Origin of the sequence: Candidatus Methylobacter oryzae, from assembly GCF_003994235.2 — a bacterium.
GTDB classification, from domain to species: domain Bacteria; phylum Pseudomonadota; class Gammaproteobacteria; order Methylococcales; family Methylomonadaceae; genus Methylobacter_A; species Methylobacter_A oryzae.
The window spans coordinates 1-56,559 of sequence record NZ_RYFG02000097.1 but is presented as its reverse complement, the minus strand read 5'-3'; the positions used below and the strand labels follow the sequence as shown (position 1 = coordinate 56,559).

Below are 56,559 nucleotides of genomic sequence, written 5' to 3'. Positions count from 1 at the left end.
TATTTTTCTTATCACGGGCGGGCCTTCCGTTGCCTAGGGTTAGTTCATGCCTCATATTCTATACCGGCTGTCAATGCGTAAGTTCTAAAAATAACATCCGTAGTTTCTGATTATTACGCTACTGCCAATCAGAATCGTCCAAATAATGATCTTGTTCTGAGAACTAAACTTCGTAAGACTGTCCAAGCAAAGCTCCAACCTTATTTGGATGGAAAATTAATAGATTCGTTTACGGTTATTTGCGATGAAAGCAATAATAATACCCGCGATATAAAGCAACCTGTAAAGTTGGACGTTATCGTTAGAATCTCCAAATCTTCGCCGCAGCATATCATTTCATTGCCTGCCAGAAAAACGGATCAGCGGGACCGAATCACAGCGGGAAAACGCAGTTCGTTATGGCAAAAATCAACAGTTGGCGCGGAAGTATTATGGGGTAAATTATTCGGCAAGTAGTCTGGATGGCGCGTAGCTGAACCTTGGGCTTCGGGCTCTTTTTTATGCCTCATTTAATGTTGTAACGCAAATTCGCGCAGCCCCGTCCATGTCCGCAAGGCATATCCTCGTCTGGAAAAGTCCAGGCGGGGATTTTTTATGTCCAATGATAGTGTCTTACTGCTTCTATAATCCAGATTTCATAAGGCTATGTGCGGAGCCGTACGGACTGCCCGGAGCGGGAAGATTTATATAGACAGTGTCAGGTCGTACTAAGCAATCGTTTTTGTTGAAACCCGTTCTTAGAGGAGTTCTAACATGCGTAAATTACTTGCGGGATGTATTCTAATTATGGCTTTACCCATGGCGGTCAATGCCCAAGGGCCGGGCGATGTTCAGCGTTCGCCTGCTGAAGCCGCAGCCCCCGGCTCCAACCCTGGAGATATTTCGCAGAGTAGGGCCACTGGCTCTGCCGACGAACAAAACGAAGCTTTTAATGTCTGTTTGCGCGCCACTCAACGTTTCGAGCAACGGGAAGCGACTAAAGGAAGTAAGCAACCGGCGGAAGCGTCTATAACGGCTTCGTGTAAAAAGGAGCTGAAACCGTTAGCGTATTGGCAGTGTATGGATAAGGAATCGATGCAGGATGTGGATTTTAATACGGCCCATTGGCGTTGTGGAAAACAAACTAACATCTTGCAATGATGCTATAAGACTGATCCGCGGCATTCGATCAACGGGAGAAATCGGGAGACGCAGTCATCCACTTAGCCCGGCATTGCGATCAACCGGGGCGGGGTTATAATGGTTTTTCAATTTTCCATGGCGCATCCGGTTGGCGTTCTGTTGATGGGAGTTGAATAGACGTTAAGAAGTCAGGTTTTGCATTATGCATTTTCATGACTGTTAAGATTGCTCGACAAGTATTAAATATAAAGCTGAGTTGAGCAGCCTGGCTGCTCAAACGAAACTTATGCCCTATGGGTATAAATTACAGATAAAAGAGAAATTTATATGCAAGCATTAAAAAAACAATTAAAAAAGAACCTGATTTTGGTTTTTTTCGGCACTTTGCTTTCCGCTCATCAGCCTGTAATCGCAAAAACAGACTTTGAAGCTCAAGAAAAATACCTTAAGGCGCGCGTAAACAGCAGTCAGCAAAACATGGATCATTCAGCCCATACTGCTCCTATCGATAAGAGCCTGGACTTTCATGGCGTTTTTTACGGTTATCTTCCCTGCAATGATTGCAATGGGATTAAGACGACGCTGTCTTTAAAACAAAATAACAATTATCTGCTGGTGACTCAGCCGGCGAGAGAATCTTCAAGGGAGTACTATGAGAAAGGAAAGTACAGCTGGGATGATGAAAAACGTAGCGTTGTGTTAACGCCGAACAAGGAAGCAGCCGTGCACCAATATCATATTGAAGACGAAGGCACCCTGATCCAGCTTAACAGTGACGGCTCAAGGATGCCGAGCGAACTGGCGGAGCGCTATACTTTACGTAGAAGCGATATGGTTAAGTCACGCGAGGTACATATTCACTAAGAGGAATAGGCTGTAAGGCGGATTACTAATTTGAATCCGCCGTGATCGGATGCTCCAATTTTGAGTTATTGTGCTTAGGGAAATAGTGTGTCGGGTTTCAAAGCCTCTATTTCTCAAAGGAAGGCTTATAGCGGTGTCGGACTGTACAAATAATACCAATTGCCGTTTGGACTGTAATCCGTAACGTACCATACGTCGCCCACATGATAACCCTGGCCTTGGACATAGGTCGACTTGGGAAGGAGGAATGCATAGAGAAAGGAGTACTGTTCCGAGATCGATGAACCGGTGCAACTGTATCGGCTAGCCCAACCTTGGTCGCCGAATTGACCGGTGATAATACCGTAGAGAAGAGTGGCGGTCGGATGAATAGGGCGAATATCATTGATATTGGTAACCGGACCTAGCAGCCAGCCTTCTTGATGTCCCCCGGCCAGAAAGGACGAGTTGCAGGCGCCGATGCTGTTCCAGTCGGTGACGGCCCATAAGCCGGTATCATAGATGCGCAAGTTGGGGTCGTTGGCAAATGGTGAGCGAGTGGCTGTGTGATAAATGCGGATGGTTCCGGTACGTCCCGCCGGGTAAGAGTATTCAACCATGTTGAGGGTCATCAGCAGCTGGTCGGCGCCATAGCTTTTGAGCGGAGCAAGCGCGATCAGGAGCAGGGCGCTTATTGCGAGAAAGCTGTGGGGTTTAAGAAATAGAGTAATGTTCATGATTATTCCTCATATGGACGGGCGGGTTGGAATCGAAGAGGGTCGTTGGAGCGGTTGTAAGGACTGTCTTAAAAGCGATACTACTCCAGGTTAGGACCCGATGTAAAAATAAACGGCGTAGTTAAGTTGCAATGGGAAAATAACGTTGTACCGGAATTTGCTGTTAGGCAGGCGGACATGATCCGGGACTTGTTTGTTCCTGCCCGGACTTCTTCAATAGGGTATGAATATATATCCCGATAGTTCCAATTACCGGCGGTGCTGCGTTCATGGAAAACATTGCCTTAGTCGCTATAGTGATGTTTCGTGGTTTTATAAATTTTTATACAAACGAATGGCGCAACGTCTTGCCCTATTGCTACGGCTACTATTCGTTAGATTTATCAAGGAGTTCAGCTCATGCGTATTTCAGCCGAAGATGTAGAACAACTCCGAACGGCAAAGAATATTCTCGAGAATCCCGGTATTACCGCCAGGCTGACTAATTTGTTGGGCTCTCCGATTGAAAAGGGTTTTGATCTGCTTCCGGACAACTGGCGGGAGAAAGTCGGCAAGGCGACGCGAGAAGCGCTAATGGTTGCGTTGAGAGGGGCCTTGTTGACGATGGAGCCAGGCATTACAAAAGCTAATCCGCGTTGGCACAAATTTGCAGCGGCCTTGTCGGGTGGTGCAGGAGGCGTTTTCGGCCTGCCCGCGCTGATTTTCGAGTTGCCCATTTCTACAACGATTATGCTGCGTTCTATTGCCGACATTGGCCGGGCGCATGGCGAAGAATTGTCAACGGCTCAAGCTCAAATCGCATGCCTTGAGGTTTTTGCGCTCGGCGGGCCGTCTAAATACGACGACGCTTCCGAATCGGGCTATTTTGCGGCTAGGAGCGCGCTAGCTCGCGCGGTTACAGAGGCTTCGGAATATCTGGCGGAAAAAACTATACTCGAAGAAGGCGCTCCGGCACTTGTGCGGTTAATCTCGACTATTGCGGCACGGTTCCAGGTTCAAGTCTCGGAGAAAGCGGCAGCGGCGGCCGTTCCGGTAATCGGCGCTATCGGCGGCGGGGGAATTAATCTGTTGTTCATCGATCATTTTCAAGACATGAGCCGTGGTCATTTCACTGTCAGGAAACTCGAACGAAAATATGGCTCCGAGCTTGTCCGCATGACGTACGAATCGCTCTGAAAATCAATTTTTACTGTAATGATCTGACTGTAGGCTAAGAAGAACGATGCAAAAAAACAGCTACGCAATAAGAACAATGACCCGGCAAGAAGTTAACATCGCTATCGAGTGGGCTGCCGAGGAGGGATGGAATCCGGGCTTGTACGATGCGGATTGCTTCTACGCTGCCGATCCCAGCGGTTTCTTGGTCGGATTGCTTGACGATGAGCCGATTGCAACGATTTCGGTTGTGAAATACGGCAGTTCGTTCGGCTTTCTCGGCTTTTACATTGTCAAGCCCGAGTATCGCGGTAAGGGCTACGGTATGCAAATATGGAATGCCGGGCTGGCGTCGCTTGGCGGCCGTGTTATAGGGCTTGACGGCGTCGTCGCGCAGCAGGATAACTACAGAAAGTCCGGGTTTAACTTGGCCTATAGCAATGTCCGTTATCAGGGAATCGGCGGCGGTCGCTGTTCGGCCGATTCGGCCATCGTGCCGCTGTCGACGCTGGATTTCGATAATATTTGTACCTACGACCAAGCTCTCTTTCCCGACAATCGCAGAGAATTTCTACGGTGTTGGATAAACCAGCCGCAAAGCACAGCCTTAGGCATCCTGCATAAAGCTGAGTTGAGCAGCGTGTCTGCTCAAACGAAACTTATGCCCTCTGGGTATAAAGCTGAGTTGAGCAGCGTGTCTGCTCAAACCCTACTTATGCCCTCTGGGGATAACAATAAACTGGCCGGGTACGGGGTTTTACGCATCTGTCGTTTCGGATACAAGGTGGGGCCGTTGTTTGCAGACAGTCCTGAATTTGCCGAACGGCTTTTTCTGGCTTTGAAGGCTCAGGTCCCGGAAGGGGCTCCGGTTTTTCTGGATATACCGGCGGTGAATGAGGCGGCGGTTGATCTGGTGAACCGGCATAAGATGACAGTTTCGTTCGAAACCGCGCGCATGTATGCAGGACAAAGTCCTGAGTTGCCGGTAGATCGGCTGTTCGGTGTCACGACTTTTGAATTGGGGTAAGGGCAATTGGTTAAAAATTTAGCCTACTCAGCACGTAGGAAAATGGAACTCGGCAATTGCTCCAGGCAATCTTGCGGTATTTCCTCCATCCCTGGAGGTCAATGCAGCTTACGCAGGAGCAGTTGCCGAGGCGGGGCAAAAGAAAGCATCTCGTCTTCGGGTGCGAGAGCCCGGTTCAATTAATCGGTCGCGCTAGCGACTCTATTTAACTAAAGAATAAATAGTCTAACTGTCCGTCTAAATCCGTGTTCTATTGAGCATGCGCCGAGTAGTTATAAAATTTACTATTTTCAGTGAACAAAAAGAAGCCTGCGATTAAATAGCGGTTTTGCCGCTATGTCTGCGCTATAAAACTCATGGCCGATCTAAAAGCCTTTCAAGAAAGCATGATTGATATAAGCCGATAATGCCGCTTTTAGAAATAATCCCCAAAAAACTCCCGCATATTTTCCTCAATGTTGATAAAACAACAGATAAAAAAACTTCGTTGGTGCAGGTGTGTTATTCGACGCACAAAAATGATGCTCTTATTTAAGAGGAAGAAGTGGGTTTTGCGCTGGTGTTTTATTATAAGCTATTGTAATAATTATATAAAAAATGAAAATATTGGCGCTTTGTTAATTCTGGCTCAGCATTTGCTTCTAACATCACAACAGCTTCTCAAAAGAAGCTGTTGTGATTGTCATGAAATCTTAAACAGGCTGTCATATCGTTGTTATCGATACGTTTTAGTCTGTATTTGAAAAGTAAAACTCTGTTTATACCCAAAGGGCATAAGTTTCGTTTGAGCAGACAAGCTGCTCAACTCAGCTTTAAACGGAAAATTTACGCTTTTTTAATACAGCTTCTCCAGGAGAATACAAAATGAATCCAATCGCTTTTATCCACAAAGAATTCCACGCCGCATGGGATGAGGTTAACCGTCCGCTATTTTCGGAAAGCTCCGAGAATGATGAGTTTTATGACGAATTATTTAATTACTATCATGCGCTCCCAGGCAAGACGATTGATACAAGCCGCGGCGAATCGCTATTCCCGGCAATAACCGATAATGTTTATCCTGTCCGTAGACAGCATTTACACATTATTAAAGCTGAGTTGAGCAGCTTGTCTGCTCAAACGAAACTTATGCCTTTTGGGTATAAAGAGAAGTTATCTGAAATATCTGCTCCGGCCGGTTTCGATGAAAAAAATTGGAAAATTGCTTAAATCCTGAAAATCCGGATGCCCAATCAAGTCAGCATCCGGATTTTGATCTTTGGTCAACTGTCGTTTCGCGTAGTAATCCGGCGCGGATAGAGCCTTTAGCCCGAACTCCATTCGGAATCTTGCACGCCAAGTTTCGTTATCTGCCTATTCGGCATCGCCTAAACCACGGCTTTTCGTGACCGGCGGTTTACTCTTTACAGTGTCCCCCATTTCACTTTACCTCGATTTTAGAGCCTGACAAATAACGGCTCAGCAACTGGGCTTACTGTAAGGGGGTATTTTTTCTTGCGTGCATTAGCGTACATATCTTCAATGTTGCTTGTTGTAGTCTGTTTTTTAAAGAAGAAAAATTTGGAGCTTCGTAATAATTAATCTTTTAACGAACCGTTAAAGCCGGTGAATTCAGAAGACGAATTAAACCAGGAAAAGCAAGCAGCAGGGAACTCGCCGGGAGGCCGGCCTGAAAAGCACGGCGATGTCATTCCTGTGGTTGAAGAACAGCTTCACGTTGGAAAGAAAACGGGAAAGGTTGGAACTGTGCGAATTTCAAAACAGGTAAGCGAGCATGAACAAACAGTAACCATACCTTTATTTGAAGAGACGATACAGGTGGAAAGGATTGCTATTAATCAATTTGTTGATTCAGCGCCTCCAGCTCTTAGGTATGAAGGCGAGACAATGATCATTCCGGTAATCAAGGAAGTGGCTGTAGTTGAAAAGCGCCTTATGCTCGTTGAAGAATTACATATAGTTAAACGCCAAGATCAAAAGCAGGAATGCCGACAAGTAAAGTTAAAAGAAGAGGAAGTAACGGTTGAACGAGTCAACGCCGATAGGTCCGGTCTTGAACATGACCGGGCAACGAATAAGTGACGGCTGATCCATCACTTCTTAATCGTTAAGTTTTAACTTGCGAGGTAAAGATTATGAAACAGACAGTAATAGGTATGTTCGATGACGTTGCCGACGCGCAAGACGCCGTACAGCAACTTTTAGATGACGGTTTCCCGCGTGCGCATATTGATGTTTCAACCCAAAAATCCAATCAAAGTAATGAAGGCTTCAGCAACTTTTTCAGCTCTTTATTTGGAAAAGAGAAGTCAAGCTCCTACGCAGCAGCGGCTAAGCAATGCGACGCGATAGTCACCGTTCATGCCGAATCCGATGATGAGGCATGGCGCGCCGCGGAAATTCTTGATGACGCCGGGGCTTTGGATGTGGACGAGCAGGCCATGCAGTATGAGCGTGACATGCCGGAAAGGAGCGTTGCCGAAGCAGGCAGAGAGGAAACCACTATTCCGGTTATTGAAGAGCAGTTGAACGTAGGGAAAAAAGAAGTCGAGCGAGGCAGGGCGAAGCTTCGCAGCAGGATAGTTGAACGTCCCGTGGAAGAAAATCTCAGGCTTCGCGAAGAGCATGTGCATGTGGAAAGAAGACCTGTAGACCGGCCCGCAACCGAAGCGGATTTGGCAAGTTTTAAAGAAGGCGAAATAGATGTTACCGAACGCACTGAAGTTCCGGTTGTGTCTAAAGAATCACGCGTTGTTGAGGAAGTTCGGGTGGGTAAAGATGTAAAGGAACGCGAGGAGACCGTGAAAGGCACCGTCAAAAAAACTGAAGTCGATGTGGAAGAAAATGCCCCCGAAACTTCGCGCCGGTAGGGCTCGGTAAGCTTGATATAAAGCTGAGTTGAGCAGCGTGCCTGCTCAAACGAAACTTATGCCCTCTGGGTATAAAGCTGAGTTGAGCAGCGTGCCTGCTCAAACGAAACTTATGCCCTCTGGGTATAAAGCTGAGTTGAGCAGCGTGCCTGCGCAAACGATGGGTATAAAAAAAGCGGTAAATGTTTATTTACCGCTTTTTTGCTGTTTTTCAGCTTTTAATCTTACTGATTGCGGTAACGATCTAAGGGGTATCGCTAGTTTCAGGATCGGATTCCGCTTCTGCTTGCGGTTCTGGGGTTTCGGTTTCGAACAGCTCGGCGGCAAGCTCAAGCTGGGCGGACAGTTGAGGTATTTCAGGAATTTTCCAGGCTTTTCCGACAACACGAGACAGTATGTTACTCAGCCAGATCCGGTTGGATTGCGCTTGATGAACGATGAACTTGTAGGATTCCTGATCTTTAATAACGGCAAAGTCGTCCAGCCAGACTTCAATCGGTTCCGCTTCGCCAAGGAGCAAAATCTGAACGTAGGCTTTTCGCGCTTCAATATCAAAATTAAAATCTATTAATTCCGCGATATCTTTAAGGACTATATTCGCCACCCATTTAACCAGCTTGTTGGGTGTCCATTTTATTGCCATTTTTATTAAACCGGTTTTGAAACTCATGTTTAGTCTTCCTCAGTTAGGTGGTAAGTTCAGTAATTTAATTTTTATGATCGTAAGGCATCACTAAAAAAATGTTATCAAACTCTTTGGCTTAATTCTATTTTGTCGGCAAAATTCGCGGCTATGTTGTTGCATTTATCAGAATGGGGTGTTTGGGAGAGTAAAACGGGGAATCTGGCTTTGATTGCCTTAAAGAGGAGCATTTTTATGAATATCGATTTGAAAACTATTTTCTTGCCTGATACTCCTTTAATCGAAATCATACTGCGCGGATCGGTCATGTATCTTTCCTTGTTTATCCTGTTGCGCATCATTCTTAAGCGGCAGTCCGGGACGCTCGGAATGACCGATTTGCTGCTGATTACTCTTCTTGCCGATGCTTCGCAAAACGGTATGGCCGGCGATTATAAATCCCTTCCCGATGGTGTGGCGCTTGTCGCGACTATTATTTTCTGGAATTACGCACTCGATTGGTTGAGCTTTAAATCGTCATACTTTCAGCGCCTTATTGAACCTTTGCCGCTTCCTTTGATAAAGAATGGCCGGTTATTACGTACAAATATGAGAAAAGAACTGATCACTGATAACGATTTGATAGAGCAATTGCGCGAACAAGGGATTTCCGACATTTCAAGAGTGAAAGAGGCTTATATTGAAAGCGACGGAAAAATAAGCGTCATTGAAAACGAGGAAGAGCGTCATCAAAAAACGGAAAAGAAAAATAGCTGAAAAGATTTCGGCGGTAATGACAGGTTAATTCATAAACCGGTCATGTTGCCTGGCAACACTCTCGCTATTAATAATTCCCCCGGCAGTGCCGGCGGATAATCATGAACAAGTTCATATTTAAAGCACTGTGCGATAGCGCACCGATTTAAAACCTCCGCGCACTCTATTATTAATTTGGCATAAATCCGTTATTTCCGTATTTCTGCTGAAGCAGGATCCTGTGAACAGGATATCGATAATGGTGCGCCGTTACCAATATCCGCAAGTTGTGGATATGCATTAACCGTTACTTCAAATAAGCAGGCAGCCAAGTATTAGCGTTGAGATTATTTTTTACGATAAAACCGATCCACTTGAAGCTGAGTTGGGCAGCTTGTCTGCTCAAACCCTGCTTATGCCCTTTGGGCATAACTATTCAATACGAGGAAACCATTATGAAAATCAAAAAAATCATATATGAAATACCTGGCGCTATGAGTATTAGCGAGCTAGATCCGGCGTCTTTGCATTCTCTTAAAATCTTTAGTTTGCCGATATGGTTGATTGCGATAAGTATTTGTTTAAGTTTTACTGCCAAGCCTGTAAGGGCCGGAACTGAAGATATGCATCAGTATTTTCGGTATATTCCTTACGAAGGCCCAAAAAGCACGACCGGAACCGACGGTCAGCGTCCTAAACAAGCTCCGGGCGCAAATGAGACCGAAGCAAAAAAGGCTCAGACCGGAGAACAAGCCTCAGGTACGGGCCAAAAAACGGAAGGCGCTAATCAAGCCACAGAGGTGAGCGGCCAAAAATCTCCGGTAAATAAACCCGAAAGGGATACCGGGGAATTTCCTTCAGGAAAAATCCCTTCTTTTTCTCAAGTCGATATCAATGGCGATCACTACGTTACTAAAGATGAACTAAAAAACTTCCCTGAATTGCTGCGGGTTTTTGACAAGGTGGATGCCGGGAAAGACGGCAGACTGGAGCAACATGAATTCCAAAATCTGGAAATGGAAACCGAACGCGAAGGGGAAATTCCATAACAGGATTATCCGAAGCGTATTTATAGGCTCAGGTTAGAAAGTGCGCGGATTATGGGACGCAAGTTAACTCGCGTCCCATGAAATACGGTGAAGAGATTGACGGTTAATTATCAATAAGCGGCCGGGAGCGGATGTTACAAAATTGGGCTTGGGAGTCCCGGTTGTCACATTACGGTAATAAACTTGTCACATTGACGTAACAACATTGTCATATTCTGGTTCGAAATACATACCGGTAATCGAATTATTACATGTCAATTTTATACACCGAACTAACTAAGATTCTGAATGGCAAGCAGTTGACGCCACATTTTCAGCCTATTGTTTCTTTATATAAAAAGGAAATCATGGGTTATGAAGCCTTAATCCGGGGGCCTTCCGATAGTCCGCTGCACAGCCCGTTTAACTTGTTCGATACGGCCGAACGTTTTGATTTAAGTACGAAACTCGAATATATCTGCCGGGAAATCACAATAAAGCACTACGCGAGCTTGAACGTTAAAGAAAAATTGTTCATTAACGTAAGCCCTTCCGTGCTGCTTCAACCGGATTTCAAAAAGGGAGAAACGCTTAAACTTTTGGATCAATTCGGCGTTGACCCTCGTTCCGTCGTTATCGAGTTAACAGAACACCAGCCCACCGATGATTTTCAATTGATGCGCGAAGCGATCATCCACTATCGAAAGATGGGTTTCGAAATCGCAATTGACGATTTAGGCGCCGGCTACTCAGGCTTGAGACTATGGTCGGAATTGCAGCCTGAATACGTAAAAATAGACATGCATTTTATACAGGGCATCCATAACGATCCAATCAAACTTAACTTCGTCAGATCCATTCAAAATATTGCAAGCTCTCTTGATTGCAATGTTATTGCTGAAGGCATAGAAACAGAGGATGAGTTTAAAGTCGTTGAGCAACTGGGCATTACCCATGCGCAAGGTTATTATTTTGCCCGGCCAACGGCAGTGCCGCTGGAAAAAATCGATAAGTCGCTATTTGTGGCCAGCACGCAACCTAATCAGTTTAACGCGGTAAAAGCCGGCCATATCGCTAAATTTATAGCGCCGGTTTCAGCAGAAACCCCGATCGGCGATGTGATGAGTTTATTTCATGGCAACGGCGATTTAACGATCCTGCCTTTGGTTGATAATAATGTCGCTTCAGGGATTATTTTTCGCGACCATTTTCTATTTAAGCTGTTTTCAAGCCGTTACGGTATTGAGTTATATGGAAAGAAACCGATCAAAACCTTCATAGAAAAAGCGCCGCTCAGTTTCGACCAAAATACAGCAATAGAATTGGTCAGTAAGCAACTGACGTCGACCATGCGTAATGACCAGGCTTTTATTATTACCAATGATGGCGAATATGCGGGTATTGGAACAATACTGAAATTGCTTGAAGAAATTACCCGCCAGCAGATTCACAACGCCAAGCACGCTAATCCTCTTACTTTATTGCCCGGTAGCGTGCCCATTAACGACCAGATCGACCAATTGTTGGCGGCCAAAGTGCCTTTCAGTTTCGGTTATTTCGATCTGGATCATTTCAAACCGTTTAACGATGTTTACGGCTACAGTGCCGGCGATGACATTATAAAAGCCGTCGCCAATATCCTGATGCAACACATTCCCGCGGAGAGCGGCCTGGTCGGGCATATTGGGGGGGACGACTTTATCGTGATTTTTTCCGGCAGCGACTGGTTGAAATGCTGCGAAAATGTTTTGAGCGACTTTAAAAAAACCGTTCCAAATTATTACAAAGATGAAGACGTAAGGTCCGGCGGCATTCATACCGAAAACAGGGCCGGAGAAAAATGTTTTTTCCCTTTGATCAGTCTGTCGGTTGGCTTGGTCGATGCGATTTCAACCGGTCAATGTCACTCGCATGTCGATATAGCCGATTTAGCGTCCGAAGCAAAAAAACAGGCTAAAAAGATTGAGGGAAACAGTTTCTTTATTAATCAGCGAGTCGTTGTAAAAAGCCAGGATAATCTTTGGCCGTTTACGTATAGACCGGTTGTGAAGCTGCATGCTGTTAATTAAGCCTCTAAAAGGGCGTCAGCTTGATAATAAAAGCGCGGTAACTAGGGAAATAGCTTCTAAAGGTTTTTAAAATGTTCGGTTATATCAGTTTCAAAGTACGTATATTGTTCGGTTTTCTTGCCATTATCGGTTTGATGATAGGCATTGTCGCCGTGGTTTTGTTTAATTTTTCGCATACCCAGCGCGATGTAGCTAAAGTAGACGATACCTTCCTGCCTAATGCGCTGTTAGCGGAGCGGATGGCGATTTATACGATACAGGTACAGCAACTGCTTACCCAGGTAGCGCTCAACCAAGACCCCGATAGTTATCAGGATGCGGACAGGGCCGTTGAAGATTTTAAACTGGGCGTCGCGCAGTTTCGTGAGAATTTAACGAAAGAAAACTCAGCGCAAACACAGGCAGGGCCGCCAGCCGTTAAGGGGAGGGATGCGGTTGTGACGAATAACGTTACTGCGCCTTCCGCAAGACTGAAAGAGTTGGATGCGCTTGAAGCGGGTTTTGACTGGTATTACAGCGAAGGCAAGCGTATGACCAAGATTTATGCCGACGAGGGCGTGGATGCCGGTAATCTTGTCATGAAAGATTTTAATAAGTTGGCGAAAAACCTGCGTACGCAGTTGAATAGAATTAAAAACCAGGAAGTCAACGACGCAAAAAATAACGCACATGCGATCACGCAATCGACCGAATACGCATCCAAAGTCATGCTGTCCATCTCATTGGCTGCGATCGGATTAGGATTAGGCATTGCCTTTTACTTAACGCGGTATTTAAGCAGGCAATTAGGTATCGATCCTTACTTTGCCAAAGGCATTGCAATGGCAATTGCCGAGGGTAATTTAACCCAAGATATTCAAGTGGATGAAAAAGACGGCAGCAGCTTGCTCTATGCGATGAAACATATGCAGCAACAATTGCTTGAGCGGATAACGGCTGAGCGTAAAGCCGCCGATGAAACTCTGCGCGTAAAAATTGCGCTGGACAATGTCAGCACCGGCGTGATGATTGCCGATAACGACCGCAACATCATTTACGCAAACCAGGAAGTGATGAATATACTCGAAAAGGCCGGAGCGGAAAGCAGCCGGCAATTGCCGAAATTTTCGATGGCCACGTTGCTTGGCGCCAACATGGATGATTTTCACGAAAATCCTTCGCATCAGGCAAAAATGATCGCCTCGTTAACAGGGAATTACGAAGCTTCTATGATGATAGGCGACCGTTCGATGATTGTTGTTGCCAGCCCGGTTATCGACAAACAAGGCCAAAGAGTAGGAACGGTTGCCGAATGGCGCGACCGTACCGACGAAGTAAGCGCCGAGAGCGAGGTCGCTGCGATTGTTGAAGCCGCGGCTATGGGGAACTTCAGCATGCGTTTTGATTTGGAAGGCAAGGAAGGGTTCTTGCGGCATTTGGGGGGCGATATCAATCAATTGATACAAACCAGCGAAGCCGGCCTCAATGAGGTTGCAAGGGTACTCAACGCATTGTCCCGCGGCGACCTGACCGAAACCATCTCTAACGATTATTTAGGCACTTTCGGGCAACTTAAAGACGATGCCAATACAACGGTAGAAAAGCTTAAAGCGATTATCGGGCAGATCAAGGATGCGACAGACGGCATAAATACAGGAACTAAAGAAATCGTTTCAGGCAATAACGACTTGTCGAATCGCACGGAGCAGCAAGCCGCCAGCCTGGAGCAAACCGCCGCCAGTATGGAAGAGCTGACCTCCGCGGTTCAACATAATGCCCAAAACGCCGAACAGGCCAACCAGCTTGCAGTTAATGCTTCCGATATAGCCGGTAAAGGCGTTGAGGTGGTCGGCCAAGTGGTGGCGACCATGAACGACATCAACGAATCTTCACGTAAAATCGGCGACATTATCTCTGTAATTGACGAGATTGCTTTTCAAACCAACATTCTTGCGCTGAATGCCGCGGTAGAAGCCGCGCGCGCCGGCGATCAGGGCAGGGGCTTTGCCGTCGTTGCTACGGAAGTGCGCAATCTTGCCCAGCGCGCCGCGACGGCTGCCGGAGAAATCAAAGAGCTGATTGGCGATTCGGTAGAAAAGGTCGAGGGCGGGACTAAATTAGTGGCCCAAGCGGGGCGAACCATGGAAGAAATTGTAAGTTCCATTCGTGGCGTCACCCATATAATGGCCGAAATTACCGCCGCCTCTTCCGAGCAAAGTTCAGGTATAGAGCAAGTCAATCAAGCCATCGCGCAAATGGATGAAGTCACTCAACAAAATGCGGCTTTGGTCGAGCAAGCCGCGGCAGCAGCGGAATCGCTGGAAGAGCAGGCGCAAAATCTGGCCGTGACGGTCAGCGGTTTTAAAGTGGATGACGATCCAGGCCATGTTTACCGTCTGATGCCCCGTTCGGCAATACCCGCAATAAAATATAAAAGCCCATCGTTAACGATAGATACCGACGGCTGGGAAGAATTTTAACGAAACCGGCATTTGCACTGTCCGAGGATAGCTTGAGCGCCATAATCCAGTATACTTAGCACTATCAATACCATGAATTATTGGGAGGTGTTATGAGGCGCGCAATTTTAGTTACGGTAATGCTGGTTTCGGGCGGGCTTGCCGTCACCGGGTGTCAGCAACAGCAAAAAACGGAGAAATCGGCTCAAGTCGCGGTAAAAAAATATGCCCGCGCGACTACGTTAGAAGGCAGGGTCAATAATGACAAGGGCCCGGTTAAAGCCGGCAGGGTGGAGGCGATCGATGAAGGCGGCCGTTTAATTGCCCATGTTGCTGTCGATAATGGGCATTACAGCGTAGATATTCCAGCGGACACGGTTTTGCCGATTCTGTTGACGTTTTCTTTCGGGCCGGAAGAGAAATTAATCGCGGCAGTCGTTCATGACACGATTACCCAATATGACATTAATCCATCGTCGACGGCGATAGCGAAAGCCGCAAAAGCGATGGGCGGCTACACCCATGCCAATATGACTCGCGCGGCGGCAGATACTGTACATACTCCCGACGCGAACAAGACAACGACCGGATGGCGCGGCGACCCGACTACGCAATACGGCGGTTGGCATTGATTTTCAGGGCAGCTACACCCCCTTTGAAATGGGGTGTAGGTGATTGATGGCAAAGAATGCGCGAATACATTCCTGTCGCTCTCAGCAAATTTTGATTGAGGTAGAAACTTTTCAGGATCGTTCAATTCCTCATAATTCCCAGAATGATTGCAATATGCGCCAACTCGGCAACCGATGAGACTTTAAATTTGCTTCTTATTTGCGTGCCGTAATTGGCGACGGTTTTATAGCCCAGACAAAGTTCCTCGGCAATTTTATGGGCGGTCAAGCCTTTTGCCAGTAACAGGAATACATCGAATTCCCTGGGGGAGAGGGTGTCGACAATGGTTCGATAATCGGCCTCGCTATTTTGCGTTGGCATATTTTTCATCAAGCCCTGTTCTATATAAATTTCGCCTGCAGCTATTTTTTGTATTGCCGTGACGAGAATGTTGGGAGCGCTGTTTTTAGTGATATAGCCTCTTGCTCCGGCATTCATCGCTCTATCGACATAAACCATTTCATCGTGAACGCTAAATACCAGTATCTTGGCATTACCGTCGCGATTGCAAATGCGCCGAATACTTTCCAGGCCGCCAATGCCGGGCATGGATAAGTCCAGCACTATCACGTCGGGTTGCCGTTCCAGATACAGCTGGCAAGCCGCCTCGCCGCGTTCGGCTTCGGCAATGACGTCAATATCGGCTTCGGTCGATAACAGCATCCTGAAACCTGCGCGCACCACGGCATGGTCGTCTACTAGAATGACTTTTATCTTATCTTTCATGGTAGCGGAATAGTTGCAACGATATTCATGCCCTGATGCGGTTGGCTCTCTATGACGAGCTCGCCGCCCAGGCTGTTGATCCTTTCTCGCATGCCCAATAAACCGAAACCGGTTTTAATTTTATCGGCGGCGCAACCTTGGCCGTTGTCAGTGACTTGTAGCCGTAGCGTTTTCCCGGTTTCGCTTAAGCATTCGATTTTCAGGCTGATGGCGGCTTGGCTGGCCTGGGCATGGCGAACAATGTTGGTCAAGCATTCTTGTGCGACCCTGAATATTTGAATAGTGATTTTTTGCTCCAGGTTATCGACTTCGTCAGGGCAGGCGAGGGTGAGTTTCAAATCGGGGTTTCTAGTCGACCAGTGATTCAGCAGGTCTTCCATCGTGGCTTTCAGGCCCAGCTCGGTTAATATCAAGGGATGCAGTTGATGCATCATTGAGCGCACCACGGTCATTAAATGGTCGCAGATAGTAATAATGGCGTCGGTCGCTTGTTTGATGTCGGTTCTCGCACCGGTTTGCGAGCGCTCGGCAGTCACGGCCATGACTTTAATGGCAGTCAGGGATTGCCCCAGTTCATCGTGCAACTCCTGCGACAGTCGTTGCCGCTCATCTTCCTGTATCGCCAGCGTATGCTGGGTTAATGCCCGGTTTTCCTGGCGGCTTTTATCCAGCTCGTCGGTCATGTGATTGATCGCTTTGGCGATGCTGTCGTATTCCTGGATCGAGAAATCGGGCAGTTTTTGCCGATACTGTCCGGTTTCAATGATTTTCAGTGCGTCAACAATGACCGCAATGGATTTTAGCGCTTTGTTAAACGCCAAATTGACAGCCAAAAAGGTAAACAGCGTCAATAGAAATATCGAACTGAAAAAGGCGACGCTTTCCTTCCAGACTTCGGTAATTTCATCCAAGGGGTTGGCCTGGATTATCAAGGTGACTTGTTCGCCGCTAGAACCGGTAATTGGATGCTCAACCTTAGGGTAATGAACTGTAACCAGATTGATAAACCATTGCGGCGGCTTTTCGTCAGTATCGGTTTGCTGGTTTTTGTGGGGAAAGCTGATGATTTGCCCGGAAGGCTCTTTCAGTTGAATACTTAAATGCCGGGTTTGATTCAGCGAATTCAGCTTCGGCAGCCAGTCGGTCTCATGAAACGGCGTTTTCGACGCTTGCGAGAAGCCGAACGTTATCAACTGCACCGCTAGGCTGATCGACGAATCGACCTCTTCGCTGACCGCGTCGCGCGCCTGCCAGATGGCTATCGAGCCGCCCAATACCAGAATGCACAAGGAAGAGATCAAGATTCGCAGGTTGATTTGGTAGCGCAGGCTCATGGATTTTAAATTCGGATTACTGCAACATCGGGTTGATGGTATGCAAAACCCCGCCATTATTCATCTATGGAGATTTAATCGCTATAGGAAAAATTCTTTTTTACGATGCCGGTATTTTCGATTAAAAATGACTTGTAAAAAATACCGGCGCGAATACCCGGTTAGCGGAAGAAAGTACCCGGTTGCAGCTGTTCCGATTTGCCTGTCAGCGCCTGTTTGCTCTGCTTATGCAACAGCAAATAAACTTTTCCCGCCGCTTGTTGTTCGGCTTCTCCCCAATGTTCGATGTTACCGGCGCAATAGTTTTGGCGCAGGTGTTTCCGGGTTGCTTCGCCGTTTATTTTGGTTAACGGGATGATTCTTTGCCATGCGGTATCGGAACTGCATAGCGTTTGTTTGGCTTGTTTGCCGGCGTCTAAAAATTGCTTGAGCGCTTGTTCATGCCGGTCCGCCCAACTTTGTTTAAATACGTAACCGATATTGGCGACCGGTTCGGAAATTCCCAAATCGTGTAAAATACCGCGGCCGTCGATCAGCGTCCGATAGCCTTCGGCTTCAAGCCGGGCGGCAAAATGCCAATAATTAAGCACCGCATCGATCCGGCCTTGCTTAAGCTGTTCGTTAAGCAGCGGCGGCGCGGCAAATACTTTTTCCACCGACGCATCGAGATCCATATCCCACTGCTGTTTCGCCAGGGTTTGCAGCAGCAGCCAGTTTTTATCCAGCTCGCCGCCGGCAATGCCCAGGCGTTTGCCTTTAAGATCCTGTAAGGAATGAATGCCGCTATTGCTCGGCACTACCAAAGCCCCTGAAATATCCGAATAAGGATAAAAGGTAAAATCGGCTCCTTGCTCGCGCAAGCCGGATACCCAGATCCAGTCGGAAACGATGATGTCGACCGCCCCGGATTGCAACGCGATCTTACCGGCTTCGGCATTGGCGACATGCCGAATGTCCAGCTGAAAATCCGCCTGTCCGGCTTTCAATGCATCTTGCAATGCCGGCAATTCCCACTCCACTGTGCCGCCCGACTGAACGCCGATGCGAATAAAGGTTTTTTCCGCCGCAAAGCTGCCGGTAGACAGCAATAGGCTTAACAGAAAGATTTTAAATTTCATGAAGATAATCCAGATAAAACAAAATAAAAAATAAGATTCACGACGTTGGGCTAGTAAGATGGGGGTTAGACCTTCCAGGTTTTTAAAACCTGGAAGGTCTGCTGTCCTTATAGCTGGACTGCCAACGCTCACCGTCATCTTTCGAGCGATTACTGCAAAAGGCCGGTATCTGCCTGCGCGTCATCGGATGGGTGGTAATGACTGTAAATAAGCGAAACGGCGGCAAGCGCACTTAACTGCCAGATGTAATTATCGAAATAAGCGACGCAAATAGTTATCAGGCCCAGGAACAACCCGGCAAAAATACAACGCCAGCCTCTTTTTATGCCGTCCAGATAAGTCGTTAGCGCCAGTATTAACAGCACGATCAAACCGGCCTCTTCGTGGAAGATTCTTCCTGAATTGTGGTAGGCGTAAATCACAATGCCCGCGCACAAGCCGCCCGACCAATGCAGCAGCCGCTCGGCAAGCGCTTTGGGGTTATCGCCATGCTGCTTGAATCGATAATAGTCGGGAGCGATAGCGATAGCGGTAAACAAAAATATCATCACAAACCAGTAATCGTGGCTCGCATGCCGATAGATATAAGCAATATAGGCGCCGAGCAGCGACAAAAGTAAACGTAGCGTAAAAAGACGGTGGGGTGATAGCAGGTTTTGCGTGTTCATGGGGTGTGCTCAAGAGGATGAATAAAGAACGGGGGGTTAGGAAAATCGACGGTATTTAGGCAGCTTCGGCAGGTAGACGAGGCTGAGCATCAGCAAGGCCAACAATGCCGGCCACCGGCGAATATCGGCCTGTACAACTTTTTCGGTCGCCAGTTTTGGGTCTTGCAATGCCCGGTTCAGGTTTTGCAGGTCGGTTAAGCGGGCGTAACTCAAGCCGGATTCGGCGGCCAATTTTTCCAAATAATTTTCCTGTAGGGCGCTTAGATGCTCGTTGCCGGTGGCGGCTTCGCTGCCGAACGGGGCGTTGCGCGCGTTGTAGCCTTTGATTTGCGACGGGTCCAGATTCGATTGTCCGAACCTAGAACGGTGCGGCACATCGTCTTGGTTATAAAACCCGGTTTGTTTGCCGTGGCTGTCGAATTTAGGGATAGGCACGGCCTGCAAGCCGCCGACGCCGATAATCATGCCTTTGGCTTGGCCCTTCACAGCCGAGAAATCGGTTTGGTAATTGGGATTAACCGGCGGGGCTTCCTGGCCGTCGGTAATAAAAATTACCGAGCTGTCGCTTTTTTGTAGCATTTCCAGCGTACTCATCAGGCCTTTGGCGATATTGCTGTCTGCGGCCCAGGCCATGCGCCAGTCGACTTTGCCGATCGCGGTGTCTATTTCCGTATAAGCGGAGCAAACTTCCAGCGGCTCGAATAACAGGGTCGAGCGTCTTTCGGTGAACAGGCCCAGGCCGACTTTGGATTCGCATGGTAGTTTCAGCAACAGTTCGCGTATGGTTTGTTTGACAAAATTCAGGCGGCTGACGGCCTGGTTGTCTTGCTGGTAGTCGGTTGCATTCATGCTGCGGGTAATGTCGATAATAAAGGTGTAATTGTAAGTCGGCGCTTTTTGCAGCCTGCTGGGGTAGATGAACAGCACCAGCATCGCTAAAGCGGCCAACAGCAGGCACCAGGTTCGATAATCTTTTAATGGTTTGTTCATTATTTTCTCGTTCTATTGGCGGCATGCCGGTATGCAGACCTTCCAGGTTTTAAAAACCTGGAAGGTCTAACTCGTAACGTTCTCAACAGATGTAGGCCGGAATACCCAAATGACGGTATTGAATAGACTTGTGTATAACAACGAGCGCGCCGTGCGTGAACGAGTGAAATTCGCACCCACGGTATTTCCGTGGCAAATCAAGGCAACCCACGCGGAAACCCCGGCACTGTCGTCCACAACTGCGATTTTTGGTTCTTAGATTCTTCGTCCGGCATGTCGATCCTGTCCATTTCCGGCAATAAGCGCATCGCGACTTCAAGGTTGTATTTGGCATCCCAGTTGCCGCTGTCCAAAGCCAAGGCTTGCCGGTAGGCCTGTTTCGCCAATCCGGTCAAGGGCAGGGCTTCGTTGATATTCATGGCCTTTGCTTGCTGTATGGCTTGCTCCAGGTACAGATTGCCTAGGTTGTAGCGGGCTTTGGCCTGGAATTTTTGATCGCCTTTGTCCATAACCAGGCTGAGGGTCGATAACGCCTCGTCGTAACGGTGTTTTTGCTTGAAATAAAAAGCCCGCGCCAGCCGTAATTCCGGTTCGCCGCCGATCACTTTATTAACCGCCACATCTTTTCCAGACATTAATTGCCGGATTAAATCGTTGTCTTGGCGAATGCCGTACAGCATCGCGGCGCTGTATAGAGCGCCCGATAAACTAACCGTTAACGCCGTCCACAGCGATATATGCCTGAGCCTCCTTATCATCGTTTGACCTCACAAAATTTAACGCCGAGCAGAACCAGCAGCAAGAAGGCCGCTACGCTGTAGCAAGCGGCCGATAAGTCCTGTTTGGGAATATGTTCGACATAGTGCATCGGCAGGTTTTCCAGCCGGTTGATGTCGGCAATTGCCTGTTTTAGCGCGTCCGGGCTTTCCGCTTCATAAGCTTGATAAGGGCTACCCAGGCCCAGGAAAAATTTGTGCAGGTAAAGTTCGGGCATAGCCCCGGCGTTGTCGTCCCGGCTGTCTTCCGGCTGGTCGAAAATACCGGGGCTGCCCGCCGTGCGCAGGAAAATCCAGTACAGGCGGACTTGCTGGCGTTTAAACCACTCCCGCAATTTCAGTTCGCTGTCGTGATCGATTGCCGCAGCGCCGTCCGAAACCAGCAATACAATCCGCGAGCCGGTGACGGATTGTTGTTCAAAAAACGAGATGGCCATCCCCAAGCCTTTGCTGACATGGGTAAAGCCCAGCGCCGGTGTTGCGGTCGCGGCAATTGCCGCCTGCACCGCGTTTTTGTTTTCGGTCAGCGGTATTACGAATAGCGGTGAAGTGCTGTATTCCGCGACTCCGATCAAATCGTTTTGCCGCTGTTTGACAAATTCTGTCAATAAGCGCCGCGCGGCTGCGGCTTTCGATTCTTCGGCAACTGCTCCATGCGTTGCTCTACCTCCGGCATCCCTGCCATCGTCCGAGCCGTTCGGCGCGCGTCCGGCAAATGTGTTATCCATGCTGCTGCTGCGATCGAGCAATAACACGATATGAGCGCCGTGGCCGATCCGCTCGCGGCTTTGTTCGGTGCGATGCAGGCCGGCCATGCCCAGCACCAGCCCGGCGATCGCGGCGACGGCGCACAGCCGCAAACAGCAGACAACAAAAGCCGACAGCGCGTCGCCGGGTATCAACGCCGTCCACGGTGCTGGGCTGGTGCGCATGCCGCTGTTGAACAGCGGTAACAGGGCGAGCACTAGGCCTGTCAAAGCCCAAGGGGTGTTAACCGCCAAATTCATCGGCTGCCTCGTTCGATCTTCCGGCATTGCTCGCAGAGGTTTTTTAGCTGCTGAAAATCCTGCGCGACAGTAATCATGCCGTCGGAAAAAAAATAACGGTTGGAATAGTTGAAGAACCAAACCAATTGAGCCTTTATTTGTAGATACTGCGGGTTGCGCCGGTAAAAATCGCTCAAACGGCTAGCAAACAGCGGCTGCCCGTTTAGGCTGTTCAAGGCGTGGTGGATAACGGTCAAGGCTTGTTCCATGTCGGTTTTAGACAATCCCGCCAGTTTGCGTAATGCCCGCTTAAACACGGTGCGCCGCGTCATGTTGGGAAAACAGCCGTATAAGTAACCCAGATAAGTCGCTATCGGCGCGGCAATGGCCAAGCTGGCGGTCAAGCCGTACCAGGCCTGGGTATTTGCCAATAACGGCGGCGGGCTGTCGGGGCGCAGGTATTCGCCCTGTTCGCTTTGGCGCGCCACCAGCTCCCTGAGCGGGGACAGCGTAAAACTCCAGGCGGGAACGTTTTGGCCGATGCTTTTTTCACCCTGGTTGAGTTGTACGGTAAAGCCGGGCAGGGTTAACGATTTAACCTCCAGCGGCGCGTAAAAAACTTGGTAGAGCAAGTCGATTTGATAACGACGGCCGCTTTGTTTAACCGTGATTTGATTCAGGTTCAGCCAGCGGTTGATTGAGCCTTTGGCCGGTAAGCTGCCGGTTTGTAAAGTAATACCCGGCCGGGTTTCGATCACAATGCGTTGGGGAATTTCATCGCCGTTAACGTAGCCGAACGGGCGCGGCGTTTCGACGTTAAAGTAACTGACCGGCTGATCGATCGAGCCGGAACAGCCCAGCAGAGACAACACCATGATTAGCAGGATTCTCATGCGGCCCTCTGCTGTAAATGGCGATTAACGGTTTGGCTGTTGTAGCCTTCGGTAATAAACAAGGGCTCATTGCCAAAGGCCCGGAAAATGTGTTTCAAGTCGTGTTGGCGTTGCCGGTAGGCGGCGACTATTTTTTGCCGTAAGGATGGACGCATAAATAGCGTGCGGCTCGCATGGCTTTCCATGTCTTGAAAAGAAATAAGTCCCCAATTGGGCAAGGCGGCGTATTCGTCCCGGTTCCATAGCACCAGCGGAACCAGATCGTGATCCTGTAACGAGCCCAGTACGGCGCGCAATTGAGCAAGCGGAAAATGACAGTCGGATAATAAAAATACCAGCGAACGCTCGGCAGGCAGAAAGGCCGAGGCGTTTTGCAGCCCGGTTGCACCAGCGGTAAATTTAAGGCGTTCCAGTTGTTTTGCCAGGGCCGACACCCTGCCCAAATGTTGGCCGGCGGGAAGCAGCCAGCGCTGCTCGATACGCTCGGTGCAACCGATAAAGCCGAACTTGTCGCCGTAATCGAATGCCGAATTGGCCGCGGCCAGCAAAAACCGGATCAAGGTTTGTTGTTTATCGGCATAGCCCATTGAGGCGGATAGGTCGGCAAGTAGATAGACGTTGACGCTGCTTTGCTGCTGATAGACGCGTACCCGGTACGACGAAAACGGGTCGAGTACGCTGGCGCGCAAGTCTATGCGTCTGGGGTCGGGGCTGGCAATCAGCGGTTCATGGCGCTTGAACAATTGCCCGGCGCCGACCATTTGTCCGGGATGCGCTCCCGGATAAACGGAGCTCGATTGCCAGGGTAAGCGGTAATGTAGCGTTTCGGTCATGGGGTGGTTTTTTACGATTTGATGTTTTTATGTTGTCCACGAAAGGTACGAAATAAAGCAACGGATGTTATTTAGTGGTGGAGCTTGGGAACTAAATATTTTCGTGTCTTTCGTGCTTTTCGTGGACTATCTGTGTAGGCCTTCCTAAAGAAGATGGAGCACGTTTCAAGGCGCAGCCACCTGATTCAAAATGCCCGTTATTAATTCAGGCAGCAGCTGTTCTTTCCTATAGGCATACAGCGGATTCAAAAACAGCCGGTGCGTCATGCAAACCGGAAAAACCGCTTGCAAATCTTCAGGCAACACATGATCCCGGCTTTCCAGCCAAGCGCGGGTTTTGGCGGCGCGAATCAAATAACTCATGCCGCGCGGACTGGCGCCGGCCATTAATACTTGCGGCATTTCGACGTCGGTTAATTGAACGCCGTATTGCTGCGGCCGCTGCGTGGCTTTCCACAAGCTCAGCGCGTAGGCATGGAGCTTGGGGCTGGTCTGTATATGTTGCTGCACGGTTTGCGCCAGCTCATTGAGCCGGTAATAAATACCGCTGTTAGCGACTTCTGCAATCAGCCGGTCGGTATCGTGGAAACGGGGATTGAATATCAGCTCGTCCAGTTCGGTATCGCCTCTGGGCATGTCAATGTTGATTTCCATCATGAAGCGGTCTTTGGCGGCGGCGGGCAGCTCGAAGGTTTCTTCTTTCTCGACGCGGTTGCGGTCGGCAAAAACCTGGATATGCGGAAAACGATAGTCGCGGTTAAAAGCGTTGATGCTGCGTTCGGCCATCGCCCGTAACAGCAAGGCATGGACTTGCGGCCGGGCGCGGTTGATTTCGTTGAAGAAGAAGGTGGCGAGTGTGTCGCCGTGTTTCAGCAACGGCCCGGGATCGACGCACGGCCTGCCTGCATCGTTTAAATAGGTGTAATAGATCAAGTCGGCGGGCATCAGGTCGATAGTGCCTTCAATGCGTTGGTAATCGCCGCCCAAGCCTTGGGCAACCGCTCTTAGCAGCGTGGTTTTGCCGACGCCGACATTGCCTTCGAGCAATACATGGCCTCTGGCGAAAACGGCCAGGACGATATGCCTGACCGCAGGTTGCAGGCCGATAACGGTTTGATTGATTTGTCGTTCGAACTGTAACGCTTGCTCGCGCCAGTCGCTAAGCTGGATGTTTGTGTTCATTGATTTTGTAAAAAAAACGTTCCGATTTGTACGATTATGTGTAGGCCGGAATATCCACCGGGCACGAGTCAGTTGGTTCGAGCGATAGCGAAAATCGGTATTTCCGGTAAACGCCTAGACCTTCCAGGTTTTTAAAGCCTGGAAGGTCCGGATACTGAGGGATCGACAAAAAAGGGCATAAGATGCAAACAGGCTAACAAGGGGACGGAAGATAGGGATGCATCTATGCCCAAAACCATGGCTATTCGATGTCGTCTACGTCATAAACAAACTTACCGGTCTTGGCCAGATGTTCCTGGCGTTTTTTATTGCGCGCTTCCATTTCCATAATCGATTGGGCCTGTTTATTCAGTTCGTTGACATCGTGTTTCGGGTCGTATTTGCTGCCCGCCACTTTTTCCGGGTAACCCGGCTTGGGTTCCCAGCAAACGCCCGGTTCTTTGCAGTTCTGGCCGTCGTAAGCGATAGCCGAATAGGACAGCGCCGCGAACACTACGGCCGCATTAATCAATAGTATTTTTTTCATCTGTTTTTCCTCGCTATTTCAGCCACTTGGCTTTTTTGGGATCGCCTTTGTAGATGTCCCGTATCCAAGACATAATCATCAGCATTTCATCGGTCGATAAGTTGACGTATTGCGGCCCCATCATGCCGTTGGCGCCGCCGAACAAGACTTCGAACAAGCCCTTGTCAGTCGCATTGGCAGGATAAGTCCAGTAATCGTCGGCCAGTCCCGGCCCTAATTTGCCTTCGGCTTCGTGGCCGTGACAGCCGGAGCAGGCCGTCAAATAAAGGTTATGGCCTTTTTCTACGGCTTCCTTATTGCCGTTGTAAGGGTTCTTGCCCGTTTCCTTAAATTGATTGAAAACGGCTTCGTTACCGCCCGATTTGGCGACGCTCATGTCCAGCGGCGCGCCGGTAATGGCGTTACGAAAGGTTATTTCCGCTAAAGCCGCCGAGCTGATCAACACCAGGCCGGCAGCCGATACGGCGAATAATTTTTTTCTGTTCATTGTTAAGACCTAATTTCTTTATGATTTTTTACGACGCGTTGGGTTCGGCAAGCAAAGGGACGCCTTCTTTCTCCAGCAACTCGGTTATTTCATCCCGCTTGTCTTCAATAACCTTGTTCAGCTGAGCCAGTAAGGCCGGATCGTTTTTGCGGACGCCCATTGATGTGCTGTAATGAGACCCTACTTTTTGACCGTCGGCGCGAACGTTGTCGTCAGGAATCATCGTCATCGTCAACGGTGTCGGCGATGCTTTAACATAACGCGCGGCAGACGGTCCCCAAAGGGCGGCAACTTCGGCATGACCCGATGAAATCTCGGAGACCAGCTTCGAGGTTTCGTATTTGATGTACTGGTTACGCGCGGATTTAAAACCTACCAGCTCCTGGGAATAATTGAACATATCGTTGTAACGCCCGATAGCCTTCATCATCGCTTCCGGCGGAGTGCCGGGTACAAAAGCGATGCGTTTTACTTTGCGTAGCGCCGCGCTATCCCAGCTAAGCAAATCCAGCTTATCGGCTTCACGCGAGATGAAGACGTAGCCGGAACGGTAATAAGGCTGGGTGGTCAAAACGCGGGGATCGCCTTTATCGACACCTATTGCCACATCGCACAGTCCTTTATCCAAGGTGTCGCGTATGTAATAACGCGGGTCGCTCCAGCTAACGTATTCGACTTTTCTGTCCAGGGCTTTGCCTACCAGTTCCGCCAATTTATTCTCGAAGCCTTCGCCAGCCTTATTGGAATAAGGCATTTCGTTTTCCGCCGCGCAGACCTTTAGCGGTTTGTTTTGTCCGGCCAGGGCTGGGGGGATTGCTAAACCGCAGCTCAAACATAAAGCTGTTATTAAAAATTTGTTTATCTGCATATTTACTCTCATTAATGCCGGTTTAATGTAGTTACTTCGCCGGTTCCCAAGCTGGAGCTTAGGAACCGGCACAACTTAATAACCCAATGCAAAGACCATCACGCCACCGCCTTGTTGCGTGTAATGCGCCAGTTCTTTAAACGCGCCGACCGCGCCCAATCCCGCAGTTGGGTCTTGCAAGTCGAACACTAGACCGACGCCGGGCCAGCCGCCGACACCGTAGTAAATTGCGACATATTGCTTGCCTTTGTGTCCGAAAGTAATCGGATGGCCGATAACGCCGGAAGGCAGTTTGAATTTCCATAATTCTTTACCGTTCCGTGAATCCAGCGCTTTGATGTAACCGTCCAGGGTGCCGTAGAAAACCAGGTCGCCCGCTGTAGCGGTGGTACCGCCCCAGACCGCGAATTTTTCCTTGACTTCCCATTCGAATTTACCGGTCACGGAGTTCATCGCTTTCACTTGTCCCAAGGTGCCTTTAGGCCCCGGATACATGTTCAGCGTCGCGCCGACAAAGAACTGTCCTGCGCGGTAAGGCAGCATGAACGGTTCCCAGTCCATGCAGATATGGTTGGTGCCCATGAAGAACAGTTTTTTGTTCGGATCGTAAGATTCGATGCCCTGGTTGTGGTAACCCATCGCGGATGGACAAATGCCTTTGGCTTCATGATCCATGTGCGTGGAAAACTCAGGGTCGCGAACCGGCAGGCCGGTTTTCAGGTCGACTTTTTTAACCCAGTTGACGGTATCGTCGATTTTGAATGCGTTGACCAAATCGCCGTTTTCACGGTTCAGGGTATAAACCAGGCCGTTGCGGTCGGGATGGGTCAGCAGTTTGGTCATTTTGCCGTTAACCATCTGCTCCGATAAGCCCATGTAGTTGACGCCGGCGTAATCCCATTCGTCATGCGGCGTTTTTTGATAACCGAATTTTGCTTCGCCGGTATTGATGTCGCGGCCCCAGATGGTCATCGTCCATTTGTTGTCGCCGGGGCGCATGGTTTCATTCCACGGTGCCGGGTTGCCCGAGCCGTAATAGAGCATATCCAGGTCGGGATCGAATGCGTACCAGCCCCAGTTGGTGCCGCCGCCGATTTTCCAGGCGTCGCCTTCCCAGGTTTTAAGGCCCAGGCCGAATTGGCCGTAATGCGGGTTGGCGCTGTTAAAATCCTTGGCGAGTTTAATATCTTCGTCGGGACCGGTCGCATAAACGCGCCATGCCTGTTTGCCGTCTTTAATGTTATAGGCGGTGGCGTATCCTCTTACGCCCAATTCCGCGCCTGAACTGCCGACAATGACTTTGTCCTTAGCCACAAAAGGCGCGACGGTCAGCGTGGAACCCATCGCAATATCGGAGTTCTCCATTTTCCACAATAACTCGCCGGTCTTGGCGTTTAACGCGACGATATGGCCGTCCAGTTGATTCTGGAAAATAGTCGCCGGATAACCGTCGCCGGCGGGCGCGTAAGCCAAGCCCCTATTGACTACGTCGCAACAAGCTACCGCGCGGGCGGCCGGGTTTTGTTTGGGTTTGTATTCCCACAAAATTTTATCCGGCTGATCCAGGTCGATAGCAAAAATATTGTTAGGGAACGGCGTATGCACATACATGATGCCGTCAATAACCAGCGGTCCGCCTTCATGCCCGTTCAGTACGCCTGTGGAAAACGACCAGACCGGCTGTAGATGCTGGACGTTGTGCGCGTTGATCTGGGTCATTTCACTAAAGTGGGTGGCGCCGTAGTCTTTGGTCTGCATGACCCAGTTAGTATCCTCTTTTGACAGTCTATCCAGGGCTTTGTTGGCCTGTGCCGGTATCGAAACCGATAATAAGGCGCCGCTACAGACGGCGGATGCGACAGCGGTGCGGGTGAATTTGGAAATCCGCATAGTTCCTCCAGGGGTTGTGGTTGTTGTACTTATATAAAGCCAAGCCCGTGCGTATCAATAAAGGTTAAGTAAGTAACCCGCTTTCTTGATCAAGACGTTTGCAATGCTTCATTGAACGGCAGGGCTGAGCAGGCGCCCATAGTACGGGAGCGGTTGCTTGCAGCGTTACGGAATAAGCCCGGAAATCGTCGGGAAAAATCCCGGAATAAACCGAGAAAATTTCCTGCGTCATGGATGGGATAAAACGGGAAAAGCTCCTATCGATTTGCCGTTTATAAACAGGCATGATGACTGTTTTGACGCGTGAATTAAGGAGCAAAATAGTGGCGGGCAAGATTAGTGTGTTATTGGTGGATGATCATGCCGTGGTTCGGACGGGTTACAAAGCCTATCTTTCCTTATCGGATAAAATCGGACAGATTTATGAGGCGGACCGGGGCGAAACGGCATGCCAAATGTACAATCGGCATCGTCCCGATATTGTGGTAACGGATCTATCGATGCCGGGCATAGGCGGTTTTGAGAGCATCAGGCGTCTGCTCAATCGCGACCCTCACTGTAAAATTCTGGTATTCAGCATTCACAATGAATTAGTTTATGTGACGCGTGCGCTTGCAGCCGGAGCCAGGGGCTATATTACTAAAAGCAGTGTGCCTGAAACGCTGATTAATGCAGTGCATAAAATTGCCCAAGGAGGGACGTATGTCGATCCTGAAATTGCCCAGCAACTGGCCGTTTCGATGGCCGGAGAGCAGGACGAGGCGGAAAAGATCAAGCAGCTTTCGCCAAGAGAATTCGACGTATTTTGTTTGTTGGCGAATGGCTACACCGTTCGTAAAGCGGCGGAAAAGCTGTGTTTGAGTTACAAAACGGTATGCAACCACGGTACCGTCATCAAGGAAAAAATGGGCGTGGAAACGCTGGCCGAGTTGACTTTGCTGGCAAGTCGGCAAGGGCTTATTGAGGTGCATGAAAATTAATCATCTGCTGTCGCGCATACGGATGATAAAAAAGCGTCGTCCACGAAAGGTACGAAAATACTAGACAGACCTTCCAGGTTTTCAAAACCTGGAAGGTCTAACGGACAGCATCCTGAATGCCGGATATGACATTGCCGGCGAGAAATTACGGCTGATATTTTTTCGTGCTTTTCGTGGGCACTGCGTAACATCAGTTAATCATGATAAAGGTGAAAAAATATCTTTCATCATTTTTCCAGCTTTTGTTTTAGCCCTATCAAACCGTTCTTAAAAAATGCATTCATCGCTTTAACTGCGGCGGCGTCATTCAGGTTTTCCGGCGGGGTATTGCCGCTATCGCCACGATAGAATCGGCTTTTTAGCGTAACCACGCTGGTGTTGGCGTCGTCTCCGGCCGTTACTTGGAGGTTAGTGGTGTGCGAACCGACCGGAAATGCCGTTACGTTTTCGACTTTAAGGCGATAATTGTATTCATGATCTTTATCGCTGTAAAAATCCAGGCTCTCTACCAGTTGTCCGTCATTTTGCAAAGTAATGGTCCGGATGCCGTCTGGGGCGTTTTTGCCATCGCCTGAGCTGGCTTTAACGTCGGGATGCCAGTTGGCAATGGCGTCGAATTGCTTGATTACGTTCCAGACTGTATCAACAGAAGCATTAATCGTGATGCTTTCTTTGGCTTTTTGCGGAGTCGGGCCGTGAGCAACAGAAGCAACGGGAAATAAAAGGAAGCCTAGTAATATTAAGGGTAAGCGGTTCATGTCAGTAATGCCATTAATTAAAACGATCTATTATTCATAAAACCGGGTAAAAGGTATCGGGTAACTTTCCTGATAATAGCGGGGAAATTTTCGTTTTTCAGAAAGTTTGAAACTCTGCTAAGTATCTAACTAATAACTTAAAAAAATTTTTCTAAGAAATATTTACAAAAATTATAAAATTTATTGTTGACAAAGTAGGGGTAAAAACTCATAATAAGCGTCTCAGTAAGGCGCCCGTAGCTCAGCTGGATAGAGTACACGGCTACGAACCGTGCGGTCGGGAGTTCGAATCTCTCCGGGCGCGCCATATTGAGGTAAAAAGTTTAATCCCCTGTAGCTCAGTCGGTAGAGCGGATGACTGTTAATCATTAGGTCGGCGGTTCGAGCCCGTCCGGGGGAGCCAAATAAAGAAAAGCCTTGAATGCAGATTCAGGGCTTTTTTTATGCCTGCTGTTTTCTTATGCGGGCGATAAGGCTTATCGAATTTCTCCTTTAAGCCTCAATTGACCTCTTCTAAAGAGAGTGTTGATGGTGCTTCTTAAGCTTTCTGGTTTGGCCGCTTGGAATCGGTATTAATCGACAGTCCATTGCGCCAAGCCGCTATATGACGTGGCGATAACGATTAGGCCAAAGATTATGCGGTACCAGGCAAAAATAATGAAATCGTGATGGCTGATGTAGCGCAGTAATGCTTTGATGGCCAGTAGTGCGCTGAGAAATGCGGCAATCAATCCTGCGGCAAAGTAGGGGGTGTCGGTTGCCAAATCCAGTAAATCGCGGTGTTTATATAAATCATAAAGGCTGGCAGCCACGAGTGTGGGAATCGCTAGGAAGAATGAGAATTCGGTTGCCGCTTTGCGCGATAAGCCGAATAGCAGGCCGCCAATGATTGTAGCTCCTGATCGTGACGTTCCAGGGATTAAGGCGAAAGCTTGTGCGAAGCCGAGCTTTAAAGCATCCAGCGGACTTAGGTCTTCAACTTCGTGGATACGGATTTTATGTTCCCGTTTTTCCGCCCAAATAATTACAAAAGCCCCAATAATAAAAGCCAATGCGACTGGAATAGGTTTGAATAGTACGGCTTTGATGTGTTTGCCGAACAGTAAGCCCAGGCTCGCTAGCGGTACGAAAGCAATCGCCAGGTTGAGGGTGAATTTTTGTGCCTGCGGCTGATTGGGTAAGCCGATAATGATGGCAGCGATTTTGGCTCGGTATTCCCAGCATACGGCCAATATGGCGCCGACCTGAATGACAATTTCAAATAATTTGCCTTTGTCGTCATTAAAATTCAGCAAATCGCCAACCAGAATTAAATGCCCCGTACTGGAAATGGGTAAAAATTCGGTTAAGCCCTCGACAATGCCCAGAATGATAGTTTTAATCGTTAATATAAGGTCCATAATATAAAATCCATGCGTTAGGTAAGGTGGGTGGGGAGTGCATATGCTCTGGTTTTCAGTGGTTTTATCTATAATAAACCGCTCTGTTGCAAAAAAACAAACATATGCTGAGTAAAGGTCGGATTTATCATCTTGGATTCAGCGGCAAGATGGCTAAAACGGCTATCTGCTTTCTTGGTATTGTTTATAGTGTACGTAATAATTCCACCATTTCTGGCCTTGTTTTTACTATTTCAGTAAAATATCCGGTTATGATTACATTGACAGATATTTGCTCCTGCAATTCAGCATTCTCTATATATACGGGTTATGTAGAAAATAGAGCGCTAAAAGTAAGCGCTTTACAACTGCATCGACCTAGGAGATAGCAATTGCAGAAGGCTTGCCGATGTGACTCTTTTGTGCCCTACGGGTGCCCAACCTACATTTTTAATCCATGTATATTCGTCGTAACAGGATCAATCAATGACCAATAGTTTAATCTCAAAAATCACCGGACAGGATGATATCGATCCAGCAGAAACCAGGGAGTGGATTGAAGCACTGCAAGCCGTGCTGGAACACGACGGCAGCGAACGTGTGCATTTCCTGATTGAGCAATTGGTATCGGTAACCCGCAAAGCCGGATTCGATATTCCTTTCAGTGCCAATACCCCTTACGTCAATACTATTCCTGTTGAACAACAGGCGCAGTTTCCCGGCGATGTAACTATAGAACACACTATTCGCGCTTATGTTCGCTGGAATGCGATGATGATGGTGCTGAGAGCGAACAAGCACACTAACGTCGGCGGTCATATTGCCAGCTTTGCGTCGGCAGCTACTTTATACGATGTCGGCTACAACCATTTCTGGCGTGCGCCTTCGGAGCATCATGACGGCGATTTGGTCTTTACTCAAGGCCACTTAACGCCTGGGGATTATTCCCGTGCGTTTTTGCAGGGACGATTGACCCTGGAACAAATGGATAACTTCCGTCAGGAAGTGGATGGCAACGGTTTGCCGTCTTATCCCCATCCTTGGCTAATGCAGGATTTCTGGCAGTTCCCGACCGTATCCATGGGGCTCGGGCCGATTATGGCCATTTATCAAGCGCGTTTTATGCGCTACCTGGAAGATCGCGGTCTTGCCGATACTTCCGAGCGCAAAGTTTGGAGTTTCCTCGGCGACGGCGAAACCGACGAACCCGAATCATTGGGCGCGATCGGCATGGCCGGACGGGAAAAACTGGACAATCTTATTTTCGTTATTAACTGTAATCTGCAGCGTCTGGACGGTCCGGTGCGCGGCAACGGCAAAATTATTCAGGAATTGGAAAGTGAGTTCCGCGGCGCCGGCTGGAATGTAATTAAATTGGTTTGGGGGCAACGTTGGGACGCGTTGTTGGCGCGCGATAAAGAGGGGTTGTTGGTGGCTCGGATGATGTCTTGCGTCGATGGCGACTATCAGACCTTTAAAGCTAAAGACGGCGCTTATGTGCGCGAGCATTTCTTCAATACGCCTGAATTAAAAGCCATGGTTTCCGATTGGTCCGACCGCGATATTTGGGAGCTTAACCGAGGCGGACACGATTCAATTAAGGTTTTTGCAGCTTTCCACGCAGCGGTACATCATAAAGGCCAGCCCACCGTCATTCTAGCCAAAACGATTAAAGGTTACGGCATGGGCGCATCGGGAGAGGCCCAGAATATTTCTCATCAACAGAAAAAGATGAGTGCCAGTTCGCTGAGTAATTTCCGCGATCGTTATGCGTTGCCGGTAACCGATGAACAACTGCAAGAATTACCTTATATCAACTTTGCAGAGGGTTCAAAGGAGCTGGCTTACATGCGGCAGCGTCGTATGGAGTTAGGAGGCTATTTGCCGGCCAGAAGGGCGAAATCTTATGCGCTCGATGTTCCTGTGTTAAACGATTTTAAAGCATTGCTGGAAGCCAGTGGTGAAGGACGCGAGATTTCCACTACCATGGCTTTCGTACGCCTGCTCAACATCCTGGCCAAAGATGAAAATATCGGCAAGCGTATCGTGCCGATTGTTCCCGATGAATCGAGAACTTTCGGGATGGAAGGCATGTTCCGGCAATTGGGTATCTGGTCTCAGGTAGGGCAGTTGTACACTCCGCAAGATGCCGATCAGTTAATGTTCTATAAGGAAGACAAGCACGGACAGGTTTTGCAGGAAGGCATCAACGAAGCCGGCGGATTATGCGACTGGATCGCGGCGGGTACTTCGTATTCGACCCATAACGTGCCGATGATTCCGTTCTTTATTTATTATTCGATGTTCGGCTTCCAGCGTGTCGGCGACCTGATCTGGGCCGCAGCCGATCAGCGTACTCGCGGCTTCCTGATGGGCGGTACGGCGGGCAGGACCACTTTGAACGGCGAAGGCCTTCAGCACGAAGACGGGCACAGCCATTTGATGTCGGCAACCGTGCCTAACTGCGTTTCCTATGACCCGACCTATGCGTATGAATTGGCGGTGATTATTCAGGACGGCTTGCGGCGCATGTATGTTGAGCAGGAAGACGTTTTCTATTACATCACCGTGATGAACGAAAATTACGCTCATCCTGCAATGCCTAAAGGCGCCGAGCTGGATATACTGAAAGGCATGTACAGTTTCAAAAAAGGCGCTAAAAAGAAAGGGCCTCGCGTACAGTTATTAGGTTCGGGAACGATTTTCCGCGAAGTCGAAGCCGCCGCCGAATTGTTGCGCAACGATTGGAGCGTCGAAGCCGACTTGTGGAGTTGCACCAGCTTTACCGAACTGGCCAGAAACGGTCAATTCTGCGAGCGTTGGAATCGACTGCATCCGACCGAAACTCCCAAGCAATCGCATGTGGCGCATTGTCTTGCCGATGCGGAAGGTCCTGTTATTGCCGCCAGCGATTATACCCGTGCCTTTGCCGAACAGATTCGCAGTCTTATTTCCGCCCCTTATACCGTGCTGGGTACCGATGGTTTCGGCCGTTCAGATACGCGCGAAAACCTGCGCCGGTTTTTTGAGGTGGACCGTTACCATGTAGCGATTGCCGCGCTAAAGAGCTTGGCGGACTTAGGTCGGTTCGATGCCGCCAAAGTGGATGTGGCTATTGCCAAATACGGTATTAACCCTGAAGCAGCAGCTCCCTGGCTAATCTAACGGAAGGATATAAGATGGCTTTTTTAATTGAAATTAAGGTTCCTGATGTCGGCAATGCCGCAGATATTGATGTAGTAGACGTATTGGTTAAACCGGGGGATGAAGTAAAACTGGAGCAAACGCTGGCGGTGCTTGAAACCGATAAAGCCAGCATGGATTTACCCGCTAGCGCGGCCGGTAAGGTGCAGGAAGTTTTCATCAAGCCCGGCGATAAAGTTTCCGAAGGGACATTGATTGCGACGGTATCGGCAAGCACTGAGACAGTCGCTGCCGCAGCTGAACAGCCGGCACCGCCAGCAGTTGCGCCCGCACCGGTAGAGAAAGCGCCGGAGCCCGTCAAGGAGTCGGCCGCAGCAACGCCTGAACCGGTTGTCAGCAAGCCTGCGCCTGCGCCGGAAATTCCCACTAATAATGTCTCTGTTCATCCTGCTCATGCGACACCCGCTGTCCGTCTTTTTGCCCGCGAACTGGGCGTCGATATACAAAAAATTACAGTCGGCACCGGCCGTAAGGGACGCATTTTAAAAGACGATGTGAAAAACTTCGTCAAGAAGGTCATGGCAGAAGGCGTGGCTCAAAGCGGCAGTGGAATCCCGGCAATGCCGAGCATCGATTTTTCACAGTTCGGCGATATAGAAGAGCAGAAGCTTGGCAAGATCAAACGCTTGACCGGGCAGAACCTAAGCCGCGTCTGGCTGAACCTACCGATGGTTACTTATCATGAGGAAGCGGACATTACCGAAATGGAAGCTTTTCGCAATGCGCTGAACGCTGAAAAATCCAAGGACGATGTCAAACTGACAGGCCTGGTATTTATCATCAAGGCACTGGTTGCGGCCATGCAGCAGTTCCCGCAGTTTAATGCTTCGTTGTCTGCCGATGGCGAAAAATTAATACTCAAGAAGTATTTCAATATCGGCATTGCCGTCGATACGCCCAATGGTCTTGTGGTGCCGGTGCTGCGCGACGTCCACCGTAAAGGTATCAATGAATTGTCTGCCGAATTGGCTGAAACAAGTAACCGGGCGCGTCAGGGTAAGTTGATGCCTGCCGAGATGCAAGGCGGATGCATCACCATTTCCAGTCTGGGCGGTATCGGCGGCACGGCTTTTACGCCTATCGTCAATGCTCCGGAAGTGGCTATTCTTGGCGTCACCCGGGCCAAGATGCAACCGCTATGGGATGGCAAGGAATTTGTGCCTCGCCTGATGTTGCCGCTCGACCTGACTTACGATCATCGCGTCATCGATGGGGTGGAAGGCGCCCGTTTCATGGCAGCTATCAAACAGTATTTGGGCGATATTCGCCGCTTGTTACTTTAATCAGGAGCAGAATATGGATGCTAAGCCAACGATTAATGAATCTAATCTACATGCCGAAGTCCTGGTGTTGGGCGGCGGTCCCGGCGGTTATACGGCGGCGTTTCGCGCTGCCGATTTAGGCAAGCAAGTTGTATTAATTGAGCGCCATCCGGCTCTCGGCGGGGTATGCCTGAATGTCGGCTGTATTCCGTCCAAGGCGCTGCTGCATATCGCACAGATTGTTCATGAAGCCGAGGAATTCGAACAGCATGGCCTCAGTTACGGCAAGCCGACTTTCGACATAGACAAGATCCGCGCCTGGAAAGAAAGCGTCACTAAATCACTGGTTGACGGTTTGGGCCGTTTGGCCAAGCAGCGTAAGGTTACTGTGGTCCAGGGTACCGGAAGTTTTACTTCGGATCATACGGTTGAGGTGAAAACCGAAGCAGGCGTGCAAAATGTCAGTTTCGACCAGGCGATTATTGCCGCCGGTTCGCACGCTACCAAGATTCCTGTTTTCCCGAATGACGACCCGCGTTTGTGGGATTCGACCGATGCACTGGCATTGCGCGAAATTCCGAAGAAGCTATTGATTGTCGGCGGCGGCATCATCGGTTTGGAAATGGCTACGGTTTATCATGCGCTCGGTTCCGAAATCAGTGTAGTCGAGTTGATGGATCAGATTATTCCCGGTTGCGATAACGACTTGGTTACTCCGTTGTTCCGGCGTATCAAGAAGCAATATAAAAATATTTGGCTGGAAACCAAAGTGACTTCGGTCGAAAAAGAGCAGGACGGCCTGAAAGTTTCGTTTGACCGCGCCGGTTCCCAACCGGCTAGCGGCATACACACCATCCCTGGCGATAAAGGTAAAGGCGCGCCGGAATCAGCCGTATTCGATGCAGTCTTGGTCGCTGTAGGCCGAAGACCTAACGGTAAGTTGATCGGTGCCGAGCTGGCAGGCGTTAATGTCGATGAGCTTGGATTTATTGCTGTCGATAAGCAGCAGCGCACTAACGTTCCGCATATCTTTGCGATAGGCGACATAGCCGGAAATCCGATGTTGGCGCATAAAGCTTCCCATGAAGGCAAAGTTGCCGCTGAAGTTGCGGCCGGTTTAAAGGCCGGGTTCGACGCGTTAACGATTCCGGCTGTTGCCTATACCGATCCTGAAGTGGCCTGGATGGGGCTAACTGAAAATCAGGCTAAACAGCAAGGCATTGATTATGATAAAGCGGCTTTTCCTTGGGCGGCCAGCGGACGTTCATTAAGTTTGGGGCGCAAGGAAGGCTTGACCAAAATACTTTGCGAAAAAGGAAGCGGCCGGATTCTCGGCGCGGGCATGGTCGGTCCTAATGCCGGTGAATTAATTGCCGAAGCGGTACTGGCTTTGGAAATGGGTGCCGATGCCGAAGATATCGGCTTGACTGTCCATGCACACCCCTCGTTATCCGAGACTTTCGCTTTCGCTGCCGAAATGATCACAGGCTCGATTACCGATCTTTATATTAAAAAGTAAGCTCTAAAAATATATTGCCTACAGGGAGGTAGGCGACAGGTTCCGTTTTCGATATTGAATTTTTTCTTTAGCCGGCAACAAGATTTTCGGTGGTTTTCAAAAATAAATAAATTCTTACTCAATTTAGAACCTGTGTAAAATATTTAGCGGGCTGCGTCTATTACGTAATCCTAGAAATTTTTATTGCCCAAGTTAAAAATGCGCGAATATTTTGGTAATGTCCCTGCTTATATCCAAGGGGCATGGGTAGGGTTTGAGCAGGCAGGCTGCTCAACTCAGCTTTATATAACTGTACGCAAAGGAGCGTGAGCGGAAGTTTTACAGTATGAGCGTTACAAATTTTTAATTTTCAATCAAATATTATTTTCCCAGTCCAGCAGGATAATCGAGCACCTAAATGAAAACCAAGATAGTTACTGTCATTGCACTCGCTCTAATCGTATTTATTAATTTCAGTATTTGGAGTTACGTTAACAATCCCCTGCAATTGCAACCTTGGACCAAAACCACTATGGGCGTCACTTATGACCCCCACAGAAAGCAGGACACGCAAACAAGCGACAGCTTTCCCAGCGAAGCCGATATCGATCATGACTTAAGCTTGCTGGCCAATAAAGTTCACGCCGTTCGTACATACAGCGTACTTAAGGGCTTAGATAAAATTCCTGAGTTAGCCGCTAAACATAATTTAAATACTACCGTCGGCGCTTGGATTGACGGTAATCTTGAAAAGAATCGACAAGAAATAGAAACCTTAATTAACGTCAGTAAGCAGGATAATCCCAACATAGTTCGTGTTATGGTCGGTAACGAGGTTTTGCTGCGTGCTGAGATTCCCCCTGAGCAGTTGGTTGAATATATTCGGGAAGTAAAAAAGAACACTTGGCGTCCGGTTAGTACATCCGAAACATGGGCTGAATGGATGAAGCACCCTGAGCTGGTTAATGAAGTCGATTTTATAGCGGTACATATTCTGCCTTACTGGGAAGGCATTGCGGCCGAAGATGCGGTTGATTATGTTTTTGACCGTTATCATGCCGTGCAAAAGGCCTATCCGAATAAACCTATCGTCATCACCGAAGTCGGTTGGCCTTCGGACGGTCAACCTTTTAAGCATGCAACCGCTTCAATATCCAATCAGGCAAAATTCCTACGCGAATTTCTTAATCGGGCCGATGCGGAAAAAGTTACTTATTACATCGTTGAAGCGTTCGACCAACCGTGGAAAATGTCGATAGAAGGTTCGGCCGGAGCTTATTGGGGAATTTTTAATGCGGATAGACAGCCAAAATATCCGATGGATGCCGACGTTATTGCCATGCCTAATTGGGAACATTGGGCAACGGGAGCGGCTATTTTCAGTGTCGTGTTAATGGCCTTGTTTTTGTTCACCCGCAGCAGCATGAAACTGCCCGGCCTATTGTTTTTCGGCTTGATTGCCAACCTTGCGGCATCAACGATTTTCTGGTCGGTGTCGATTGGCGCGCAGCAATATCAAACTAACATCACGATAGTTTTCTGGGGCATTCTGGTATTGATGCAGGTTATGGCTGCGGTCATCTTGTTGATCGAAAGCTTGGAAATAGCCGAGGTTATCTGGCATCGAAAAACGGCCAGGACTTTTCAGCCGCTTACGCCATCTCCCGATTTTAAATATCCCAAGGTATCGCTGCATTTGCCGATCCATAATGAACCGCCGGAAATGGTGCGCATGACGCTGGAAGCACTGGACAAGGTAGATTATCCTAACCTGGAAGTGTTGGTGATGGATAACAATACTAAAGATCCTGCGGTTTGGGAGCCGGTAAAAGCGGATTGCGAACGTTTGGGATCAAGATTCAGATTCTTCCATTTGGAAAATTGGCCCGGCTTTAAAGCGGGGGCGATCAATCATGCGTTGGATCAAACCGCTCCCGATGCCGAAATTATTGCAATTATCGACAGTGATTATATTTTGTCGCCGGATTGGCTCAACTGCATGGTGCCTTACTTCGACAATGAAAATGTCGGCTTTATACAGTCGCCTCAGGATTATCGCGACCGTGATCAAAGCGCCTTTAAGTCTTTTTGCTACTGGGAATATGCCGGCTTTTTCAACATCGGCATGGTGCAACGGAACGAGTATAACGCCATCATCCAGCATGGCACCATGACTATGATCAGAAAGTCCGCGCTGCTTGAAGTGGGCAAATGGTCGGAATGGTGTATCTGTGAAGACAGCGAGTTAGGTTTGCGCTTATATGAGGCAGGTTATGATTCGGTTTATGTCAAAGATTCATTTGGGCGCGGGGTGATGCCCGATACTATGTCAGGCTACATGACTCAACGCTATCGTTGGGTTTATGGCGCGATGCAAATTATTAAGGCGCACTGGCGCAACTTTTTGCCTTCTAAAGAGCCTAAGCTGACTCCAGCCCAGAAGTATTATTTTATTGCCGGCTGGTTGCCATGGTTTTCAGATGCGCTGGCATTAGTATTTACCATAACCAGTTTGATTCTGACTGCGGTAATTCTTTACGATCCGATACATAGCGAACTTCCGGCCAATGCATTTTTATTGCCGACTGTCGGTATTTTCAGCTTTAAAATTATCCGCGGCTTATGGTTATATCAGGCTCGTGTTCCTTGTTCCGTTTGGCAATCGTTAGGCGCATCGCTGTCGGGATTGTCCTTGACCCATACCGTTGCGAAAGGCACCATACAAGGCCTGTTTACGTCGGGCAAGCCGTTTATGCGTACCCCCAAGTTTGAACAACACGGGGCTTTATTAGCAGGCTTGTTCACTATACGCCAAGAGTTGCTGCTGCTGACATTGTTAAGCGTGGCGATTGGGATGATGGCTTCGCTGGAGCATTTCGATAATTTTAGCGGCAGACTGTGGATAGCTATTCTTTCTGTGCAGGCAGTTCCTTATGTTGCTGCGCTGTTGACGGTATTAATCAGCATAGCGCCGGACTATAAAACCGAGCCGGCTGTAAAAAAATCGGCTGCTAAAGCGAAATCTAAGTCCAAGAAGAAAAAGAAGTAGTATCAGCTTTAAATCACTATCACGAAGACACGAAGCAAGTTTCGTGTCTTCGTTCTAATCAGGCTGTTTATCTTAAACAACTTTCATCGTTATGCCGGGGATTGTTTATCCGTGTGCTAACCGGCGTAACCTGCATGCAGATGTAGGCATCCGCAGCTAGAAAATCAGTCATCTCGACAGCTGTGCTTTTTTTATCCAGCCAGCGCTTGTAATCGTTGGCTACGATGATAACCGGCATTCTGTCATGAACAGGCGATATTTTTGCATCGGCAGCGGTGGTTATAATCGTGCATGAATAAACCGTTTCCTGGTCATGTTGCCACTGTTCCCATAAGCCGGCAAAAGCGAATAAGGAATTGTCCGGTTTGTGTATATGGTAAGGTTGTTTGCTTTTTGTCGTCTGGGATGATGTGCGTGCCGCAAGCGTGTCGTGAACAGGAGCGGCGTCAGCCGATTGCCATTCAAAAAAGCCGGTAGCAGGGATCAAGCAGCGCCGGTGCCTATAAGCATTTCTAAATGATGCTTTTTCAGTTAAGGTTTCCGCTCTGGCATTGATTAAGCGGCTGGAAATTGCACGGTCTTTTGCCCACGATGGAATTAATCCCCAGTGTAAATTAACGGCCTTGTTGCTGCCGTTTTCCAATTCTACGATAGTAAGAATTTTTTGCCCCGGAGGAATGTTGTAGTCAGGATTGTGTAGGGGTAAACTCAGCAATCCGAAATGATCCATAATTTGTTGCCCGGTTGCAATTAAGTTATAACGTCCGCACATATATGCACCTCGAACTGATAAAGCTGGAGAAAACTTTCAATCCGTCAATTCTAACAAGAATTGATGATCCGCTGTTTAGGCGATACCAAATTGAGTTGTGGATGAAGCGCGATGATTTACTGCATCCAGTCATTTCCGGCAATAAATGGCGAAAGCTTAAATATATACTTGATCATGCTCTGACATTAGGAGCGGATACGCTGATCAGCATGGGTGGGGCGTATTCCAATCATTTGCATGCTTTGGCTTATGTCGGTAAGGTATTGGGGATGAAAACTGTCGGGCTTATTCGCGGTGAGCGGCCTGAAGTGCTGACTCCAACTTTGCAGGACATGGCGGAGTGGGGGATGGAGCTGAAATTTGTATCTCGTACTGAATATAGGCAACTTAGGCAATATAAAGGCTATTATGATCTACCCGGCTTGAAGCCTCGGCATTATTGGCTGCCGGAAGGCGGGGCGCAGGCTTTGGCATTGAAGGGAGTTGCTGAGTTGGTTGACGAAATGGAAATTTCATACGACACGCTTTGTGTCCCTTCCGGAACAGGAACGACTCTGGCGGGCATTATTGAAGCGGTTCCTGAACAAGTGTCGGTATTGGGGGTTGCTGCATTGAAAAACGCTGGTTTTTTAACGGCGGAGGTTGAAGGTATATTGTCACAATCCCGTAATAACTGGCAGATAAACTTGGATTACCATTTTGGCGGCTTCGCTAAAACCAATGCCGAATTGAATGCATTTATTGAAGACTTTGAATTAAAAACGACAATTCCTCTTGAACCTGTCTATACCGGCAAAATGATGCATGCCGTCTACGATTTAATCAAAAAACGCTACTTCAAGCCCGGCCAGCGCATTATCGCAGTGCATACCGGAGGCTTGCAGGGGAAAAGAGGGTTTAGTTAATGCACACTAAAACACAATACCAATTGATTTTGAATCTGAGCACAGCATGGACATAAACGAAACAGAAGAAATAATCGATCTTCAAAAACCGGACCTATACATTAATCGTGAACAGAGTCTATTGGAGTTCAATAAGCGAGTTCTGGCGCAAGCGAAAGATGAGAGAGTGCCGTTGTTGGAGCGACTTAATTATTTGTGTATTTCTTGCTCTAATCTTGACGAGTTTTTCGAGGTTCGCGTAGCGAGTGTTATTCAGATGGCGGCCATCGATCCAAAGGCCGTCGGTCCTGATGGATTAACGCCTAATGAACAGTTGGACTTGATAGCCGTTCATGCCCATCAGTTGGTTGAAGAACAATATAAAGTTCTTAACGAGATTCTGATTCCCAAACTGGCCGATGAGAATATTCATTTCATTCGCCGCAAGGAGTGGAGCGAAGCGCAGCAAAAATGGCTGGAGGCCTATTTTAATGACGAGTTACTGCCGATTTTAACGCCGGTCGGGCTGGATTCCGCTCATCCTTTCCCACGTATTCTCAACAAGAGTTTAAATTTTATTATTTCTCTTACCGGAAAAGACGCATTCGGCAGAAATAGTGGGCGAGCTATTTTACAGGCGCCTAGGGCGCTACCTCGCATCATTCAATTGCCTGCCGAGGAAACCGGTAGCGGGCCAGCGGATTTTGTGTTTTTATCGTCGATTATTCATGCGTTTGTAGATCAGTTGTTTAACGGGATGAGCGTTAAAGGTTGCTATCAATTCAGGGTTACCAGAAACAGTGACTTTTTTGTCGATGATGACGCTATTGACGACTTATTGCTAGCCGTGGAAGGCGAGTTGGCAATGCGTAACTACGGCGACGAAGTTCGTCTGGAGATTGATGCCAAATGTCCGGATGAGACGGTTACATTTTTATTGGACCGTTTTGAAATGAGCCGCGATCGATTGTTCTTGGTGCATGGTCCTGTTAACTTGAACAGGATTCAGGAAATTAATGATTTGGTCGCGCGGCCCGACCTTAAATTTCCTTCATTTAAACCCGCTGTGCCGCAACAGCTGGAGCGCAGCAAAGATATATTCGCGGCGATTAAACGTCACGATATTTTGCTGCATCACCCGTTTGAATCCTTCTCTCCGGTTGTCGAGTTCATTCGGCAGGCAGCGGTTTCTCCTGACGTTTTGGCTATCAAGCAGACCCTCTATCGTACCGGAGCGGATTCGCCGATCGTCGCCGCGTTAATAAAGGCAGCGAGAGCCGGTAAGGTCGTAACGGTCGTTATCGAATTAAGAGCCCGGTTTGATGAAAAAGCTAATATTGATCTGGCCTCCAAATTGCAAGAAGCGGCTGTGCATGTGGTCTATGGCGTAGTGGGTTATAAAACCCATGCCAAAATGTGCCTGGTATTGAGAAGGGAAGGGAAGCAACTGCGTAATTATGTGCATGTGAGTACCGGGAACTATCATCCGAAAACTGCACAAATCTATACCGATTATGGATTGTTTTCCTGCGATAAAGAGCTGGGCGAGGATGTGCGGCGCGTATTTGCGCAGTTGACCAGTTTGGGAAAAGTTACCAAGTTGAACAAGTTATTGCAGTCGCCATTCACCTTGCATAGCGGGTTGATAGAGAAGATTGAGAGGGAAATATTTCACGCGAAGAACGGAAGGCCTGCAAAAATAATTATTCAAGTGAACGCGGTTGTTGAAGAGCAGTCTATTCGTGCTCTTTACCGCGCCTCACAGGCCGGGGTTGAAGTTAAATTAATTGTCAGGGGCGTATGTTGTCTAAAGCCTGGCGTTGCTGGTGTATCTGAAAATATAGAAGTACGATCCATTATTGGACGGTTTTTGGAGCATGCGCGAGTTTATGCATTCGAGAATGGCGGTGATAGAGAGGTTTATGCCTCCAGTGCAGATTTGATGAATCGCAATATGTTTCGGCGAGTTGAAATATGTTTTCCAATTGAGAGTAAGAGATTGCAAAACCGGATATTGCAGGATCTGAATTTGTATCTAAAAGATAATACTCAGGCTTGGCTTTTACAGCCTGACGGAAGCTACCGGCAAATGCAAAGAACCGACAATGAAGAACCGGTTCAAGCCCAGACTATGCTTATGCAGGAGTTTCAATGACTACGGTGCGGGATATTGCCCAGTTAGGAGCAAAGGTGCTCAGGCAAAAAGCCGAGGCTGTCGCTGATGTGCATGACGTTGAGATTTGTCAAATAATAGAAGCTATGCATAACACTTTGGCAACAACCCAAGGAGTTGGTATTGCAGCGCCCCAGATCGGCGAATCAAAGCGGATTATTATCGTTGCTTCACGGCCTACGCCTCGCTATCCGTCAGCACCATTAATGGAGCCGACTGTGATGATTAATCCCCGTTTTGAGGCGTTGTCGGAAACGCAAGAAAAAGGTTGGGAAGGTTGTTTAAGTATTCCTGGGATACGCGCTTTAGTGCCGAGGTATCAGGAAATAACTATTTATTACACCGATCGGCGTGGTAGCTCAGTATCGTCAAAGCTAAGCGGGTTCGTGGCGAGAGTTTTCCAGCATGAAGTCGACCATCTGGAGGGAAAGACTTATTTGGACCGGGTTGTGGATAATACGGATATTTTTTCAGAAAGTGAATATGTTAAATTGGCCGATAACATGCATTAATGAGATGGCTTCCGTTACGCTGAGGCTATGGTTTGGGGGTATTTGAAAATTCTCCGGCTAAGTTTGTGTGTCGGCAATGATGCTTTGTGAAAAACAAATACTATCATCTGACAGACTTCTGTTGTTAAAAACCCGCTTATGCTATAATTGGCAAATTTAACTATTAGGACATTATATATGGCAAAAGAAGATCAAATTGAAATGGAAGGAAAAGTAATTGACACTCTCCCAAACACGATGTTTCGCGTTGAACTGGAAAATGGTCATATAGTGACGGCACATATTTCAGGAAAAATGCGCAAGCATTATATTCGTATTCTTACCGGGGACAGTGTTAAAGTTGAAATGACTCCTTATGATTTAACCAAAGGTCGTATAACATTCCGTATGCGTTAATCCTGTATGCAGGATTAACGCAAATTCCTTGAATAGCTGCGCGCGGGCTGCCGTATTAAAAATTGGCTTCAGAGACAGTCAAGTCAGCGCTTTCTATAGCGAAGTTCAGTTCATTATCCTTCACGTAAATTCGCACATGTCCGCCGTGCGCTAATTCGCCAAACAATAAATCGTTAGCTAGAGGTTTTTTGATTTTCTCTTGAATGAGTCGTGCCATCGGCCTAGCTCCCATTTTTGGGTCGCAGCCGTTTTCAGCCAGCCATAAGCGAGCGTCGGGGTCCAATGCCAGTGTGACATGCTTGTCTGCCAGCAAGGCTTCCAGTTCAAAGATAAATTTGTCAACTACATGGCCGACAATCGAGATGTCCAATGGTTTAAATTGAATAATAGCGTCCAGACGGTTACGGAACTCGGGCGAGAAGCCTTTTTCGATAACCTTCATGCTGTCGGAGGCGTGATCTTGTTGTGTGAAGCCGATAGAAGCTCGGCTGCCTTCTTCTGCGCCGGCATTGGTGGTCATCACTAGGATGATATTGCGGAAGTCTGCCTTCCGGCCGTTATTATCGGTTAACGAGCCATGATCCATCACTTGTAATAACAAGTTGAATACATCCGGGTGGGCTTTTTCCAATTCGTCCAATAGCAAGACTGCATGAGGATGCTTGGTCACTTGTTCGGTTAACAACCCCCCTTGATCGAAGCCGACATAGCCTGGAGGCGCGCCGATCAGTCTGGAAACGGTATGCCGTTCCATGTATTCCGACATGTCAAAACGAATCAATTCAACGCCCAGTACCTTAGCGAGCTGCCGTGTTACTTCGGTTTTACCTACGCCGGTTGGGCCTGCAAACAGAAACGAGCCGATAGTCTTCTGTGAATCCCTTAAGCCCGCACGCGATAATTTTATCGCTGATGACAGGGCTGAAATCGCTTCGTCTTGTCCAAATACCAACATTTTCAAGTTTTTTTCCAAGTTACTGAGTTTGTCAATATCATTGGAAGATACCGATTTTGCCGGTACTCGGGCTATTTTGGAGACTATTTCTTCTATTTCGGCAACATCAATCAGCTGTTTGCGATCCGCCTCGGCAGTCATGCGTTGTTTGGCCCCCGCTTCATCGATAACATCAATGGCTTTGTCGGGCAAATGCCGGTCGGTAATATAACGGTCTGCCAGTTCCGCTGCTACGCGTAATGCATCGGAGGAATATTTAACGTCATGATGTTCTTCAAAGCGCGATTTAAGGCCTTTTAAAATTAAGACTGTATCTTCAACAGACGGCTCAAGCACATCGACTTTTTGGAATCTGCGCGCCAACGCATGATCTTTTTCAAAAACGCCACGGTACTCTTGATAAGTGGTGGAGCCTATGCAGCGCAACTGGCCGGAAGCCAGGGCCGGCTTAATTAAATTCGATGCATCCATGACTCCGCCGGAGGCCGAGCCCGCGCCGATAATAGTGTGGATCTCGTCAATAAACAGGATTGAATCCGGCTCCTTATTAAGCTGGGTTAAAAGCGCTTTAAGCCGTTTTTCAAAGTCTCCCCGATACTTGGTGCCGGCAACCAATGCGCCCAAATCCAGAGAATAAATCACGCTGTTCATCAGCACGTCCGGAACTTGTTCTTCAACAATCCGCTTTGCCAAGCCCTCTGCAATGGCTGTTTTACCGACTCCCGCTTCGCCGACTAATAAAGGATTGTTTTTTCTGCGGCGGCAAAGTGTCTGGATAGTACGCTCAACTTCCAAGTCCCGACCGATTAACGGATCGATTCGGCCTTTTGAAGCTTCTTCGTTGAGATTGGTGGTGTATTTATCCAATGGACTACCCGCAGCTTCCGCGTCAGGGTTGTTTGATTCTGCCGATCGGCCGTTTGGAGAGTCGTTTTCAGGATCAATTTTCGAAATGCCGTGAGCCAAGTAATTGACCACATCCAGTCTGGAAATATCCTGTTTGTTTAACAGGTAAACCGCATGGGAATCCTGCTCGCTGAATAACGCTACAAACAAGTTGGCGCCGGAAACTTCTTTCTTGTCGGATGCTTGCACATGAAAGACAGCGCGTTGAAGCACTCTTTGAAATCCCAGGGTAGGTTGGGTTTCCCGTTGAATGCCCATTGGGATCAGCGATGTGGTTTCATCTATAAATTGCGTCAATTGGCCCCGTAGCGCCTTAATGTCGCAACCGCACGCTATCAAAATAGGCTGTGCGGAAGCATTATCCAGCAACGCCAGCAGTAAATGCTCAACTGTAATAAATTCATGCCGTTTGTCATGTGCATTTTTAAAGGCATTATTTAGTGTAATTTCAAGTTCTTTGCTTAACATATATTCTCCAGCCTACACTTCTTCCATCGAGCACAACAACGGATGATGGTGTTCTCGTGAATAGTCATTAACTATATATACCTTGGTTTCAGCGACGTCTTTGGAATACATTCCACAGACACCCACGCCTTGCGTATGTACTTGCAGCATCACCTGAGTTGCCTTTTCTTCAGACATGGCAAAAAAGTCCATTAAAATCTCAATTACAAAATCCATGGGCGTAAAATCATCATTTAACAAGATAACCTTATATAAAGGCGGCCTCTTCAGTTTAGGTTTGGCTTCCTGAACAGCCAGGCCACCATCTTTGTCTTTGAATGGATCAAAATCGGACATAATCGTAAACAGTAAATTATTTAGGGTTCTAACATAGTGCCAATCTAGGTGAATTTCAACTCTTATGTTTACTAATAGAATAAACAAAATTCATACAAAAGCTTAACAAGCCTGCGTCTTCCTTATATAACTCTTTTTTACCAGCATAATATCTCCAAATCTAGTAAAATATTAAATTTATATAGTTGGAATTCGGCAATGGTTTGGAAGCCACACGTTACAGTTGCTGCGGTTATTGAACAGGACCAGCGTTTTTTATTAGTAGAGGAAGAAACCTGCAATGGGCTTCAGTTTAACCAGCCGGCTGGACATCTTGAAGAGGGCGAGGATCTGATTGCAGCCGTTAAACGTGAAGTACTGGAAGAAACCGCTTGGCAATTCGAACCCGAGCACATTGTAGCCGTTCAGCTTTGGCGAAAGAGTCCAGATTTTCCCAGCTTTGTCAGGGTCTGTTTTTCCGGTCGTTGCCATTCACATAATCCGACACAAAGACTGGATGACGGCATAGTTGCCGCTCGCTGGTTGACGCGCGATCAAATTGAAGCTGAACGGCATCGTCTGCGTAGTCCCTTGGTGCTTATCAGCATAGACGATTATCTCGGCGGGCAACGCCATCCCTTATCTTTACTTAAATCATTTATCGATCTTGACCATGAGTAAAAAAATAATCGTCGGCATGTCCGGCGGTGTCGATTCTTCGGTAACCGCTCTGCTGCTTTTGGAACAAGGCCATCAAGTTACCGGTTTATTTATGAAAAACTGGGAAGAGGACGATGGCACCGAATACTGTACGGCAATGGAAGATCTTGCCGACGCCCAGCAGGTTTGCGATAAGTTAGGTATCGAATTAAAAACCGTGAATTTTGCCGCCGAATATTGGGATGAAGTATTTGCAGTTTTCTTGTCCGAATTTAAAGCCGGCCGTACGCCCAATCCCGATATTCTTTGCAACAAACACGTTAAATTCAAGGCTTTCCTGAATTATGCGACTGAAGATTTGGGTGCTGAATATATCGCCACGGGCCATTATGCGCGCGTGGCTTCGTTCCCAAGCCAGAGCTATGGGAACGAGGATGAGTTCTTCTTGTTAAAAGGCTTGGACCCGAATAAAGAACAAAGTTATTTTCTTTACACGCTGGGACAAAAACAGTTATCGCGTACCCTGTTTCCGATAGGTCATCTGCATAAACCGGAAATCAGGGCCATGGCTGAGAAAGCCGGCTTTGCCAACAGCCGGAAGAAAGACAGCACCGGTATCTGTTTTATCGGCGAACGTAAATTCACAGAATTCTTGCAACGCTATCTGCCCACGCAGCCCGGCGAAATGCGCACTCCGGAAGGTCAATACATCGGCAAACATCACGGCTTGATGTATTACACGCTGGGGCAACGCCAAGGCTTGGGCATAGGGGGCGTTAAAAATGCGCCGGACGAGCCATGGTATGTATTGGAAAAAGACCTTGAAAATAATGTATTGATCGTCGGGCAAGGACACGATCATCCGTTGATGCTGCACAACATGCTGGAAGCCAGCCAGCTTGACTGGTGCAACAACAGGCCGTTGACCAAACCGATACGTTGCAGCGCCAAGACCCGCTATCGCCAGGCGGACCAGCCTTGCTATTTGGAGCCGATAGGCGATGACAGATGCAGAGCCGTTTTCGATCAGCCGCAAAGAGCCATTACCCCAGGGCAATCCGTTGTTTTTTACGATGAGGAGATATGTCTGGGCGGCGGGATTATTGAGTCGAAATACAATGAAAACTGATTTTAAAAATGCTTATGTTCGGCATCAGAAAGATGCCAATGACTTATTTAATAACAAGCGTTATGCCAATGCCGATCATTTATATGGGTTAGCTGCTGAATGTGCTTTAAAAGCTGTAATGATAGGGCTAGATCCTTCTCTTGTGGATGAAAATGGAGATTTACTAAATCAAGGGGATAAAATACATATTAATAAATTGTGGCAACATTTTGGATTTTTTCTTCAAAACAGAGTTGCGTCCCCATATTTGGCTCATTTGTCACCAAGAAACAATCCATTTAACAATTGGAATGTTAACTCTCGCTACGTCCATGAAAAATATTTTGTTAAAAATAATACCTTACCTCATCAAGCGGCGGTAAATAATAATATATCTAATTTAATTGCCACAGCAATCGGAAACGGTATTTTATGAATAAGGTAAGATTTCAAGATGCATTAAATAAAGCCATTCAATTTATTAAAGAAAATGATGCTTTGTTGAGTCAAAAACCTATCATAATTAGAGATATTTATGGTTGTATTAATGTTATTTTGCAATGCAAAAAAAACAGGAATCATAAGGCGCTAGCGGATCAACTTTTTAAATCTTTAGGAAGTTTTGCCTATTCTGCAGATTCAATTTTTGTTTACCCGGAAGATTTATTTGCTATAGATAGCCTTATTAATTCGCCCGATAAAATAAAAATTCCAGAAACCAATCCCGCCATTTATTTATTAGATCGCCAAGTTACCGGGCAAGACTGGTTGCGCCAACCTATTCAGGATGAGCATCCGCCACGCGCCACTTTATTCGGTATTAAAGGCGGAGTCGGGCGTTCCACCGCTTTAGCTATTTGGGCGTGGGATTTAGCCAAGCAAGGTAAAAAAGTGCTGGTTGTCGATTTAGACCTTGAATCGCCTGGAATAGGACAAATTTTATTACCTCAAGAACAGTTGCCTGACTTTGGTGTGGTTGATTGGTTAGTTGAAGAGGCTGTCGGGCAAGCGGATGATTCATTGCTGCGAGACATGGTTGCAACCAGCCCGCTGGCAGAAACCGCTGAAGGTGTGATTCGGGTTGTAACGGCCGCAGGAAGCAAAGAGCAGGATTACATTGCTAAACTGTCAAGAGTTTACATGGACATTAATCAAAATGGAGAAATACTCGATTTTGCGCATCGCCTTGCTCAATTGTTACAGCAACTGGAAGCCCAGGAAAAACCGGATATTGTCTTGCTGGATAGCCGCGCCGGTATTCATGACATAGCAGCCATAGCAGTTACCCGCTTAACCGATATGGCATTTTTGTTTGCCATTAACACGCCTCAAACTTGGCAAGCATATCGTTATTTATTTTCCCACTGGCAAAAATGGAATATCAATTTAGCGGCATTTAGAGAAAATTTGAAAATAGTGGCCGGGATGGTTCCTGAATTAGGCAGGGAAGATTATATTTCCAGGTGTCGCGAATCTGCATATGATTTATTTTTAGATACTATCTACGAAGAAACAACGGCAGAAGAACTGGATAGGTTTAATTTTGCGCCGGGAGATAATTCAGCGCCTCACTTTCCGGTTGAAGTCTTGTGGAACATAACGTTTCAAGAATTTAATCCGCAATCGGAAGATTATTTCAGAATTAACCGAGCCCAATTAAGTGCCTGTTACGGTAATTTTTTGCAGACAGCCACTCAACTTGTTTTAGGCGAATATAGCTCATGAACGTTTTTCCGGTCGACTCACTACGGCAAGCTTTTCTTGCATTGCCCGAACAACAGCAACAATCGGGCGACAAACCCATCGACATGCGTTATTTCTACGTGCCATCCAGCCATGCCAAAGCGTTGCATCCCGACAACATGTTAGTTGAAGGTATTCGTGGCGCCGGTAAAAGTGAATGGTGGCTGGAACTGCAAGACCCCCAGCGCCGCCGATTGGTCTCTGACTTATCGCCTCGTGCTGAGTTAGCCAATATCGAATGCTATGCCGGATTTGGTCAAACTCCTTCCGAGAATTATCCTAATAAAAAGATATTATCCGCTTTATTGAAAGAAACTGAGGCTCAGACTATTTGGCACACCATTGTGGTTTGGAATATCTTAGGTGAAAAAGATTTTGGATTGACCAGTGATTCATTATGGTCGGAAAGAATCGGCCATTATCAAGATCATTATGAAAACTTGTATCGAAAATTAGTGAAAATTGATAAACAGTTGGGCCAACAGGAAAAAAAATCCATTGTCTTGTTTGATGCGTTAGACCGAACTGCCGATGATTGGAAATCGTTAAAAGATTTATTGAGAGGTTTATTGCAAGTAGCTTTAGATTTTCGTTCATTCAACGCCATTCGTTTAAAAATATTTGTTCGACCTGATATGTTGGAAGATCCATATGTATATTCGTTTCCCGATGGCTCAAAAGTCATTTCTAATACGGTCAAATTGGAATGGAACAAGTTAGAGTTATTTAATTTGTTATGGCAATATTTAGGAAACGCGCCACAAGGCGGCAAGCAATTTCGCGATAGTTGCAGAAAGCATTTTAGCCAACAGTGGAAACAGCATGATTTAGGTGTTTGGATGATCCCTGAAAATATGCGTAAAGACGAAGCTATACAAAGCAAAATTTTTCATGCTTTAGCGGGCCAATGGATGGGAAACGATGCCAGAAGAGGTAACACTTATACATGGTTGCCTAACCACTTGGGAGATAGCTACGGCAAAGTCAGCCCGCGCAGTTTTTTAGCCGCGCTACATGTGGCGGCTACAGATAATATTGTTAAAGATCAAACCTATCCTTTGGGTTATCTAGCGATAAAAAAAGGTGTACAAAAAGCTTCTGAAATTCGTGTAAATGAATTAAAGGAAGATTATCGTTGGATACAACTATTAATTACTCCTTTAAAAGGCATGAGCGTTCCTTGTCATTTTGATTCTATTGAAGGTTCTTGGAAACAATATAATGTCAAGGAAGAATTGAAAAATTTAGAAGATGAAGGGGTACGTTTACCTCCCAGCCGTTTAGAACAAGGTTATAAAGGCATTAAACAGGATTTGGTTGATTTAGGTATTTTTGAAGTGATGAAGGATGGGCGAATTAACATGCCGGACGTTTATCGAGTGGGTTACGGTTTAGGTAGAAGAGGTGGCGTAAAACCTGTTAGATAAAACTAAGCATTTAAATTATTTTGTTCCACACTTTTTTAAAACTCGGATAATCTCATGACTAATTTTGCCCTAACTGCTATTTCCCCTATTGACGGCCGCTATGCCGACAAAGTCGAAAAACTGCGACCCATTTTCAGCGAATACGGCCTAATTCGTTTTCGCGTGTTGGTTGAAGTGCGTTGGCTGCAAGCTTTGGCTAATCATCCGTTGATCGTCGAAGTCAGTCCGTTTAGTGATGGCGCAACGCAGATATTGGACAACATCGTCAGCAATTTTTCAGAAGCCGACGCGCAACGCGTCAAGGACATCGAAAAAACCACCAACCACGATGTCAAAGCCGTCGAGTATTTGCTGAAAGAAAAAATAGCCGGTTGCGCCGAACTGGAAAAAGTCAGCGAGTTTATCCATTTCGCCTGTACTTCGGAAGACATCAACAACTTGTCTTATGCGTTAATGCTGAAAGAGGGCCGCGAAGTCATCCTGGCGCAGATCGGCGACTGTATAACGGCGATCAAGACCGTTGCTTCGGAAACTGCTAACCAGCCGATGCTGTCGCGCACCCACGGACAATCGGCTACACCGACCACCACAGGTAAAGAATTCGCCAACGTTGCCGCGCGGATGCAACGCCAGCAAGCCCAACTGCAAGCCGTAGCGTTGTTAGGCAAAATAAACGGCGCGGTAGGCAATTACAATGCGCATTGCGTGGCCTATCCCGATGTCGATTGGGCCGTGTTTAGCCGGGATTTTGTTGAATCACTCGGTCTGCAATTTAATCCGTATACGATCCAGATTGAACCGCATGATTATATTGCCGAGTTTTTCCATGCCTTGTCCCGATTCAATACGATTCTGCTGGATTTTGACCGCGACGTTTGGGGTTATATTTCCCTGGGCTACTTCAAGCAAAAAACCATTGCCGGCGAAGTCGGTTCTTCGACGATGCCGCACAAGGTCAACCCGATTGATTTCGAAAACTCCGAAGGTAATTTGGGATTGGCCAATGCGATATTCGGCTTCTTGGCCGAAAAACTGCCGGTATCTCGCTGGCAGCGGGATTTAACCGATTCAACCGTTTTAAGAAATATCGGCGTCGGCATTGCTCACACTTCTATCGCCATCCAAGCCAGTTTAAAAGGCATATCCAAGTTACAGATTAACGCTGAAGCGATTGAAGCCGACCTGAACGCCAATTGGGAAGTATTGGCTGAGCCGATACAAACCGTGATGCGTCGATACGGCATTGAAAAACCTTATGAGAAATTAAAAGAGCTCACGCGCGGCCAACGCATTACGCCCGCGCAGATGCAGGCATTCATTGAAAAACTGGAAATTCCTGCTGAAGCTAAAGCGATACTGCTGGAGCTGACGCCCCGCAATTACACCGGTTACGCGGAAAAACTGGCCAAAGAAATTTAAAATATTTAGAAAAACATTTCTATCCGTCGGTTGAAAACGCTGAGGCATGGTCTGTTTAGAAAAATATAAAGCTATCTGGCATGGAGAGAGCGTTGAAAACAGCAAGAATCTCAAGCATCAGTGCATTTATTAACCTTGGCGATAGTGTTTAGATTATGTTGTCTTATTCAGTTATTAGTGAAAAAGCGCTGACTCTCTGCCGCTGGCTGGCCATCGTCGCCGCTATCGCTTCGCCAATATCGACGGCTGTAACCAGCGTTGCCAGCATTGCGATGTTATTGGCCTGGCTGGTTTCAGGACAGGCAATCCATAGTCTGAGGATTTCTGCCGAACAACCGGCCGGTAAAATGTTGTTGCTGTTTTTGGGCTGGTTGATGATCGGGACTTTGTATGCCGATACGACCTGGAGCGATAAACTCGATACTTTGCTGAGCTGGAAAAAATTAGCCTTTACTTTTGTCTTGCTCGGTTTGTTTTATCAAACTCACTGGAAGCGCCGGTTTGTTAAAAGCTATTTGACCATAATGATTACTGCGGCCTTGATCGCGGCGCCGCTATGGCTTGCCGATACGACGATAAGGCCGGGGCGGGAAGCCGGTATTTTCATGACCAATTATGCGTCGCAAAGCATGGCCTTCATCGCTGCAACAGTTTGCTGCGTTTTCTTATTCAATCAGCCGTTATCCGCGCTGAAAAAATGCTTGTTAGCTGCGGTTATTGTTTTATTCGTATTTAATATTTTCTTTGTCAGTCTGGCTCGTAGCGGCTATATCGCCTTGCCTTTAGCGATGGTATTTGCCGTTTCTTGCATGTACGGCTTTAGAAAATTGCCTCGAATTCTTGGCGCGGCAGGTATTTTGTTAGCAATTATCGTATTGTCCTCGACGACCGTACAGCAACGGATAGAAAAAGGGTTAACGGAAAAAGGCTCTTATCAAGTTAGTGAAGGACCTACTTCTATCGGTATAAGGATGGTTTTAGCCAAGAACACAATCGCTTTAATCAAACAAAAACCGCTATTCGGTTACGGCACCTCATCGTTTAAAACAACCTATGGTTCGCATGTGGCAACCCAATATTCGGATTGGCGAGCGGAAGCTATTTCAGACCCGCACAATCAATATTTATTTGTCTGGTTGGAAAACGGTTTGATCGGATTGTTATTGTTTCTGGGCTATATAGTTGTTGTTATCCGGCAGGGGCTATCCTGTCCTCCTTACGGAACCATGGCCGCAAGTTTTTTAATTGCCGTGTGCGCTTCCAGTTTGTTTAATTCCCATTTTAAAACTTTTGCCGAAGGTAATTTGCTGGCCTTCTTTGTCGGCATTCTATTAGCTCAGCATAGCGCTAATACAGAAAGAGAGTAAGGGCTGATAATCCCGTTTACCACTATTAAATTTATGGGGATTGCAAAAAAGACGGCATGGGGTAAAAATATAAGCGTCGATTCGTAGCTGTTTTTAAAAGAAAAATAAATAAATCCAAAGATATGATATCGGCGACAAATTAAATATAAATAAACATAAATATGAGGAAAGAATTATGAATAAATTAGCATCCGTGTGTGCAGGCTTATTACTTCTTTTAAGTACTTCTGTTTTCGCTGAAGAGAATGCGGCTTCAGCATTGGAACACGCCAAACAAGCAGTGACTCATGGTAAAGCGGGTCATACATCAACCTTAGTCGAACACGCAAAGGCTGCATTGGAAGATTCGTTGACAGCCGCGATAGTGGCCAAGGGCGTGGCAAAAAATCATATAGAAGCCGGTTCTAAAGAATTGCAAGAATCTATCGATCACGGTACTTTAGGTCACGTAGGCAAGGCAACCGCGCATGCTGAAGCAGCTGTAGAACATCTTAAAGCAGCTAATAAGTAGTAAATGATGTGGCGTTAGAGAAAAGGGCGAATTATTCGCCCTTTTCTTTCTGTAGTTAAACATGATGTGGAGTATTGATATTCATCGTTACTCCAACATGATCAAACTTAGAACTTACGCATTGACAGCCGGTATAGAATATGAGGCATGAACTAACCCTAGGCAACGGAAGGCCCGCCCGTGATAAGAAAAATAAG

50 protein-coding genes and 2 tRNA genes are annotated in these 56,559 nt (G+C 47.6%); 31 read left to right on the top strand and 21 right to left on the bottom strand.

The features are described from left to right. Nucleotides 1-753: 753 nt before the first annotated feature. Nucleotides 754-1,140 carry a hypothetical protein gene (locus EKO24_RS11635; protein ID WP_127029263.1) on the top strand — a complete coding sequence of 129 codons (387 nt, stop codon included), beginning with the start codon at nt 754-756 and terminating at the stop codon, nt 1,138-1,140. Between the two features lie 309 nt (nt 1,141-1,449). Beyond that, nucleotides 1,450-1,986: a copper resistance protein NlpE gene (locus EKO24_RS11630; protein WP_127029264.1), complete on the top strand. Its 537-nt coding sequence runs from the start codon at nt 1,450-1,452 to the stop codon at nt 1,984-1,986. A gap of 125 nt (nt 1,987-2,111) precedes the next feature. Here EKO24_RS11630 and EKO24_RS11625 read toward each other — a convergent pair whose 3' ends face one another. After that, on the bottom strand, nt 2,112-2,702 hold the full coding sequence (locus EKO24_RS11625) for a hypothetical protein (protein WP_127029265.1): 591 nt from the start codon (nt 2,700-2,702) through the stop codon (nt 2,112-2,114). 399 nt (nt 2,703-3,101) lie between these two features. Between EKO24_RS11625 and EKO24_RS11620 the strand changes: the two genes are divergently transcribed. The 5 genes from EKO24_RS11620 (at nt 3,102) to EKO24_RS11600 (ending at nt 7,754) form a co-directional block, all read left to right on the top strand. Then, nucleotides 3,102-3,878 carry an EcsC family protein gene (locus EKO24_RS11620; protein ID WP_127029266.1) on the top strand — a complete coding sequence of 259 codons (777 nt, stop codon included), beginning with the start codon at nt 3,102-3,104 and terminating at the stop codon, nt 3,876-3,878. 46 nt (nt 3,879-3,924) lie between these two features. Further along, nucleotides 3,925-4,884 carry a GNAT family N-acetyltransferase gene (locus EKO24_RS23200; RefSeq protein WP_127029267.1) on the top strand — a complete coding sequence of 320 codons (960 nt, stop codon included), beginning with the start codon at nt 3,925-3,927 and terminating at the stop codon, nt 4,882-4,884. Between the two features lie 864 nt (nt 4,885-5,748). Then, on the top strand, nt 5,749-6,093 hold the full coding sequence (locus tag EKO24_RS11610) for a hypothetical protein (RefSeq protein ID WP_127029268.1): 345 nt from the start codon (nt 5,749-5,751) through the stop codon (nt 6,091-6,093). A gap of 396 nt (nt 6,094-6,489) precedes the next feature. Beyond that, nucleotides 6,490-6,966, top strand: a complete 477-nt coding sequence (locus EKO24_RS11605) for a YsnF/AvaK domain-containing protein (RefSeq protein WP_127029269.1) — start codon at nt 6,490-6,492, stop codon at nt 6,964-6,966. 53 nt (nt 6,967-7,019) lie between these two features. Continuing rightward, nucleotides 7,020-7,754 carry a YsnF/AvaK domain-containing protein gene (locus EKO24_RS11600; RefSeq protein WP_127029270.1) on the top strand — a complete coding sequence of 245 codons (735 nt, stop codon included), beginning with the start codon at nt 7,020-7,022 and terminating at the stop codon, nt 7,752-7,754. 244 nt (nt 7,755-7,998) lie between these two features. Here the strand turns inward: EKO24_RS11600 and EKO24_RS11595 are convergent, their stop codons facing one another. Further along, complete coding sequence (locus EKO24_RS11595; RefSeq protein WP_127029271.1) at nt 7,999-8,424, bottom strand: hypothetical protein; 426 nt, start codon at nt 8,422-8,424, stop codon at nt 7,999-8,001. 123 nt (nt 8,425-8,547) lie between these two features. Between EKO24_RS11595 and EKO24_RS11590 the strand changes: the two genes are divergently transcribed. From EKO24_RS11590 to EKO24_RS11570, 5 genes are all read left to right on the top strand, one after another. Continuing rightward, nucleotides 8,548-9,153 carry a DUF421 domain-containing protein gene (locus EKO24_RS11590; RefSeq protein ID WP_206667262.1) on the top strand — a complete coding sequence of 202 codons (606 nt, stop codon included), beginning with the start codon at nt 8,548-8,550 and terminating at the stop codon, nt 9,151-9,153. A 434-nt stretch (nt 9,154-9,587) separates the two neighbouring features. Then, complete coding sequence (locus EKO24_RS23195) at nt 9,588-10,181, top strand: EF-hand domain-containing protein (protein ID WP_241674484.1); 594 nt, start codon at nt 9,588-9,590, stop codon at nt 10,179-10,181. A gap of 251 nt (nt 10,182-10,432) precedes the next feature. Next, the gene (locus EKO24_RS11580) at nt 10,433-12,229 is read left to right on the top strand and encodes a GGDEF domain-containing protein (RefSeq protein WP_127029273.1); all 1,797 of its coding nucleotides are present in this window, start codon (nt 10,433-10,435) and stop codon (nt 12,227-12,229) included. 71 nt (nt 12,230-12,300) lie between these two features. Then, a complete protein-coding gene (locus EKO24_RS11575) occupies nt 12,301-14,688 on the top strand; it encodes a methyl-accepting chemotaxis protein (RefSeq protein ID WP_127029274.1) in 2,388 nt (795 codons plus the stop codon). A 92-nt stretch (nt 14,689-14,780) separates the two neighbouring features. Beyond that, nucleotides 14,781-15,299, top strand: a complete 519-nt coding sequence (locus EKO24_RS11570) for a hypothetical protein (RefSeq protein ID WP_127029275.1) — start codon at nt 14,781-14,783, stop codon at nt 15,297-15,299. Between the two features lie 121 nt (nt 15,300-15,420). Here the strand turns inward: EKO24_RS11570 and EKO24_RS11565 are convergent, their stop codons facing one another. The 14 genes from EKO24_RS11565 to EKO24_RS11500 all read right to left on the bottom strand — a co-directional run bounded on the left by EKO24_RS11565 (nt 15,421) and on the right by EKO24_RS11500 (nt 28,616). Then, on the bottom strand, nt 15,421-16,065 hold the full coding sequence (locus EKO24_RS11565; protein ID WP_127029276.1) for a response regulator: 645 nt from the start codon (nt 16,063-16,065) through the stop codon (nt 15,421-15,423). Beyond that, entirely contained in the window at nt 16,062-17,399 is a 1,338-nt protein-coding gene (locus EKO24_RS11560) for a histidine kinase (protein ID WP_127029277.1), read from the bottom strand. Before EKO24_RS11560 ends, EKO24_RS11565 begins: the two co-directional genes overlap by 4 nt. A 161-nt stretch (nt 17,400-17,560) precedes the next feature. Continuing rightward, nucleotides 17,561-18,517 (bottom strand): ABC transporter substrate-binding protein, encoded by a 957-nt coding sequence (locus tag EKO24_RS11555; RefSeq protein ID WP_127029278.1) that lies wholly within the window; start codon nt 18,515-18,517, stop codon nt 17,561-17,563. Nucleotides 18,518-18,666: 149 nt separating this feature from the next. Then, the gene (locus EKO24_RS11550) at nt 18,667-19,185 is read right to left on the bottom strand and encodes a hypothetical protein (RefSeq protein WP_127029279.1); all 519 of its coding nucleotides are present in this window, start codon (nt 19,183-19,185) and stop codon (nt 18,667-18,669) included. Nucleotides 19,186-19,221: 36 nt separating this feature from the next. Further along, entirely contained in the window at nt 19,222-20,175 is a 954-nt protein-coding gene (locus EKO24_RS11545) for a vWA domain-containing protein (RefSeq protein ID WP_127029280.1), read from the bottom strand. Nucleotides 20,176-20,372: 197 nt separating this feature from the next. Beyond that, nucleotides 20,373-20,933: an MxaK protein gene (locus EKO24_RS11540; protein WP_127029281.1), complete on the bottom strand. Its 561-nt coding sequence runs from the start codon at nt 20,931-20,933 to the stop codon at nt 20,373-20,375. Further along, nucleotides 20,930-21,958: a vWA domain-containing protein gene (locus EKO24_RS11535; RefSeq protein ID WP_127029282.1), complete on the bottom strand. Its 1,029-nt coding sequence runs from the start codon at nt 21,956-21,958 to the stop codon at nt 20,930-20,932. Before EKO24_RS11535 ends, EKO24_RS11540 begins: the two co-directional genes overlap by 4 nt. After that, complete coding sequence (locus EKO24_RS11530) at nt 21,955-22,830, bottom strand: nonribosomal peptide synthetase MxaA (RefSeq protein WP_127029283.1); 876 nt, start codon at nt 22,828-22,830, stop codon at nt 21,955-21,957. The genes EKO24_RS11535 and EKO24_RS11530 overlap by 4 nt, the downstream gene beginning before the upstream one ends. Continuing rightward, nucleotides 22,827-23,663, bottom strand: coding sequence for a DUF58 domain-containing protein (locus EKO24_RS11525; protein WP_127029284.1), 837 nt, complete (start codon nt 23,661-23,663; stop codon nt 22,827-22,829). Before EKO24_RS11525 ends, EKO24_RS11530 begins: the two co-directional genes overlap by 4 nt. Before the next feature lie 165 nt (nt 23,664-23,828). Next, a complete protein-coding gene (locus tag EKO24_RS11520; protein WP_127029285.1) occupies nt 23,829-24,845 on the bottom strand; it encodes an AAA family ATPase in 1,017 nt (338 codons plus the stop codon). 241 nt (nt 24,846-25,086) lie between these two features. Beyond that, nucleotides 25,087-25,371, bottom strand: coding sequence for a methanol dehydrogenase [cytochrome c] subunit (locus EKO24_RS11515; RefSeq protein ID WP_127029286.1), 285 nt, complete (start codon nt 25,369-25,371; stop codon nt 25,087-25,089). A gap of 13 nt (nt 25,372-25,384) precedes the next feature. Then, nucleotides 25,385-25,858: a cytochrome c(L), periplasmic gene (gene moxG / locus EKO24_RS11510; protein ID WP_127029287.1), complete on the bottom strand. Its 474-nt coding sequence runs from the start codon at nt 25,856-25,858 to the stop codon at nt 25,385-25,387. A gap of 28 nt (nt 25,859-25,886) precedes the next feature. After that, entirely contained in the window at nt 25,887-26,726 is an 840-nt protein-coding gene (gene moxJ / locus EKO24_RS11505; RefSeq protein WP_127029288.1) for a methanol oxidation system protein MoxJ, read from the bottom strand. Nucleotides 26,727-26,801: 75 nt separating this feature from the next. Further along, nucleotides 26,802-28,616, bottom strand: a complete 1,815-nt coding sequence (locus tag EKO24_RS11500) for a methanol/ethanol family PQQ-dependent dehydrogenase (RefSeq protein ID WP_127029289.1) — start codon at nt 28,614-28,616, stop codon at nt 26,802-26,804. Nucleotides 28,617-28,939: 323 nt separating this feature from the next. Between EKO24_RS11500 and EKO24_RS11495 the strand changes: the two genes are divergently transcribed. After that, nucleotides 28,940-29,596: a response regulator gene (locus EKO24_RS11495; RefSeq protein WP_127029290.1), complete on the top strand. Its 657-nt coding sequence runs from the start codon at nt 28,940-28,942 to the stop codon at nt 29,594-29,596. A gap of 227 nt (nt 29,597-29,823) precedes the next feature. Here the strand turns inward: EKO24_RS11495 and EKO24_RS11490 are convergent, their stop codons facing one another. Beyond that, nucleotides 29,824-30,354, bottom strand: a complete 531-nt coding sequence (locus EKO24_RS11490; protein WP_127029291.1) for an SRPBCC family protein — start codon at nt 30,352-30,354, stop codon at nt 29,824-29,826. 230 nt (nt 30,355-30,584) lie between these two features. On the opposite strand from EKO24_RS11490, the gene EKO24_RS11485 reads away from it, so the two are divergent. After that, nucleotides 30,585-30,661, top strand: a tRNA-Arg gene (locus tag EKO24_RS11485). 20 nt (nt 30,662-30,681) lie between these two features. Beyond that, nucleotides 30,682-30,757 (top strand) — tRNA-Asn (locus EKO24_RS11480). A gap of 169 nt (nt 30,758-30,926) precedes the next feature. Here the strand turns inward: EKO24_RS11480 and EKO24_RS11475 are convergent. Continuing rightward, nucleotides 30,927-31,754: an undecaprenyl-diphosphate phosphatase gene (locus tag EKO24_RS11475; protein WP_127029292.1), complete on the bottom strand. Its 828-nt coding sequence runs from the start codon at nt 31,752-31,754 to the stop codon at nt 30,927-30,929. Between the two features lie 465 nt (nt 31,755-32,219). On the opposite strand from EKO24_RS11475, the gene aceE reads away from it, so the two are divergent. From aceE to EKO24_RS11455, 4 genes are all read left to right on the top strand, one after another. Beyond that, on the top strand, nt 32,220-34,898 hold the full coding sequence (gene aceE, locus EKO24_RS11470; protein WP_127029293.1) for a pyruvate dehydrogenase (acetyl-transferring), homodimeric type: 2,679 nt from the start codon (nt 32,220-32,222) through the stop codon (nt 34,896-34,898). A gap of 14 nt (nt 34,899-34,912) precedes the next feature. Continuing rightward, the gene (aceF, locus tag EKO24_RS11465; RefSeq protein ID WP_127029294.1) at nt 34,913-36,220 is read left to right on the top strand and encodes a dihydrolipoyllysine-residue acetyltransferase; all 1,308 of its coding nucleotides are present in this window, start codon (nt 34,913-34,915) and stop codon (nt 36,218-36,220) included. A 13-nt stretch (nt 36,221-36,233) separates the two neighbouring features. Further along, a complete protein-coding gene (gene lpdA, locus EKO24_RS11460; RefSeq protein WP_127029295.1) occupies nt 36,234-37,718 on the top strand; it encodes a dihydrolipoyl dehydrogenase in 1,485 nt (494 codons plus the stop codon). Between the two features lie 397 nt (nt 37,719-38,115). After that, the gene (locus EKO24_RS11455; protein WP_127029296.1) at nt 38,116-40,746 is read left to right on the top strand and encodes a glycosyltransferase family 2 protein; all 2,631 of its coding nucleotides are present in this window, start codon (nt 38,116-38,118) and stop codon (nt 40,744-40,746) included. Between the two features lie 67 nt (nt 40,747-40,813). On the opposite strand, the gene EKO24_RS11450 is transcribed toward EKO24_RS11455, so the two are convergent. After that, a complete protein-coding gene (locus tag EKO24_RS11450; RefSeq protein ID WP_338324007.1) occupies nt 40,814-41,476 on the bottom strand; it encodes an SOS response-associated peptidase in 663 nt (220 codons plus the stop codon). 44 nt (nt 41,477-41,520) lie between these two features. On the opposite strand from EKO24_RS11450, the gene EKO24_RS11445 reads away from it, so the two are divergent. From EKO24_RS11445 to infA, 4 genes are all read left to right on the top strand, one after another. After that, nucleotides 41,521-42,423 (top strand): 1-aminocyclopropane-1-carboxylate deaminase/D-cysteine desulfhydrase, encoded by a 903-nt coding sequence (locus EKO24_RS11445; protein WP_127029310.1) that lies wholly within the window; start codon nt 41,521-41,523, stop codon nt 42,421-42,423. 46 nt (nt 42,424-42,469) lie between these two features. After that, complete coding sequence (ppk1, locus tag EKO24_RS11440) at nt 42,470-44,557, top strand: polyphosphate kinase 1 (protein WP_127029298.1); 2,088 nt, start codon at nt 42,470-42,472, stop codon at nt 44,555-44,557. Next, nucleotides 44,554-45,087 (top strand): peptide deformylase, encoded by a 534-nt coding sequence (gene def, locus EKO24_RS11435; RefSeq protein ID WP_127029299.1) that lies wholly within the window; start codon nt 44,554-44,556, stop codon nt 45,085-45,087. Before ppk1 ends, def begins: the two co-directional genes overlap by 4 nt. A 177-nt stretch (nt 45,088-45,264) precedes the next feature. Next, entirely contained in the window at nt 45,265-45,483 is a 219-nt protein-coding gene (gene infA / locus EKO24_RS11430) for a translation initiation factor IF-1 (protein WP_006889822.1), read from the top strand. A gap of 55 nt (nt 45,484-45,538) precedes the next feature. Here the strand turns inward: infA and clpA are convergent, their stop codons facing one another. Continuing rightward, a complete protein-coding gene (gene clpA / locus EKO24_RS11425; RefSeq protein WP_127029300.1) occupies nt 45,539-47,812 on the bottom strand; it encodes an ATP-dependent Clp protease ATP-binding subunit ClpA in 2,274 nt (757 codons plus the stop codon). 12 nt (nt 47,813-47,824) lie between these two features. Then, on the bottom strand, nt 47,825-48,148 hold the full coding sequence (gene clpS, locus EKO24_RS11420; protein ID WP_127029301.1) for an ATP-dependent Clp protease adapter ClpS: 324 nt from the start codon (nt 48,146-48,148) through the stop codon (nt 47,825-47,827). A 198-nt stretch (nt 48,149-48,346) separates the two neighbouring features. Here clpS and EKO24_RS11415 point away from each other — a divergent pair, with 198 nt between their 5' ends. From EKO24_RS11415 to smbP, 8 genes are all read left to right on the top strand, one after another. Continuing rightward, entirely contained in the window at nt 48,347-48,808 is a 462-nt protein-coding gene (locus tag EKO24_RS11415) for an NUDIX hydrolase (RefSeq protein ID WP_127029302.1), read from the top strand. Further along, nucleotides 48,801-49,916, top strand: a complete 1,116-nt coding sequence (mnmA, locus tag EKO24_RS11410) for a tRNA 2-thiouridine(34) synthase MnmA (RefSeq protein ID WP_127029303.1) — start codon at nt 48,801-48,803, stop codon at nt 49,914-49,916. Before EKO24_RS11415 ends, mnmA begins: the two co-directional genes overlap by 8 nt. Further along, the gene (locus EKO24_RS11405) at nt 49,906-50,331 is read left to right on the top strand and encodes an SAM-dependent methyltransferase (RefSeq protein WP_127029304.1); all 426 of its coding nucleotides are present in this window, start codon (nt 49,906-49,908) and stop codon (nt 50,329-50,331) included. Before mnmA ends, EKO24_RS11405 begins: the two co-directional genes overlap by 11 nt. Further along, a complete protein-coding gene (locus tag EKO24_RS11400; protein WP_127029305.1) occupies nt 50,328-51,620 on the top strand; it encodes a KGGVGR-motif variant AAA ATPase in 1,293 nt (430 codons plus the stop codon). Before EKO24_RS11405 ends, EKO24_RS11400 begins: the two co-directional genes overlap by 4 nt. Further along, nucleotides 51,617-53,065, top strand: coding sequence for a hypothetical protein (locus EKO24_RS11395; RefSeq protein ID WP_127029306.1), 1,449 nt, complete (start codon nt 51,617-51,619; stop codon nt 53,063-53,065). Before EKO24_RS11400 ends, EKO24_RS11395 begins: the two co-directional genes overlap by 4 nt. Before the next feature lie 54 nt (nt 53,066-53,119). After that, nucleotides 53,120-54,484, top strand: a complete 1,365-nt coding sequence (gene purB / locus EKO24_RS11390; RefSeq protein ID WP_127029307.1) for an adenylosuccinate lyase — start codon at nt 53,120-53,122, stop codon at nt 54,482-54,484. A 155-nt stretch (nt 54,485-54,639) separates the two neighbouring features. After that, complete coding sequence (locus EKO24_RS11385) at nt 54,640-55,851, top strand: O-antigen ligase family protein (protein WP_127029308.1); 1,212 nt, start codon at nt 54,640-54,642, stop codon at nt 55,849-55,851. Between the two features lie 175 nt (nt 55,852-56,026). Beyond that, the gene (gene smbP / locus EKO24_RS11380) at nt 56,027-56,362 is read left to right on the top strand and encodes a small metal-binding protein SmbP (RefSeq protein ID WP_127029309.1); all 336 of its coding nucleotides are present in this window, start codon (nt 56,027-56,029) and stop codon (nt 56,360-56,362) included. The last annotated feature ends 197 nt before the right edge of the window (nt 56,363-56,559 follow it).

What these genes read in the sequence shown, in the direction of transcription:
- EKO24_RS11635 (WP_127029263.1), top strand. Translation starts at nt 754, where the DNA reads ATGCGTAAATTACTTGCGGGATGTATTCTAATTATGGCTTTACCCATG.
- EKO24_RS11630 (WP_127029264.1), top strand. Translation starts at nt 1,450, where the DNA reads ATGCAAGCATTAAAAAAACAATTAAAAAAGAACCTGATTTTGGTTTTT.
- EKO24_RS11625 (WP_127029265.1), bottom strand. Translation starts at nt 2,702, where the DNA reads ATGAACATTACTCTATTTCTTAAACCCCACAGCTTTCTCGCAATAAGC.
- EKO24_RS11620 (WP_127029266.1), top strand. Translation starts at nt 3,102, where the DNA reads ATGCGTATTTCAGCCGAAGATGTAGAACAACTCCGAACGGCAAAGAAT.
- EKO24_RS23200 (WP_127029267.1), top strand. Translation starts at nt 3,925, where the DNA reads ATGCAAAAAAACAGCTACGCAATAAGAACAATGACCCGGCAAGAAGTT.
- EKO24_RS11610 (WP_127029268.1), top strand. Translation starts at nt 5,749, where the DNA reads ATGAATCCAATCGCTTTTATCCACAAAGAATTCCACGCCGCATGGGAT.
- EKO24_RS11600 (WP_127029270.1), top strand. Translation starts at nt 7,020, where the DNA reads ATGAAACAGACAGTAATAGGTATGTTCGATGACGTTGCCGACGCGCAA.
- EKO24_RS11595 (WP_127029271.1), bottom strand. Translation starts at nt 8,424, where the DNA reads ATGAGTTTCAAAACCGGTTTAATAAAAATGGCAATAAAATGGACACCC.
- EKO24_RS11590 (WP_206667262.1), top strand. Translation starts at nt 8,548, where the DNA reads ATGTTGTTGCATTTATCAGAATGGGGTGTTTGGGAGAGTAAAACGGGG.
- EKO24_RS23195 (WP_241674484.1), top strand. Translation starts at nt 9,588, where the DNA reads ATGAAAATCAAAAAAATCATATATGAAATACCTGGCGCTATGAGTATT.
- EKO24_RS11580 (WP_127029273.1), top strand. Translation starts at nt 10,433, where the DNA reads ATGTCAATTTTATACACCGAACTAACTAAGATTCTGAATGGCAAGCAG.
- EKO24_RS11575 (WP_127029274.1), top strand. Translation starts at nt 12,301, where the DNA reads ATGTTCGGTTATATCAGTTTCAAAGTACGTATATTGTTCGGTTTTCTT.
- EKO24_RS11570 (WP_127029275.1), top strand. Translation starts at nt 14,781, where the DNA reads ATGAGGCGCGCAATTTTAGTTACGGTAATGCTGGTTTCGGGCGGGCTT.
- EKO24_RS11565 (WP_127029276.1), bottom strand. Translation starts at nt 16,065, where the DNA reads ATGAAAGATAAGATAAAAGTCATTCTAGTAGACGACCATGCCGTGGTG.
- EKO24_RS11560 (WP_127029277.1), bottom strand. Translation starts at nt 17,399, where the DNA reads ATGAGCCTGCGCTACCAAATCAACCTGCGAATCTTGATCTCTTCCTTG.
- EKO24_RS11555 (WP_127029278.1), bottom strand. Translation starts at nt 18,517, where the DNA reads ATGAAATTTAAAATCTTTCTGTTAAGCCTATTGCTGTCTACCGGCAGC.
- EKO24_RS11550 (WP_127029279.1), bottom strand. Translation starts at nt 19,185, where the DNA reads ATGAACACGCAAAACCTGCTATCACCCCACCGTCTTTTTACGCTACGT.
- EKO24_RS11545 (WP_127029280.1), bottom strand. Translation starts at nt 20,175, where the DNA reads ATGAACAAACCATTAAAAGATTATCGAACCTGGTGCCTGCTGTTGGCC.
- EKO24_RS11540 (WP_127029281.1), bottom strand. Translation starts at nt 20,933, where the DNA reads ATGATAAGGAGGCTCAGGCATATATCGCTGTGGACGGCGTTAACGGTT.
- EKO24_RS11535 (WP_127029282.1), bottom strand. Translation starts at nt 21,958, where the DNA reads ATGAATTTGGCGGTTAACACCCCTTGGGCTTTGACAGGCCTAGTGCTC.
- EKO24_RS11530 (WP_127029283.1), bottom strand. Translation starts at nt 22,830, where the DNA reads ATGAGAATCCTGCTAATCATGGTGTTGTCTCTGCTGGGCTGTTCCGGC.
- EKO24_RS11525 (WP_127029284.1), bottom strand. Translation starts at nt 23,663, where the DNA reads ATGACCGAAACGCTACATTACCGCTTACCCTGGCAATCGAGCTCCGTT.
- EKO24_RS11520 (WP_127029285.1), bottom strand. Translation starts at nt 24,845, where the DNA reads ATGAACACAAACATCCAGCTTAGCGACTGGCGCGAGCAAGCGTTACAG.
- EKO24_RS11515 (WP_127029286.1), bottom strand. Translation starts at nt 25,371, where the DNA reads ATGAAAAAAATACTATTGATTAATGCGGCCGTAGTGTTCGCGGCGCTG.
- moxG (WP_127029287.1), bottom strand. Translation starts at nt 25,858, where the DNA reads ATGAACAGAAAAAAATTATTCGCCGTATCGGCTGCCGGCCTGGTGTTG.
- moxJ (WP_127029288.1), bottom strand. Translation starts at nt 26,726, where the DNA reads ATGCAGATAAACAAATTTTTAATAACAGCTTTATGTTTGAGCTGCGGT.
- EKO24_RS11500 (WP_127029289.1), bottom strand. Translation starts at nt 28,616, where the DNA reads ATGCGGATTTCCAAATTCACCCGCACCGCTGTCGCATCCGCCGTCTGT.
- EKO24_RS11490 (WP_127029291.1), bottom strand. Translation starts at nt 30,354, where the DNA reads ATGAACCGCTTACCCTTAATATTACTAGGCTTCCTTTTATTTCCCGTT.
- EKO24_RS11475 (WP_127029292.1), bottom strand. Translation starts at nt 31,754, where the DNA reads ATGGACCTTATATTAACGATTAAAACTATCATTCTGGGCATTGTCGAG.
- aceE (WP_127029293.1), top strand. Translation starts at nt 32,220, where the DNA reads ATGACCAATAGTTTAATCTCAAAAATCACCGGACAGGATGATATCGAT.
- aceF (WP_127029294.1), top strand. Translation starts at nt 34,913, where the DNA reads ATGGCTTTTTTAATTGAAATTAAGGTTCCTGATGTCGGCAATGCCGCA.
- lpdA (WP_127029295.1), top strand. Translation starts at nt 36,234, where the DNA reads ATGGATGCTAAGCCAACGATTAATGAATCTAATCTACATGCCGAAGTC.
- EKO24_RS11455 (WP_127029296.1), top strand. Translation starts at nt 38,116, where the DNA reads ATGAAAACCAAGATAGTTACTGTCATTGCACTCGCTCTAATCGTATTT.
- EKO24_RS11450 (WP_338324007.1), bottom strand. Translation starts at nt 41,476, where the DNA reads ATGGATCATTTCGGATTGCTGAGTTTACCCCTACACAATCCTGACTAC.
- EKO24_RS11445 (WP_127029310.1), top strand. Translation starts at nt 41,521, where the DNA reads ATGCACCTCGAACTGATAAAGCTGGAGAAAACTTTCAATCCGTCAATT.
- ppk1 (WP_127029298.1), top strand. Translation starts at nt 42,470, where the DNA reads ATGGACATAAACGAAACAGAAGAAATAATCGATCTTCAAAAACCGGAC.
- def (WP_127029299.1), top strand. Translation starts at nt 44,554, where the DNA reads ATGACTACGGTGCGGGATATTGCCCAGTTAGGAGCAAAGGTGCTCAGG.
- infA (WP_006889822.1), top strand. Translation starts at nt 45,265, where the DNA reads ATGGCAAAAGAAGATCAAATTGAAATGGAAGGAAAAGTAATTGACACT.
- clpA (WP_127029300.1), bottom strand. Translation starts at nt 47,812, where the DNA reads ATGTTAAGCAAAGAACTTGAAATTACACTAAATAATGCCTTTAAAAAT.
- clpS (WP_127029301.1), bottom strand. Translation starts at nt 48,148, where the DNA reads ATGTCCGATTTTGATCCATTCAAAGACAAAGATGGTGGCCTGGCTGTT.
- EKO24_RS11415 (WP_127029302.1), top strand. Translation starts at nt 48,347, where the DNA reads ATGGTTTGGAAGCCACACGTTACAGTTGCTGCGGTTATTGAACAGGAC.
- mnmA (WP_127029303.1), top strand. Translation starts at nt 48,801, where the DNA reads ATGAGTAAAAAAATAATCGTCGGCATGTCCGGCGGTGTCGATTCTTCG.
- EKO24_RS11405 (WP_127029304.1), top strand. Translation starts at nt 49,906, where the DNA reads ATGAAAACTGATTTTAAAAATGCTTATGTTCGGCATCAGAAAGATGCC.
- EKO24_RS11400 (WP_127029305.1), top strand. Translation starts at nt 50,328, where the DNA reads ATGAATAAGGTAAGATTTCAAGATGCATTAAATAAAGCCATTCAATTT.
- EKO24_RS11395 (WP_127029306.1), top strand. Translation starts at nt 51,617, where the DNA reads ATGAACGTTTTTCCGGTCGACTCACTACGGCAAGCTTTTCTTGCATTG.
- purB (WP_127029307.1), top strand. Translation starts at nt 53,120, where the DNA reads ATGACTAATTTTGCCCTAACTGCTATTTCCCCTATTGACGGCCGCTAT.
- EKO24_RS11385 (WP_127029308.1), top strand. Translation starts at nt 54,640, where the DNA reads ATGTTGTCTTATTCAGTTATTAGTGAAAAAGCGCTGACTCTCTGCCGC.
- smbP (WP_127029309.1), top strand. Translation starts at nt 56,027, where the DNA reads ATGAATAAATTAGCATCCGTGTGTGCAGGCTTATTACTTCTTTTAAGT.